Origin of the sequence: Brevundimonas sp. (assembly GCF_041911375.1) — a bacterium.
Classification (GTDB): Bacteria; Pseudomonadota; Alphaproteobacteria; order Caulobacterales; family Caulobacteraceae; genus Brevundimonas.
The window spans coordinates 1-46,336 of sequence record NZ_JAYRPA010000079.1 but is presented as its reverse complement, the minus strand read 5'-3'; the positions used below and the strand labels follow the sequence as shown (position 1 = coordinate 46,336).

At 66.9% G+C, this 46,336-nt stretch carries 45 protein-coding genes, 1 tRNA gene, 1 pseudogene and 1 riboswitch; of the genes and pseudogenes, 20 read left to right on the top strand and 27 right to left on the bottom strand.

Annotated elements, in window-relative coordinates; all coding sequences use genetic code 11:
• The coding region (locus ACE3PU_RS13645; protein ID WP_374390647.1) for a S8 family serine peptidase at positions 1-1,152 on the bottom strand (1,152 nt) is incomplete at its 3' end.
• A gap of 109 nt (positions 1,153-1,261) precedes the next feature.
• On the opposite strand from ACE3PU_RS13645, the gene ACE3PU_RS13640 reads away from it, so the two are divergent.
• Positions 1,262-1,765 carry an RNA polymerase sigma factor gene (locus ACE3PU_RS13640; RefSeq protein WP_374390646.1) on the top strand — a complete coding sequence of 168 codons (504 nt, stop codon included), beginning with the start codon at positions 1,262-1,264 and terminating at the stop codon, positions 1,763-1,765.
• Positions 1,762-2,493 (top strand): anti-sigma factor, encoded by a 732-nt coding sequence (locus ACE3PU_RS13635; protein WP_374390645.1) that lies wholly within the window; start codon positions 1,762-1,764, stop codon positions 2,491-2,493. The genes ACE3PU_RS13640 and ACE3PU_RS13635 overlap by 4 nt, the downstream gene beginning before the upstream one ends.
• 148 nt (positions 2,494-2,641) lie before the next feature.
• Here ACE3PU_RS13635 and ACE3PU_RS13630 read toward each other — a convergent pair whose 3' ends face one another.
• Entirely contained in the window at positions 2,642-3,934 is a 1,293-nt protein-coding gene (locus ACE3PU_RS13630; RefSeq protein ID WP_374390644.1) for an MFS transporter, read from the bottom strand.
• Positions 3,931-4,854 (bottom strand): SDR family oxidoreductase, encoded by a 924-nt coding sequence (locus ACE3PU_RS13625; protein ID WP_374390643.1) that lies wholly within the window; start codon positions 4,852-4,854, stop codon positions 3,931-3,933. The genes ACE3PU_RS13630 and ACE3PU_RS13625 overlap by 4 nt, the downstream gene beginning before the upstream one ends.
• A gap of 158 nt (positions 4,855-5,012) precedes the next feature.
• Here ACE3PU_RS13625 and ACE3PU_RS13620 point away from each other — a divergent pair, with 158 nt between their 5' ends.
• The gene (locus ACE3PU_RS13620; protein WP_374390642.1) at positions 5,013-5,945 is read left to right on the top strand and encodes an AraC family transcriptional regulator N-terminal domain-containing protein; all 933 of its coding nucleotides are present in this window, start codon (positions 5,013-5,015) and stop codon (positions 5,943-5,945) included.
• Between the two features lie 16 nt (positions 5,946-5,961).
• A complete protein-coding gene (locus ACE3PU_RS13615) occupies positions 5,962-6,348 on the top strand; it encodes a hypothetical protein (RefSeq protein WP_374390641.1) in 387 nt (128 codons plus the stop codon).
• A gap of 28 nt (positions 6,349-6,376) precedes the next feature.
• Here ACE3PU_RS13615 and ACE3PU_RS13610 read toward each other — a convergent pair whose 3' ends face one another.
• Positions 6,377-7,777 carry an alpha/beta fold hydrolase gene (locus ACE3PU_RS13610; protein WP_374390640.1) on the bottom strand — a complete coding sequence of 467 codons (1,401 nt, stop codon included), beginning with the start codon at positions 7,775-7,777 and terminating at the stop codon, positions 6,377-6,379.
• A gap of 267 nt (positions 7,778-8,044) precedes the next feature.
• Between ACE3PU_RS13610 and ACE3PU_RS13605 the strand changes: the two genes are divergently transcribed.
• A complete protein-coding gene (locus tag ACE3PU_RS13605; RefSeq protein ID WP_374390639.1) occupies positions 8,045-8,410 on the top strand; it encodes a hypothetical protein in 366 nt (121 codons plus the stop codon).
• 60 nt (positions 8,411-8,470) lie between these two features.
• Here ACE3PU_RS13605 and ACE3PU_RS13600 read toward each other — a convergent pair whose 3' ends face one another.
• Positions 8,471-8,812 carry a hypothetical protein gene (locus tag ACE3PU_RS13600; RefSeq protein ID WP_374390638.1) on the bottom strand — a complete coding sequence of 114 codons (342 nt, stop codon included), beginning with the start codon at positions 8,810-8,812 and terminating at the stop codon, positions 8,471-8,473.
• Positions 8,813-8,842: 30 nt separating this feature from the next.
• On the opposite strand from ACE3PU_RS13600, the gene ACE3PU_RS13595 reads away from it, so the two are divergent.
• The 3 genes and pseudogenes from ACE3PU_RS13595 to ACE3PU_RS13585 all read left to right on the top strand — a co-directional run bounded on the left by ACE3PU_RS13595 (position 8,843) and on the right by ACE3PU_RS13585 (position 10,952).
• The gene (locus tag ACE3PU_RS13595; RefSeq protein WP_374390637.1) at positions 8,843-9,091 is read left to right on the top strand and encodes a hypothetical protein; all 249 of its coding nucleotides are present in this window, start codon (positions 8,843-8,845) and stop codon (positions 9,089-9,091) included.
• Positions 9,092-9,424: 333 nt separating this feature from the next.
• Complete coding sequence (locus ACE3PU_RS13590; protein ID WP_374390636.1) at positions 9,425-9,619, top strand: hypothetical protein; 195 nt, start codon at positions 9,425-9,427, stop codon at positions 9,617-9,619.
• 574 nt (positions 9,620-10,193) lie between these two features.
• A pseudogene (locus ACE3PU_RS13585) lies at positions 10,194-10,952 on the top strand (IS5 family transposase).
• A gap of 146 nt (positions 10,953-11,098) precedes the next feature.
• On the opposite strand, the gene ACE3PU_RS13580 reads toward ACE3PU_RS13585, so the two are convergent.
• Both ACE3PU_RS13580 and ACE3PU_RS13575 read right to left on the bottom strand, forming a co-directional pair.
• Positions 11,099-12,049 (bottom strand): HPP family protein, encoded by a 951-nt coding sequence (locus ACE3PU_RS13580; RefSeq protein ID WP_374390635.1) that lies wholly within the window; start codon positions 12,047-12,049, stop codon positions 11,099-11,101.
• A gap of 320 nt (positions 12,050-12,369) precedes the next feature.
• The gene (locus tag ACE3PU_RS13575; RefSeq protein ID WP_374390634.1) at positions 12,370-13,059 is read right to left on the bottom strand and encodes an alternative oxidase; all 690 of its coding nucleotides are present in this window, start codon (positions 13,057-13,059) and stop codon (positions 12,370-12,372) included.
• Between the two features lie 151 nt (positions 13,060-13,210).
• On the opposite strand from ACE3PU_RS13575, the gene ACE3PU_RS13570 reads away from it, so the two are divergent.
• Together ACE3PU_RS13570 and fixJ are read left to right on the top strand one after the other, a co-directional pair.
• Positions 13,211-14,689 (top strand): sensor histidine kinase, encoded by a 1,479-nt coding sequence (locus tag ACE3PU_RS13570; protein WP_374390633.1) that lies wholly within the window; start codon positions 13,211-13,213, stop codon positions 14,687-14,689.
• Entirely contained in the window at positions 14,679-15,293 is a 615-nt protein-coding gene (gene fixJ / locus ACE3PU_RS13565; protein ID WP_374390632.1) for a response regulator FixJ, read from the top strand. The genes ACE3PU_RS13570 and fixJ overlap by 11 nt, the downstream gene beginning before the upstream one ends.
• 600 nt (positions 15,294-15,893) lie before the next feature.
• Here fixJ and ACE3PU_RS13560 read toward each other — a convergent pair.
• From ACE3PU_RS13560 to cpdR, 12 genes are all read right to left on the bottom strand, one after another.
• Positions 15,894-16,124, bottom strand: a complete 231-nt coding sequence (locus ACE3PU_RS13560; RefSeq protein ID WP_374390631.1) for a hypothetical protein — start codon at positions 16,122-16,124, stop codon at positions 15,894-15,896.
• Positions 16,125-16,365: 241 nt separating this feature from the next.
• The gene (locus ACE3PU_RS13555; RefSeq protein WP_374390630.1) at positions 16,366-17,268 is read right to left on the bottom strand and encodes a TraB/GumN family protein; all 903 of its coding nucleotides are present in this window, start codon (positions 17,266-17,268) and stop codon (positions 16,366-16,368) included.
• 154 nt (positions 17,269-17,422) lie between these two features.
• Positions 17,423-17,794, bottom strand: a complete 372-nt coding sequence (locus tag ACE3PU_RS13550) for an ammonium transporter (RefSeq protein ID WP_343829404.1) — start codon at positions 17,792-17,794, stop codon at positions 17,423-17,425.
• Complete coding sequence (locus tag ACE3PU_RS13545) at positions 17,791-18,084, bottom strand: autorepressor SdpR family transcription factor (protein WP_343829403.1); 294 nt, start codon at positions 18,082-18,084, stop codon at positions 17,791-17,793. The genes ACE3PU_RS13550 and ACE3PU_RS13545 overlap by 4 nt, the downstream gene beginning before the upstream one ends.
• A gap of 169 nt (positions 18,085-18,253) precedes the next feature.
• A complete protein-coding gene (locus tag ACE3PU_RS13540) occupies positions 18,254-18,880 on the bottom strand; it encodes a site-specific integrase (protein WP_374390629.1) in 627 nt (208 codons plus the stop codon).
• 146 nt (positions 18,881-19,026) lie between these two features.
• The gene (locus tag ACE3PU_RS13535) at positions 19,027-19,185 is read right to left on the bottom strand and encodes an excalibur calcium-binding domain-containing protein (RefSeq protein WP_374390628.1); all 159 of its coding nucleotides are present in this window, start codon (positions 19,183-19,185) and stop codon (positions 19,027-19,029) included.
• Between the two features lie 479 nt (positions 19,186-19,664).
• On the bottom strand, positions 19,665-20,012 hold the full coding sequence (locus ACE3PU_RS13530) for a putative quinol monooxygenase (protein WP_288760351.1): 348 nt from the start codon (positions 20,010-20,012) through the stop codon (positions 19,665-19,667).
• 619 nt (positions 20,013-20,631) lie between these two features.
• On the bottom strand, positions 20,632-22,920 hold the full coding sequence (locus ACE3PU_RS13525; protein ID WP_374390627.1) for an ABC transporter permease: 2,289 nt from the start codon (positions 22,918-22,920) through the stop codon (positions 20,632-20,634).
• Positions 22,917-23,978: an HlyD family secretion protein gene (locus ACE3PU_RS13520; RefSeq protein WP_374390626.1), complete on the bottom strand. Its 1,062-nt coding sequence runs from the start codon at positions 23,976-23,978 to the stop codon at positions 22,917-22,919. The genes ACE3PU_RS13525 and ACE3PU_RS13520 overlap by 4 nt, the downstream gene beginning before the upstream one ends.
• Positions 23,975-25,498, bottom strand: coding sequence for a TolC family protein (locus tag ACE3PU_RS13515; RefSeq protein WP_374390625.1), 1,524 nt, complete (start codon positions 25,496-25,498; stop codon positions 23,975-23,977). Before ACE3PU_RS13515 ends, ACE3PU_RS13520 begins: the two co-directional genes overlap by 4 nt.
• 303 nt (positions 25,499-25,801) lie before the next feature.
• A tRNA-Val gene (locus tag ACE3PU_RS13510) sits at positions 25,802-25,876 on the bottom strand.
• Between the two features lie 131 nt (positions 25,877-26,007).
• A complete protein-coding gene (gene cpdR, locus ACE3PU_RS13505) occupies positions 26,008-26,364 on the bottom strand; it encodes a cell cycle two-component system response regulator CpdR (protein WP_374390624.1) in 357 nt (118 codons plus the stop codon).
• A gap of 114 nt (positions 26,365-26,478) precedes the next feature.
• On the opposite strand from cpdR, the gene ACE3PU_RS13500 reads away from it, so the two are divergent.
• Positions 26,479-27,303 (top strand): N-formylglutamate amidohydrolase, encoded by an 825-nt coding sequence (locus tag ACE3PU_RS13500; RefSeq protein ID WP_374390623.1) that lies wholly within the window; start codon positions 26,479-26,481, stop codon positions 27,301-27,303.
• A gap of 257 nt (positions 27,304-27,560) precedes the next feature.
• Here the strand turns inward: ACE3PU_RS13500 and ACE3PU_RS13495 are convergent, their stop codons facing one another.
• Positions 27,561-28,244 carry a DUF599 domain-containing protein gene (locus ACE3PU_RS13495; protein ID WP_374390622.1) on the bottom strand — a complete coding sequence of 228 codons (684 nt, stop codon included), beginning with the start codon at positions 28,242-28,244 and terminating at the stop codon, positions 27,561-27,563.
• A 151-nt stretch (positions 28,245-28,395) separates the two neighbouring features.
• Here ACE3PU_RS13495 and ppa point away from each other — a divergent pair, with 151 nt between their 5' ends.
• Positions 28,396-28,956, top strand: a complete 561-nt coding sequence (gene ppa / locus ACE3PU_RS13490; RefSeq protein WP_374390621.1) for an inorganic diphosphatase — start codon at positions 28,396-28,398, stop codon at positions 28,954-28,956.
• 15 nt (positions 28,957-28,971) lie between these two features.
• On the opposite strand, the gene ACE3PU_RS13485 is transcribed toward ppa, so the two are convergent.
• Positions 28,972-29,445, bottom strand: a complete 474-nt coding sequence (locus ACE3PU_RS13485) for a hypothetical protein (RefSeq protein ID WP_374390620.1) — start codon at positions 29,443-29,445, stop codon at positions 28,972-28,974.
• 402 nt (positions 29,446-29,847) lie between these two features.
• On the opposite strand from ACE3PU_RS13485, the gene ACE3PU_RS13480 reads away from it, so the two are divergent.
• The 4 genes from ACE3PU_RS13480 (at position 29,848) to ACE3PU_RS13465 (ending at position 32,811) form a co-directional block, all read left to right on the top strand.
• Positions 29,848-30,141, top strand: coding sequence for a hypothetical protein (locus tag ACE3PU_RS13480; RefSeq protein ID WP_374390619.1), 294 nt, complete (start codon positions 29,848-29,850; stop codon positions 30,139-30,141).
• A 118-nt stretch (positions 30,142-30,259) separates the two neighbouring features.
• Complete coding sequence (gene hslU, locus ACE3PU_RS13475; RefSeq protein WP_374390618.1) at positions 30,260-31,561, top strand: ATP-dependent protease ATPase subunit HslU; 1,302 nt, start codon at positions 30,260-30,262, stop codon at positions 31,559-31,561.
• Between the two features lie 34 nt (positions 31,562-31,595).
• Positions 31,596-32,426: a TIGR02587 family membrane protein gene (locus tag ACE3PU_RS13470; RefSeq protein ID WP_374390617.1), complete on the top strand. Its 831-nt coding sequence runs from the start codon at positions 31,596-31,598 to the stop codon at positions 32,424-32,426.
• Positions 32,427-32,430: 4 nt separating this feature from the next.
• A complete protein-coding gene (locus tag ACE3PU_RS13465; RefSeq protein ID WP_374390616.1) occupies positions 32,431-32,811 on the top strand; it encodes a hypothetical protein in 381 nt (126 codons plus the stop codon).
• A gap of 10 nt (positions 32,812-32,821) precedes the next feature.
• Here ACE3PU_RS13465 and ACE3PU_RS13460 read toward each other — a convergent pair whose 3' ends face one another.
• The gene (locus ACE3PU_RS13460) at positions 32,822-33,229 is read right to left on the bottom strand and encodes a BLUF domain-containing protein (protein WP_374390615.1); all 408 of its coding nucleotides are present in this window, start codon (positions 33,227-33,229) and stop codon (positions 32,822-32,824) included.
• 134 nt (positions 33,230-33,363) lie between these two features.
• Positions 33,364-33,472: riboswitch (TPP riboswitch) on the top strand.
• A 165-nt stretch (positions 33,473-33,637) separates the two neighbouring features.
• On the opposite strand from ACE3PU_RS13460, the gene thiC reads away from it, so the two are divergent.
• Positions 33,638-35,467 carry a phosphomethylpyrimidine synthase ThiC gene (gene thiC / locus ACE3PU_RS13455; protein WP_374390648.1) on the top strand — a complete coding sequence of 610 codons (1,830 nt, stop codon included), beginning with the start codon at positions 33,638-33,640 and terminating at the stop codon, positions 35,465-35,467.
• Here thiC and ACE3PU_RS13450 read toward each other — a convergent pair.
• The gene (locus ACE3PU_RS13450; protein ID WP_374390614.1) at positions 35,464-37,944 is read right to left on the bottom strand and encodes a DEAD/DEAH box helicase family protein; all 2,481 of its coding nucleotides are present in this window, start codon (positions 37,942-37,944) and stop codon (positions 35,464-35,466) included. The genes thiC and ACE3PU_RS13450 overlap by 4 nt on opposite strands.
• 416 nt (positions 37,945-38,360) lie before the next feature.
• Between ACE3PU_RS13450 and ACE3PU_RS13445 the strand changes: the two genes are divergently transcribed.
• On the top strand, positions 38,361-39,218 hold the full coding sequence (locus ACE3PU_RS13445) for a hypothetical protein (protein ID WP_374390613.1): 858 nt from the start codon (positions 38,361-38,363) through the stop codon (positions 39,216-39,218).
• A 224-nt stretch (positions 39,219-39,442) separates the two neighbouring features.
• Here ACE3PU_RS13445 and ACE3PU_RS13440 read toward each other — a convergent pair whose 3' ends face one another.
• The 3 genes from ACE3PU_RS13440 to ACE3PU_RS13430 form a co-directional block, all read right to left on the bottom strand.
• A complete protein-coding gene (locus tag ACE3PU_RS13440; RefSeq protein WP_374390612.1) occupies positions 39,443-40,135 on the bottom strand; it encodes a DsbA family oxidoreductase in 693 nt (230 codons plus the stop codon).
• 88 nt (positions 40,136-40,223) lie between these two features.
• Entirely contained in the window at positions 40,224-41,087 is an 864-nt protein-coding gene (locus ACE3PU_RS13435) for a DUF1206 domain-containing protein (protein ID WP_374390611.1), read from the bottom strand.
• Between the two features lie 73 nt (positions 41,088-41,160).
• Positions 41,161-41,376, bottom strand: coding sequence for a hypothetical protein (locus ACE3PU_RS13430; RefSeq protein ID WP_374390610.1), 216 nt, complete (start codon positions 41,374-41,376; stop codon positions 41,161-41,163).
• Positions 41,377-41,507: 131 nt separating this feature from the next.
• On the opposite strand from ACE3PU_RS13430, the gene ACE3PU_RS13425 reads away from it, so the two are divergent.
• Together ACE3PU_RS13425 and typA are read left to right on the top strand one after the other, a co-directional pair.
• Entirely contained in the window at positions 41,508-42,206 is a 699-nt protein-coding gene (locus ACE3PU_RS13425) for a Crp/Fnr family transcriptional regulator (protein ID WP_374390609.1), read from the top strand.
• 119 nt (positions 42,207-42,325) lie between these two features.
• Complete coding sequence (gene typA / locus ACE3PU_RS13420) at positions 42,326-44,158, top strand: translational GTPase TypA (protein WP_374390608.1); 1,833 nt, start codon at positions 42,326-42,328, stop codon at positions 44,156-44,158.
• 56 nt (positions 44,159-44,214) lie between these two features.
• On the opposite strand, the gene ACE3PU_RS13415 is transcribed toward typA, so the two are convergent.
• On the bottom strand, positions 44,215-46,336 hold a 2,122-nt coding region (locus ACE3PU_RS13415; protein WP_374390607.1), incomplete at its 5' end, for a prolyl oligopeptidase family protein.

Sequence of the window (46,336 nt, the reverse complement as noted above, 5' to 3'; positions counted from 1 at the left end):
CTCGCGCGCCAGCAGGCCGGCGACGATCGGCGCGGCGAAGGAGGAGCCGCGCACCGCGGTCCAGCTTCCCGCCTGGCCGGCGGCGGCCATGTCGGCGCCGGGCGCCGCGAAGTCCACCTGATCGCCCCGACCGGCCTCGGGCAGGACCCGGTTCCGGCCGTTGACGGCGGTGACCCCCACCACGCCTTCATAGGCGGCCGGAAACAGGGGCGGAGCCGCGGGGCCGTCGTTGCCGACCGAGGCGACCACGGTCGTCCCCCGCGCCCGCGCCCGCGCGACCGCCCGCTCGACCAGGGCGTTGCGGGGGCCGACCAGGCTGACGTTCACCACCGCGACCCGCTCCTGAACCATCCAGGCGAGGGCCTGCGCCAAGGCGGTCGAGGATCCGCCCGCCGCGTCGCCGCCATAGATGTCCGCCACCAGCAGGGCCGCTCCGGCATATCCGCCCGCGAACGCTCCGCTGCGCCCGACCATCAGGGAGGCGACGGCCAGCCCATGCGCGCCCATGCGCGCAGGCCCGGCGAACCCGCGCTGGGTGATCGCCGAGCCTGTGAGGGCTGGATGGGTCGCCTCCACCCCCGTGTCGATAAGGCCCAGCCGGGCTCCGGACCCCCCCGCCCCCGGGGGCGGGGCCCCGCCGAACGCCGTCTCTCCGGCCTCTCCCGCAGGGGCGTGGACATGGTTGAAGGCGATTTCGGCATGGGGATCCATCCGCCTCAGCCGTTCGACGGCGCGGGCCAGCGACATTCGCCGGGGCGGGGCCAGGATCAGGGTCGTCAGGTCCAGCGCCTCCAGCCTTTCCTCGCGCACGACGGAAAACCCCGCCGCCAGCGCTTCGGCCCGCGCGCGGCCGGACAGCTCGATCGCGACGATCTCGCCCGAGACGACGGGCCATCCCTGCGGGTCGGGCTCCAGCCGACCGCCCGAGCGGCGGATCAGTCCGGTCAGACGCGACGGCGCCTGAAGCGCGCGGTCCAGCGTCTGTCCCGCCAGCCGCCCGACCTCGCCCGTCCCGGGCAGTCGGTCGGTCACGCCGGAGGGAAGGCCGGGGAGGGTCGGCGTCTGGATCGGCCCGATCTGCGCCCAGGCCGGCGCGGCGGCCGCCAGCACGGCCGCTCCGATCAGACCTGTCAGGCGTTTCAGCGCGGTCACGTCCGTCTCCTCCGATCCGCCCTTGCCTCGGGCGGCGTTCCGTTCTCGATATGGCATGGATGAAACGTCTGGGCCCGGTCGTTTCATCCCAAATGGACGAGGAACGCGCTTGGACGATTTTCAGACGGGGCTGGTGGAGCTTCTTCCGCGCCTTCGCCGCTTTGCACGGGTTCTGCGGTCCCGCGATGCGGACGCGCAAGACCTGGTCCAGCAGACGGTCGAGCGGGCGCTGGCCTCTCGCGCGAAATTCCAGGCCGGGACGCGGCTCGACAGCTGGGCCTTCACGATCATGAGACGGATCGCCATAGACGAGGGCCGCTCGGCCCAGCGCTGGGGCAAGCTTGTCTCGCCCGAGGACGACGGCGCCGCCCGCGTGCCCGACGCCGCCCAGGCGGACGAGGCCCTGCGCGCCGACGCCCTGGCCGTGCGCGACGCGATCCACGCCCTGCCCGACGACCAGAAGCACGCCTTGGCCCTGGTCCTGGTGGAGGGCCTGTCCTACGCCGAGGCGGCCAAGGTGCTGGGCGTGCCCGCCGGCACCCTGACCAGCCGCCTTGTGCGCGGCCGCCAGTCCCTGATGCAGACGCTCGCCGCCCAAGGAGTGACGGCATGACCGCCTTTGACGACGAAACCCTGATGCGCTGGTGCGACGGCGAACTCTCGCCCGAGGAAACCGCCCGGCTCGAGGCGACCGCCCTGGCCGATCCCGATCTGGCCGTGCGGATGCAGGCGCTGCGGCGGCTGCAGACGGCGACGCGCGCGGCCTTCCCGGCGACCGTGGACGCCCGCGACGCCGGCCTGGCCCGGTTGATCTCGGCCGAGCCGGTCGCCGGACCCTCGCCGCTCGCCAGGCTCGGCCGGACGCTTGCGGATGTCCTTGCGCCACGACGGGCCGTCGTCTGGGCCGGTCTGGCGACGGCGGCCTTCATCGGCGGCGTGCTGATCGGGCCGATGCTGGGCGATGGGCGCGACGGCCTGCGCGTGTCGCCCGATGGCGTTCTGGCGGACGCCGGTCTGGTCCGGGTTCTGGACAGCCGGCTGGCCGCCGAGGGACCGGACGGCGACGGCCGGGCCGTGGGCTTGACCTTCCAGGACGGCGAGCGCCGCTGGTGCCGAACGTTCCAGGCCCGTGAGGACGGCATGGCCGGCCTCGCCTGCCGCCAGGGCGACGGCTGGGCCGTGCGGGTGCTGGCGCCGCTGGGCGCGGCCGGCGGCGAGGTGCGGACCGCGAGTTCGGACACGCCCGAGCCCGTCCTGGCCGCCGTGGACGCCGCGATCGTCGGGCAGACGGCGGACGCCGCAGCCGAAGCGCGCGCCCGCGACGCCGACTGGCGCTTCTGAGACCTCGCCGCGCGACCCTCTCCCCTGGCGCGAAGCGACCTAGCCTGGGGGCCAGCTGTCGTCTTGCCTTGCAGGCCGAGGCGCCGGCGCCATCTGCCGGCGGTCCGATGCGAGGGGCCGGATCGATGACCGCCGCTGGCGCGCCGCCTCAACGGCTGACGGTCAGCGGTTCTGAAGCGGCCCGCGTCGCGGCGATCCGGTCGTTGGCGATCAGGGTGGCGACGCCGGTCAGGGCGCTGGCGACGGGAACGATCAGCAGGCCCAGGCCCACGGTGTTGCCCAGGCCGTTGGCCGCCGCCGCGTCGCTGACGGCGCCGACGATGACGGGCCCCAGCGCCGGTCCGACGAGGCCGGAGCCGATCAACATCAGACTGGTCGCCAGGGCCTGTTTGCCGGGCCCCGCCACCAGATGCGCCGCCCCGAAGGCCCAGGGCAGCAGCAGGGCGAAGGAGAACATCGTCGGCACGAACAGGACGATCGACATCCAGCCGGTCGGCGCGAACAGGGCCGCGGCGGTCGTGCCGGCCGAGATCAGGAACAGCCAGCCCGGCAAGCCGATGATGCGTCCCCGCCCCGAGCGCACGGCCCGGTCGAACCCTCGACCGCCCAGCAAGGCGCCGACCACGCCCAGCCCGCCCTGCAGCAGGCCGAACGTCAGTCCAACCTCGCTGGCCGTGAAGCCGTGGGTGCGGATCAAAAACGGGGAGGAGAAGACGTAGAAGGGCGCCGAGGCGAAGCCGATCGTCACGGCCGCCACGAACAGCCAGCGGAAGCCCGGCGCGGCCATCAGGCGCAGGGCCTCGCGGACGAAGGGCGTGCGGTCGGCCTCGGTCCGTGGACGGGGCGGCGTCGGACGGATCGCCAGCAGGGCCATCAGAAAGGCCAATCCGCCCAGCGCGCCCGCCCCGACCAGCGCCGTGCGCCAGCCGACGCTGTCCGCCATCGCCCCGCCGGCGGCGAAGCCGACCATGGTGCCCAGCGGAATGCCCATGGAAAAGAGGCCCAGGGCCAGGCCGCGCCGCTCGGGCCGGACCTGGCGGGCGATCAAGGCGTGCCCCGCCGGCATCCCGCCCGCCTCGCCGAACGCCACGCCGAAACGGGTCAGGGCCAGGACGACGAAGCTGGCCGCCAGCCCGCCGAGCGCCGTCATCACGCTCCACACCAGCAGACACCCCAGCAGCACCAGCCGGGGCGACCCCCGGTCCGCCATGCGCGCCAAGGGCAGCGACAGCAGCGTGTAGCAGACCGCGAAGGCCGCCCCGGTCAGCAGGCCGATCTGGGTGTCGCTCAGCCCCAGGTCGGTCTTGATCGCCTCGGCCAGGATGAAGGGCAGGATGCGGTCGATCTGGCTGATGGCGCTGATCAGCAGAAGCGCCGCCAGCAGCCCCCAGAGCCGCCATCCGCCGGCATAGGCGGCGGACCCGGAATCGACGGCGGTCATCGGCCGGCCTCGAACTGCACGCCGGTCAGGGCCTCGGATGTTTCCCAAAGGCGGCGGCAGGCGGCCTCGTCGAGCGCCGGCGCCGGAATGCGGGCCTCGGCGGGAAAGCCGCTCAGCTCGGCCCGACCGTCCGGGCCGTAGTAGACGCCTCCCTGGGCTTCCGGCGCCGTCGCCGCGAACAGGCTCGGCAGGGCGCCCTGGGGAACGGGCTGGAACAGGAACCACAGCATGGCGCGCATGGCCCGTCGCAGGCCGCTGGCGCCGCCCGGCGTGTTGTAGAGCAGACCCGTTCGGGAAATGCCGGGATGGACCGGGATGCTGGTCAGGCCCCAGCCCTCGGCCTGGCTGCGTCGCTGAAGCTCCAGCCCGAACATCAGGCACGCCAGCTTGGATTGGGCATAGGCGGCCATGGGGCGATAGGCGCCCTGCTGCAGGTCCGCGAAATCGATCTTGCCGCCGCGCGCCGCGATGCTGGACAGGGTCACCACGCGCGCCTGTTCCGCATTCACCAGCAGCGGCAACAAGAGGCCGGTCAGGGCGAAGTGGGCCAGGTGGTTGGTGCCGAACTGAAGCTCGAAACCGTCTGCCGTCTCCATGCGGCGCGGCGGCGTCATGACGCCCGCATTGTTGACCAGCAGATCCAGCACGTCGGTCTGCGCCCGCAATCGGGCGGCCAGGGCCGAGACCGAGGCCAGGCTGCCCAGGTCGACCGGCTCGAAGCGCAGCACGGCGTTCGGGATTTCCGCCCGGATCCGGGCGACGGCCTCGGCCCCGGTCTCCGGATTGCGGCTGGCGACAATGACCTGCGCTCCGGCGCGAGCCAGTTCGCGGGCGGTTTCGAAGCCCAGCCCGGCCGAGCCGGTCACAAGCGCGGTCTTGCCGGTCTGCGGGGGGATGTCTGCGGCGGTCCATCGGGTCATGGCGGGGCTCCGGGTCGGGGGCGTTGAGGGCCTCAGGGTGAGCGATGCATCGCAAAAGCGAATGTCGGATGCGCCGCGTTTCTTGCCCAAAACTCCAGGCCGCCTTGTGGGGCCGCGCTCAAGGGCGTAGCCCTTGCGGTCATGGAACGGAGGTTTCGATGACCAGCCGACTGACCGACGCCATCGCCGGAATCCTCGACCGGCAGGGGATAGAGAACGGCGGCGTCGAGACACCGGTGCCCGGGTTGCGGCTGATCCGGACCTATGGCGTCGTGCCGCCCCGGCACATGACCTATCGCCCGTCGCTGTGCCTGATCGCCCAGGCGGCCAAACGGGTGATGGTCGGCGACAGCACGCTCACCTACGGCCACATGCAGTCGCTGGTGATCACGGTCGAAGTCCCGGTGCTCAGCGAGATCATCGAGGCCACGCCGGAAAAGCCGTTCATCGGCGCGACCCTGGCGCTGAATCCCGACATCATCCTTGATGTGGTCACCCGCATGGACAAGGCCGCGCGGCCCGGCGGCCCGGCGGGCCTGGGGCTGGTGGTCGAAGAGGTGGACGAGCGGATCGCCGCCGCCATGATCCGCCTGATCGAACTGGTCGAACAGCCCGAGGCGATCGAGATCCTGTACCCCGGCGTGATGCGCGAGATCGCCTATTGGCTGATGACCGGACGGGCCGCCGCCAATGTCGCGCGCATGGTCCTTCCGGAAGGTCCGCCGCAGCGTATCGCCGTGGCCATCCACCACCTGCGCGACCATTTCGACGCGCCGCTCAGCGTCGGCGACCTGGCCAGCCTGGCGGGCATGAGCCCCTCGGCCTTCCACCAGCACTTCAAGGCCCTGACCTCGATGTCGCCGCTGCAGTACCAGAAACACCTGCGCCTGCTGGACGCCCGTCGGCGCATGCTGACCGAGGGCGAACGCGCCGGCTCGGCGGCCTTTTCGGTCGGCTACGAGAGCGTGTCCCAGTTCAGCCGCGAGTACGCCCGCATGTTCGGCGATCCCCCGCACCGCGAGACGAAGCGCGCCAGAGCGAATCTGTCCGGCGGCCTTTCTGGTTCTGTCGCCCTCGCCGAGCCCACCTGATCCGCGAGACCGTGTCATGGAACGCGTCCAGCACAGAAGTTTGGTTTTCGCGCGCGTGATCGCCGCCTGCGGGGTCTCGATGGCGGCCTATGTCGTGGCGGCCCTGTGCGTGGGCTGGCTTGTCTCGCTGCTTCTCGGTCCCATGGGCTACGCCTGGCCGCGTTTCGCCATCGAGGCGGCCCTGTCCACCTGCCTTGGAATGGTCGCCAGTTGGCGACTGACGAATGCTCTGTTTCCCCGGCGATCAGGCAGGGCGATCTTCGCCACATTCGCCGGAGTGGTCCTGCTCGTGGTGCTCATGGGGCGGAACAGTTCGGTGAACTGGCTGCATACGGCGCAGGCCCTGCTTCTGGTCGGCCTGGCCTACGGCCTGTTCTGGCCGCACCGGCGACGAACGGCCTGAACGCTCGCGCCGGTCCGCGACCCGGCGTTCAGGGAACGGTCCGAGCGCGAACGTCGCACCAGCCCGGAACTTCGGCGGCGGCGTCGAAGGCCGACACGATCCGGACGAAACACTCGGGCGCCGCAAAGGGCAGCATGTGCGCCCCGGACACCACCGTGGCGAACGTCACCTCCCCGGCCTCGGCGAGTTTCGCGGCGTGGGCGACCGCCCCTTCGTAGGGCGTATTGGGATCAAGCGTACCGTGGATCACCAGGGTGCGCGGCGCCGCGTCCGGGCTTCGGCCGTAATAGCCATCCCGATCGTAGAGCGGCGCCGATACGTCCACCAGCAGGCCCGGCAGCGGGCTGGTGAAGAGGGCGCCGCGGGCTTCGCGCTCGACATCCTCCGCGGTCAGGTCGCGCCGCCCGTTGTTCTCGGACGCATTCATCAGAACGACCAGCGGAAGAGCCGGGGAGGACTGCGGGTATCGGCCAAACGGTTCACGTTCCGCGTCCAATCCCGCCCGGACCGCCAGAAGCGGTGCGTTGTCGCCGTGGCTCAGGGCGGAGATGACCGCCGGGATCTGGTCGCGCAAAGCGGGGAAGTTCAGCAGCGCGGCCAAAAACCGTCGGAGGTCGCCGCCCGGCGCTGCGTCCGCCCACAGCGCACGCCGATCCGGGTCGGCGAGCAGGGCCTCATAGGCCTGGATTTCGTCCACGCTCAAAAGGCTCCGGCCGACCTTGTCCACGATCGCCGTCCGATGGCTCAGATCCAGCTCGGCAGAAGCCTCCAGGGGGACAAGCCCGTCGAGAACGACGGCGTCGAGCGCCACCGGCGCGGTCTGGAGCATCCGCAGGACGAGCTGCGTCCCGTAAGAAACTCCATAGACCGAGACGGACCCCTCGGTGCGATAGCGAGTGATCAGCGCCGCCAGATCATGCGAGGCGTTGGTGACCGTGAACGCTTGGGTTCGATCGCGGTCGGCGTACATGCCGCCGATGCACGACCCCCACTCGGCGCCCGCCAGGGCGCGGCCGCCTGGACTGCCTTCATCCTCTTCGGCGGGGCAGAGCCGGGTGGAATAGCCGGTGCCGCGATGGTCCGGAATCATCAGATCGCGGCCCGGAAACGCGGCGCGGAACACATCCAGAAAGGGGTAGAACGACGCACCGCTTTCTCCCGGACCGCCGGCGACCAGCCAGACCTGACCGGTCGTCACCCCGCGGGTCGACGGGAACTTTCGGATGAAGAGCTCCACGGCGCGCGTGTCCGGATCGTTCGGCCGGAGCGGCGCACGATGGGTGGCGCAGAGACTTCCCGCCAAGCCAGGCAGGGCGGCGTCCGCGCAAGGCGAGAACTCGTCCCCCGCGATCGCGACGCCGCAAGCCATCACAGCGATCAGACAACCAAGGGCCAGCCGGGCGCCGGCGCTACAGATGGTCTTCGACATGTTCGATCCCCGCGGCACGACCCTCATGCCGTGACGGCAGAGCCTTCGGGCGAGGACGGCGGATGCGGCGCGCCGCATTAAATTCTCGCAATGAGATCAGCCTGTTCGCCAGCGCGCCGACCGCCTGGAGGCGCTGCTTGACGGCGTCGCGGCCGAGGCCCCGGCGCATCGACTTCCTGCGCGGCCTGCGCGGCGCAGACGGCCGACCTCGGCTGGGGCCCGCGGCTGGTCGTCGAGCTGACGGACACGCCCCCCGGCGCGCCCGCGATGCGCGTGGCCGAGCTGGTGGCCCAGCTCCGGCCGGTCGCGCGCGGGGTCCACCTGCGCGTCCCCGCCGGCGAGTCCGACGTCCGCCGCTGGGAGACGACCGGCGTCGCCGGCCTGATCGTCAAGCCCGACGGGCCGGTCGCGGAGCCGGCCGTCCTGGCCCGGCTGAACGCGGTGGTGGCCGCCGCCGAGCGGATGCGCGCCCCCAGCAGCCTCTACGGCGTCACCCGCACCAGCCTGGCCCTCGCCGCCTGGGCCGCCGGCGTGACCCAGCTGTCGGGCGACTGCATCGGCGACCGCTTCGGCGACGACATCCTCGCCCGCCGCTTCCGGCTGGACGACCTCTACGCGGCGCGCCGACCCTGACGACGGTCGGGAGAACAGGCTCTCTTGGATCGGCAGGCCGTCAATCAGAAGCGTGGTTGCTCACCGCCAAGGAGAGGTCTTGGCATAGGCCTTTCTCCAACGATCTCGCGCCCGCTTCACGGGCGGCAGGACATGGCCCGCCAAGGTAAAGCCAGCGCAAACCGCCAGCAGGATTGTGTAGTGGGCGGCATCCTCAATGCCCGTGAGGAAGCTGGCGAGCAGTAGGGCGAGAAAGGGGATCGCCGGAAGGTTCATGACGATGATGTCCCTGAACCGGTCAACCTTCGTGCCCGGATAGAGACGGTGGCTGTCGTCGGTCGCCATCGCGAACCCGATGAAGGCAGTGATCGCCACGAAGGCGGCCACGACCACAATGATCAACAAAAGGTCTGATGCGGCCATTGACGCACCTCCTGCGACACACACGCCACCGTGCAGATTGTGCTCGAGGCTGTCCAGCCTGAACAGCTATTGCACAGGATACCGGAGCCGGAGCAGCCGAAGTCGCGCAGCCTTCACTGGCGGCGCCAGAGCCAGAAGAGCCGTCACCAGACCGGCGACGACAATCAGGCCAATGGCGGCGATGAAGCCGCCTTTCACCAGCCACGCGATCAGAACGGCTACGGCCATCGGCATAGCCGCCGTCAGAGCGAGGATTGTTCGGTCACGCCAGGCGGGTGAGATCACACGGCGAGCATCAGGCCGAACCCCTTAAGCGACCGTAAGCACTGCACGGCGTCGAAGCGGCGTCTCGCGTATCGCCATGGGACCTCTATCGGCTCTGACAGAGCCGCCGTATCGGTTTCCCGCAAGGGTCGCTCACGTCGGCGATGACCAGCTTCGACTCTCGAAACGCCTCGGATCAACTTTCGATGGCGGCCTGCTGTAGCAAACGCGCGTCTTCGACCGCTGTGGCGCGGCTTACGCTTGCAGTGTCTTGGGAAGGAATGGTGGCCGCGGCATCCTGTGAAGATTGTCGGACGCTCTGCAACCCACCTGGCTGTCGACCACCCCGTGCTGTTCGAAGTACCGCCGCGAGACGTGGCCAGCCTGGCTTTGTTCGACCAGCCTGATCCGGGGTCGGGACAACTGCTGTTCTACGGAGCCTTGCGATCGACCCGTGTTCATTTCGAACCGGAACGCCGCTTCGAGTTTCCGGCCTTCGGCATCCTGCTGAAGCGTCCGCCGGGCGCGAACCGGGCTCTCTGATTACCGTGCGCAACGCGCATGGGATCAAGATGACCGTCCTCATCCGACCCATTGCGGACCTTGCGTCCCGAATATAGGTCTGGTTCTCAATGGCGATTTACAATCAATCGAAGATTCCGGTCGTGATGACTGGCTTCTCAGTTCTGGCGATGTGCTGGGCACTAAATCTTTCGATCATGAGTTCAACATCGCCGATTTTGGGCTGGCTCGTTCCTGCCTTGTGGGTAGTTTCATTGGCCCTTGGAGGTATCTTCGGACCAAAGTCTGCTTACAAAGGTAAGATCCCGTCTCGTATAAATGTTGGTCTATCTTCCGGTATCGCCGTCATTACCGCAGGGGTATTGATCATCATCTGGCCTCTGTCATTCCGGGTTCTGGAAATAACTGTGCCCATTCCAGTAGCGTTTATCTCGGCAGGTGTTGGAAGCGGAATAATCGGGGCGGGCGTAGCGTGGCGTTTCCATTTGGATTCTAGGTTACATCGGACGTCCGGTGGGTCGTGATCATCCCCTAGGCTCAGGACCCATTGATGTGATGGGCGCGATCTGATTCAGGCTCCTGAGGAGTCTGGATTATGAGTGACCTGTATTGGCTGACGGACGAGCAGATGGCTCGGCTGGAACCCTATTTTCCCAAGAGCCACGGCAAAGCCGAGGGTGGATGATCGCCGGGTGCTGAGCGGGATCATCTTCGTCAACCGCAACGGGCTGCGCTGGCGCGATGCGCCGGCGGCTTACGGTCCTCACAAGACCCTCTACAATCGCTGGAAGCGATGGAGTGAGGCGGGCGTCTTCATCCGGATGATGGAGGGCCTGTCCGGGGCTCAGACCGAACGCCGCACGGTCATGATCGACGCGACCTATCTGAAGGCGCACCGCACGGCTTCGAGCCTGCGGGTAAAAAAGGGGGCCTCGGGCGACCGATTGGGCGCACGAAAGGCGGGATGAACACCAAGCTTCACGCCGTGACAGATGCCAACGGACGCCCCATCAGCCTGTTCATGACGGCGGGTCAGGTCAGCGACTACACCGGCGCCGCCGCTCTTCTGGACAGCCTTCCCCGGGCGCAGTGGCTGCTCGGCGATCGAGGCTATGACGCCGATTGGTTCAGGGACGCCTTGCAGGCCAGAGGCATCACGCCCTGCATCCCAGGCCGCAAAACCCGCACCGAACCCATCCGCTACGACAAGCGACGGTACAAGCGGCGAAACCGGATCGAAATCATGTTTGGACGCCTGAAAGACTGGCGCCGCGTCGCCACCCGCTACGATCGCTGTCCGACCGTCTTCCTGTCCGCCATAGCCCTCGCCGCTACCGTCCTGTTCTGGCTATGAGTCCTGAGCCTAGCGCGCGCGGCCGTATTCCGAGACCGGACCGAGGCGTCTGAACCGGGAGAAAAGCCAGTTCCCAAGGATGCGGATAAACCGACCTAGTCGAAAGCGCTGACCCGACCGCGCACATCAGCCCGCCGATCGGCGTGTCAGGCCGCTCGCGCGGACACGACGGCCTCCACCACGTGGGCCCGGTAGAGCATCGACAACAGGTCGGTCTGGGTGATCACGCCGACGAGCCGATCGTCCTGATCCACGACGAGAACTTCATGGGCGGCCCCGCTCGACAGCAGGGGGAGGAGCGTTTCGACCGGATCCTCGGGCCGGACCGTGTGGGCGACGGGATCGAGGACGTCGCCGACAGGGCCGTGCGCACCGGCCAGCAACTCCGCGCGGCGCGCCATTCCGCGGACACGGCCGCTTGCGTCGATGACCGGGGCGGTTCTGAGGTCGTGGCGCTGCAGCCGCGCCAGCGCGGTTTCCGCGCCCTCATCGATCCGGAGAGCGATCACGTCGCGCGACATGATCTGGCCGCAGGCGATCACGGCGTGGAGCCGGCGATGGGCCTGAAGCTCCACCTCGCGAAACAGGGCGTCGAGGTCGTCGCGTCCGACGTCGAGCAGTTCGCCGTAGCGCGCCAGGGCGCCGTCAAGGTCGGCGGGCGTATAGCCGAATCTCTCGGCCGGCGGGCGGTCGCGCGTGCCGTGGGGTCTGGCCGCGCCCGCGACCCGGTGCGGATAGGCGTGGCCGCTGACGCGTCCGTAGAGGACGCCTGCCAGAACCAGCAGGACGGAGCAGAGGCCCACAGGAATGAGCGCGTAGTCGTAGCCCGGCGGATTGGGCGACGAGGCGGCGATCGCCGCGCCGAGGGCCATGGCGCCGCCCGGCGGATGCAGGCAGTTGCACACGGCCATGACGGCGATGGCGAGCCCGACGGCCGCGCTCGCGGCGAGCAGGGGCTCCGAAAACGCGCTGCCGCAGGCCACTCCGGCCAGGGCGGCCAGGACGTTGCCGCCGATCACCGCCCGCGGCTGGGCGAGCGGGCTGGCGGGCACGGCGAAGACCAGCACGGCCGAGGCGCCGATCGGCGTGGCCAGCAAGGGATCGAAGGATAGGCGCCCGTCGATCAGGCTGCGGGCGAGCACGCCGCATAGTGCGATCCCGAGAGCCCCGCCCGCGGCGCCGCGCAGCGTTCCCTTGGGAGGGAAGGGGGCCCCTCCGGCCAAATGCGTCCGGAGGACATCAAGCATTCGCCGCTCATGCCCGAGAGGGGCGCCTGACACAAAGCCTTTAGACTAGGAGGTGCTGGTAGAAATTCTCAGAACAAGATGGCCTGGACGTTCGCCGTTCGGGCGCGCCGGCTCGCGGACGCCGCCTCCGCCGGAATGCCGGCGGAGGCTTCATCCAAGCTGGGTCGCGGTCAGGCCGCGGTCTTCCAGGTGGGTTCCAGGGCGATGTGGGGCGGGCAGGGCGCCACCGCCTGGACCGGCAGGCCGCCGAGCTCGTTGGCGTAGCTGTGGTTGACGTCGCGGTGGTGGGCTTCGTCGGCCCGGACGACCAGCACCACGTCGCGCAGGGTGGCGTCCTCCGGCAGGCCCCAGTAGGCCTTGGCGATCGCGGGGGCGGGCACGTTCGGGCTGCGGCCCTCGTCGATCTCGGCCAGGTAGTGGGTGTAGCTGATCACCGCCTCTTCCTCGAAATAGCCGACCACGCGGTGTGCTGTCTTGGAGGAGACGAGGTAAAGCCCGAAGAAGAACAGGTAGAAGACCCACTGGACGGCGACGATGACAAACCGCTCGAACAGGGTCGGCTTGGCCACCTCGATGAAGGTCATCAGGTGCATGCGCTCGTTTTCGGCCTCGTCCATCAGCGTCTTGATCCACCCCTTGTCGTCGCACATGCGGCGCAGGCAGCTGAGGTGGTTGATGGTGGCGCCGACCATCCCGGGCACGGCCGCGACCGTCTCCAGAACGACGGCGCGGTGGCCGTAGCGCTTGGCGAAGAAGGTGTCGGCGCACCAGCGCAGCAGCTTGGTGAAGCCGAAGGCGACGCGGTCCGACAGCCCCTTGGGCTGGTGGTGGATGGAGAGATCGACGAGGGGGGCGCTCATGGCCTGTATCCTTGGGATGTCCGCCGGTCCATCCGGCGTCTAGCGATGACGGCGGTGTAGAACCACTCCCTGCATCCCGGTATTTGGGTCTTGACCCTAGGGGGAATTGCGGAGGCGCGGAGCGGTGGCCGGAAAGGGTAGGGAAGGATCGATGCGCGTCTTCCGATCGCCGATCACCTCGCCGTCGGCCCTGATCCGACCGCACTCGCCGTGGATCGCTGCGGGGGCGGCGCTGCTCGTCGCCGGCCTGGCGGCCCTGGTGCGGCTGCAACTGCCGGACCCGTTGGACGCGCAGGCGTCCTTCCTGATCTTCGTGCCGGCCGTCGTGGTCGGCGCGGCGCTCGGGGGCGCCGGGCCAGGCGTCTTCGCGACGCTGCTGGGGCTGTTCGGCGGTCTGGCACTGGCGCGGACCACCGAGCCGTCCTGGCTGGAGACCCTGCTGTTCCTCATCGTCGCCGCCGCCGTAACGCTGGGCGGAGAGTGGTTTCAGCGCGCGCACCGCGAGCTTTCGGGCCGCGAGACCCATCTGCGCCTGATCCTCAACACTGTGCCGGAGGCCATGATCCTGATCGACGACAAGGGGGTCATGCGGGCCTTCAGCCCCGCGGCGGAACGTCTGTTCGGCTGGACGGCGGACGAGGCGGTCGGCCGGAACGTCAGCGTCCTGATGCCGTCGCCCCACCGCGAGGCGCACGACGGCTATCTGGAGCGGTACTATCGCACCGGTGAGCGGCGGATCATCGGCCTGGGCCGGGTGGTCGTGGGCGAGCGCCGGGACGGCTCGACCTTTCCGATGGAGCTGGCTGTCGGCGAGATGCGCACCGCCGAAGGACGCTTCTTCACCGGATTCGTTCGCGACCTGACCGAGCGGCAGCAGGCGGAGGCGCGCCTGCAGGAGCTCCAGGCCGACCTGGTGCGCGTCTCGCGCCTGACCGCGCTTGGCGAAATGGCGTCGGCCCTGGCGCACGAACTGAACCAGCCGCTGACGGCCATCGCCAACTATCTGAAGGGCTCGCGGCGTCTGCTGGCGGCCGAGACGGTCCCGCTGGAGCGGGTGGCGGACGCCGTCGATCGCGCCGCTGAGCAGGCCCTGCGCGCCGGCGTCATCATCCGCCGTCTGCGTGATTTCGTTGCGCGGGGAGAGACCGAGCGGCGCATCGAGGACCTGCCCAAGCTGGTGGAGGAGGCCAGCGCCCTGGCGCTGGTCGGCGCGCGCGAGCACGGCGTCCGCGTTCGCTTCGATGTCGATCCCGCCGCCGACCGGGTGGTCGCCGACAAGGTTCAGGTGCAGCAGGTGCTACTGAACCTGATCCGCAACGCCGTCGATGTGATGGAGGATGCGCCGGTCAGGGACCTCGGGATCACGGTCGCCACGATCGACGACGAGCATGTGCGCATCACGGTCTCCGACACCGGGGCGGGGATTTTACCTGAGGTGGCGGACCAGCTGTTCCAGCCGTTCGTGACGACCAAGCGCACCGGCATGGGCGTCGGCCTGTCGATCTCGCGCACGATCATCGAGGCCCACGGCGGCCGAATCTGGTTTGAAGCCAACGACGCGGGCGGGACCGATTTCCACTTCACCCTGCAGCGCGCCCACCTTGAAGAGGAGCCGGTCGATGGCGAATGAAACCGTCGTCCATGTGATCGATGACGACGCCGCCGTGCGAGACTCGATCGCCTTCCTGCTGGAGACCGCCGATCTGACGGTCCGCACCCATGAGTCCGCTGTCGCCTTTCTCGCCGCGTCCGATCGATCGCCCGGCTGCATCGTCACCGACGTTCGCATGCCCGAGATGACCGGCATCGAACTGGCGCGGCGCTTGCGTGACGGCGGATCACGCGAGCCGGTGATCATCATCACCGGTCATGCCGACGTGCCTCTGGCGATCGAGGCGATGCACGCCGGGGTAGCCGATTTCATCGAGAAGCCGTTCGACGACGACCTGCTGCTGGCGGCGATCCGGCGCGTCGTCGATAAGGCCGGCGAAGCGGCGTCGGCAGAGGCCGAGCGCCGGGAGATCGCCGCCCGCTTCGACAGCCTGTCCGGCCGGGAGCGGGATGTGCTGAAGGGGCTCGTCGAGGGGCACGCCAACAAGGTCATCGCCTACGACCTCGACATCAGCCCGCGCACCGTCGAGGTCTATCGCGCCAACCTGATGTCGAAAATGCAGGCGGGGAGCCTGTCGGAATTGGTGCGGATGGTCCTAACCCTGCAGCCCATTCATGAATGATGGCCAAGCAATTCTAGATGTCGCGTTTTCGGACTTGGGGCAGTTTCCGCTTCTGGCGCACCCGCGACTCTATTCCTCTATCTGAATTCCGCGGCGCGACCCTGATGTGCCGCGGCGATGATCGGGCCGGAGTTCCTTTCGGACCTGCGGCACCGGCCGTTCGGATGATGGCTTCAGAACAGACCTTCTAGATCCTTCGGGGTGGCACCGTGGGCCGTCTCGGCGGGGCGAACGATGCTGGCGTTTGCGGAAGGGCCTGAATCACCATCGGTCGGAGAAGAGGTCGCCTTGTCGATCGCTGACGGTCTGTCCTCGTGCCTAGCGCTCTGCATACGAAGCTGCGATCTCCGCTCCGGCCCCGCTTCCGGATCCGATGGAACATGAGACGTGTCCGCCGCTGACGCATCGGAGCTCGCGGTGGTCGATGGGTCGGCGTCGGCCGACTCGGTTGACGGAACGGCGGTGTTTGCACCGGCACCCAAGACGGAACCCACGGCTCCGACGCCGATGATAACGGCCAGGCCGATGAAGACGAGCGAGATGACGCCGCTCACCGTCGAGGATCTGATCGGCACGACGACGTCATCTGCGACGGAAGGCTCAGGGGTTGCTCGCGTCTGTGACGCCGATCGGAAGGGTTGTCTTTAGCTTGTGAGACAGGGTGTCGTCGATGACCTCGCGCGCCGCCAGGACCGTGTAAGTTTCCTGGATTACGTCATCCACGTCGATTCCCGTGCTCCGCTTTCGGCTCAGCCATGATCGGAGCGCTGGTTCATGCGGCAGGACGCTCCTCATGAACCAGCGCGTTTTCGCCTCGTCGAAGGTGAACATCTCGAGCCCGGGCGATTGAAGCCGTGAGCGTCGTCTAGCGGCCGTTTCCAACCGGGCCATCATGGTTCTGTGACGGAAATATCTCCGCAGCCGGCCCGCCTAGGCGCTTCGGCTTTGCATTCCGCCTCATCCTTTTTCTAACGGAACATCCCATCCGACCCTTTGCGGACCCTGCGGTGAAAGCTAACCACATCGGAATGCAATGACTGGTGAAGGCCGCGCTAACGGCCCTCGTCCGACCTCACTGAACGCGAACCGCTGCAAACCCGCCCTGGCGTAGGAAGTCCTGAACGCTATGGTCTCCTGCTAGATGCAGCGCGCCCACGGCGACAAATGTCGTGCCTGAGCCATCCAGCATCTGGGCGATCTGACCCGCCCAGCGACGGTTTCTCTCAACGATCACGGTCTGATAAACTGCAGAACTGCGCGTCCTCATCGGGTCGAGCGTAACGTCGGCGATCCTGTCGACATCGCCGCGGCCCCAGGCGTCCGCCAGTTGCGCCAGTTCGGTGGGCGCCTGGTCAAACGTGTCGAGGGTGTTGCGAAGGAAGGCAAGCTGGCCGTCTTCAGGGAAGCCCGAGAGCATTCGGATTTGGTCCTCGGGAGTCTCCAGCCCCTTGAGCGGCAACCCTGCACGCTTGGCGTCCGCGCGGAGAAGGACGTCCACGCCGGAAGCCGCATCGAACCCGCCCCGCGCCGGAATGGCGGCCGACAGCATCACGCCGGCGAGCCAAGGCCTGAGGGTGTCCATCTGAGCCCCCGACGCGCCGAGCGCGCTGGCGGCGGAGTCAAAGCGCTTAAACTCATCAGGGCTCAGCAGGGTGGAGAGAGGTCGCTCGGGCGATCTGCCGTACTGCTGGATCAGCGGAACGACCGCGGCCTGGTCTTCGGGGTCGGCGACCTCGAGCACCAGCGACTGAGACGCCGCCAGCGCCGCCGCTACTTCGTCAGTCCGCCAGTTGGTGTCCGGTCGCATGAAATGGATTGTGCCGAACAGGTAAACGGTCGAATCCGCGTCACTCAGCACCCACAGTGCCGGGCGGGGCGATGACGGCGTCTGGGCCGTCGCCGCGCTCGACAGGAGTGCGCTCAGAGCGAGCGCCGCGCCGACAAGGGCGCGACGGAGGAAGGTTGGCTGGATCATGGGATGATCTCCGGGCATGAGGGATCGATCACGCGGATCAGTCCGCGCGTGAGATCGAGGAGGGGAAAAGTTAGGTCAGTCGATCGTGGGCGCGATCAGGCGGACAGGCCTGTGGTCACTGGCTGGCGACGCGTTGTAGGACCCGCTCGGCGCTTCAGGCGACCGCCTTGCGTCTCAGCGACAGGCAGTAGCCGATGGTCATGACCAGGCCAGCGACCACCACCGCGCAACCGGCCGTGAAGGCTAGGTCAAGCGGCGCGAACGCCCAGAGCCCGGCGTAGATCAAGCCGCTCAGAACCATGGACCAGCCTCCGACGCGTTGGACCTGGCGCGCCTTTGCCGCCGGCACGAAGGTCTTGGGCATTCTGTTGCCATACCAGACAAGCATCAGCCCGGTGGCCCCCATGACCAGGCGGGTCACGGCATCGCCGTCGATGAGGCCCATCGATCGAGCTGAGGTGGCGGCGAGCGCCACGGCGATCAGCCCTCCGGCCACCATCAGGCTCTTGATCAGATCCTTGTTCATTTCGCTGTGTCCTTGGCGGCCGGAGTCCCGACACTCGGCTCGAAAGAGTTGACGAAGCCCAGCAGCGCGTCTTCCAGCACCGAGAGCTTCAGATGATAGATGACGGCCTTGCCGGCCTTCTCCGTGTGAACCAGGTCAGCCTCTTTCAGCACCGCGAAGTGCGCCGACATGGTCGGCTTCGACACGTCGAACTGATCGCTGATCGCACCGGCGCTCAGCGGGCCTGCACGCAGCATCTGCAGGACGCGGCGACGCGTGGGATCCGAAAGGGCTTTGAAGACCGAACTCATGATGTGAGTATTAGCTAATCGTCTAATCGTAGTCAACACGAGAATGGTCAGTTGGTCCGAAGCCGAGGATCATCAGCTTACCGCCAACCATGATCTAGGAGCCGTCTGAACGTTCGCTAGCCACCCATTGGCGACAATGACCGGGTCCGCTTCCGGGCCCGGTCGTGTGTCACAGATCAATCTGTTCTGACATCTCCAGAGCATCGTCCACCTCGATACCGAGGTACCTGACGGTGCTCTCCAGCTTTCTGTGCCCGAGCAGCAGCTGACAGGCGCGGAGGTTGCCTGTCTTTTTGTAGACGAGCGACACCTTCGTGCGCCTGAGGCTGTGGGTCCCGTAGCCCTGCGGTTCGAGGTCGATCATCCGAACCCAACGATCAACGAGCCGGGCGTATTGTCGAGTGCCGACGTGGTGACCGGGCCGGCTCCGGCTCGGGAATAGCCAGTCATCGTCGCGCTGGCCGCGAATATTCAGCCACGCGGGGATAGCGTCGCGCGCAGGCTCCGTTATCTCGAAAGGTACGGGCCGTCCGGTCTTCTGCTGAATGACGATTGATCGCTGGCGAAGCGCACCACCGGGCGCGACGTCGCTGACACGGAGTCGAACGAGATCACAGGCTCGAAGCTTGGAATCCAAAGCGCAATTAAACATCGCAAGATCGCGCACTCTTTTCGCAACCTTCAACTGCTGTCGAATGGCCCAGATGTGCTTCGGCTTCAGTGGGGGCTTTGGGCCGATCAGACGGCCGGCGTTCCATGGGCGCTTGGGTTGGATGAAAAGGTCAGACTGGCGCATGGCCAAACTCCACTAAGGTCGCCTCCCTGTCCTCTCCATGCTACGCTTTCAGGATTTCTTTAGCGCCCCAGCCGGACTTTGACCGCAACGCCGATATTGGACCGCCGGGATCGTCCGCCACGTGCGCCACAAACCTCAGAGGATGTTCAACGGTAGGGCTCGCAGGCTAGACCATCGCCATCCCCGTCCATTTGAGATCGGTAGCTTGGCTCCCATGAAGCGATGTTCTCGTGTTTATTGGCCCGTGCCTGGGCGCACCCTGAGTATTGCTGATCCGTGGTGCGCTTGCTCCATTCTCGACGCATCTGCGCCTTTCCGGGAGCGTCCGGCGAGAGAACGTATGTCGCTCCAACATAGGCTATGGCGAACGTCCCCACCCCGGCCAACCACAACGGCGTCGGCTTCGGATTGGAACGCTTCGACCTTCTGTGTGGGTACCGCGCCATTCAGCCACCATGGTGCATCCAGGTTTCTAGAACGTCGCTCAGAACGGTGAACGGCGCCTCCGCGCCAGGAGCGGACGTTGGCACGCCTACGGATTCGAGCCATTCAGCCAAGCCGGCCGAGGTCAGATGGAGAACGCCTCGCAGGCATGGAGCCGAGGCCGCAGAGCAGCCAGCACAACTTGATGGGGGTTGGCCGCTCAGCGGTGTTGGGAAACCGCTCGCCACTGGAACGCGACATGCTACAGGGGCTCTAAGCAGCCTTACCTCTCGCGCATCCCAAATCTGGCTAATCGGCTCCCGCATTTAGAAGACGACAGCCGGGCGGCCACGATCCCCGCTTAGTTCCGGATCTCACCGCTTTGGTCGGTTAGTTTGTACGCGAGAACCTGTGCGTCCTCGATTTTCGGCAGCCCGTCGAGCAATTCCGGGGTTCTGGCGACGAGCGCACGCCCAACCTTCCCCGCGAGATGGGCGAGCCGTCCCGCATCACTCGGGAAGGTGTCGAAAATGGCGAAGTCGTCGTGGCCGAAGCGAACAGCATACCACGTGGTCGTGTCCCGCTCCTCCATAACGGCCGCCAGGCCGTCTCGCAGGAAGGCCTCGACATCGGCCTCCTTGCCGGGCTTCGCGCGCAATCGCACGAACAGCGCCTTGTTCACAGGTGAGCGGGTTTCAGCATCGGCCATCACGGTCTCCTTTCGAGCTCTTGGGCGTCATGGCAACGCTCCGCGGCGGTATTGGCTGCGTCCATACCGAACCGAGGTCCGCGTCGCACCGGCGGTAGATGACTATCCGCCCGACTTTTTTTCCGCGTTCCGCTGGTCCCCGGGGTGGAGCAAGGCCTCGGCCCCTCCGCTGCGGTTCGGTTGCATGGCGCCAACTCTCCGGGTTCGAGCTCGGTTTGAAGGATCGGGAATTGTGGCTTGAGGCGGCGCGACGGCGGCCGGTACATCACCAAAGACAGGCCAGCGTCGTTAGGACCTGCCGGCTCGGCAGCAGACGTCGCCGATGGCCGGCTTGAGTCACGAGCGGCGGTCGACCTCAAGGTCTCAGAAGCGCCAGAAGCGGACATTGGCGGCTTTGCAAGAACGCGACATAGAAGCTCGGCGTGGGCCTAGTTACTGATTGTTCGTTGAGTTCTGATCTAGGCCCGTCGCCGATGTTTGAACAGTTCACCTTCGATGGATAGTGCGAATGTCAGCCAAAGCGCCATACGATCCGACATCCGCAGTGTCGCCATCCATTCCGATGTCGAGATAGAGTTTTTTGTTCCTCCCGAGCTAACGGATTTGTTGGCGCCTGACGTCATCGAAGCAGGTCAGAACGCAATGTTCCACACACGACCCAGACCCCGCCATAGATGACAGCGAGGCCTGTCAGAATGGCTGCCAAACCTGAGACTTCCCAAAGGCTGGCACCCATGGCGTTCAGGCGAACAAAAGCCTGAACGGCAGCGGTAGACGGTGAAAAATGCGCGAGCCAGACAAGACCTTCAGGCATCATGAAATGCGGCCACGCAGCGCCGGACAAGAAGAACAAGGGCGCGGAAGTGCCGACCAGAACCTGCAAGACCCGTTCGTGGCGATCGAAAAGCGCGCCTAGAAGCAGACCCACAGCGGCGACCGCCGCTGAAAAAATTGGCGCTAGCAGTAGGACGCCGATCAGGTTGCCTGCGCGGGGATAGTCCTGAAACCAGAACACGAAACCGAAATAGAAGAGGCTGGAGGCTGTCCCAATCGCCGTAAGCGCCAGCCACAGACCCAAGCGCGCGCTGCGTTTCAGCCTAGCCGCGCCGGTCTCTCGACGCACGGCTGTGATCACGCCGGCTCCCAGCAATAGCGTCTGCTGCAAGATGATAAGACTGACCGCCGGCACGGCGTAACCGCCGTAGCCCTCCGTCGGGTTGAAGAGGGAAACCTGCTTCAGGGTCGGCGCTAATCTGACGGCGCGGGCGATATCAGGCAGCCCTTTCAACTGCGCCTCGGCGACCTGCGCTGTTGCGGCGGCGACGGCTCTGCCGACCGCTGTGACACGAACCAGATAACCGCCGTTCAGCCAGATGGCCACGCCCGTCGGCGCCCCCCTGACCAGATCGGGCTCAAAACGCTGAGGCAGGACGACGACCCCATCGACCACGCCCCGCCGCATCAGTTCAAAGCCCTCAGCAGGGGATGAAATCACGGCGGCGACCTCGATCTCGCGCGAAGCATTCAGGTCTTCGACAAGAGTGCGCGTCAGCGCGGTCTGCGTCGGTGTCGCTATGGCGATGGGCAGTCCCGTCGCGGCCTGTCCGGCATAGGCGGCCGGATAGTAAAAGGCGTAAAGGACGACGGCCAAGATCAGCAGACTGCTGACCGGCCGCGCACTCGGCAGGTTCCGGAACGTCGCGGCGAAGGCGGCGATAACGCCCTGTTGCGGAAGCGGAAAGTTCAAATCCTCAGGCTTGGGGACAAGACGCGCTCGTACCCGGATGAAAAGCGCCGATAGAAGAAGACCAATGACGGTGACGCCGCTCAGAATCATCAAGTCTCGCCATGCCGATGCGGAACTCGCACCCGTGACCAGCTGGCCCGTCTGCAGCCGTAGATAGTGCGTATAGGGAAGGATATCGCTCCAGATCCGGGCGAAGCGCGGCCCATGGTCCAACGGGAGAGTGCCGTTGGAAAAGGCGATAGCCGCGCCCGAATAGATGGCGGTGGCCGAGAACGCCATATCCACCTCGCCAAGCGCAGAGACCAGAAAAGCCGACAAGACAACGCTCACCGCCATCAAGGCGAGTATGCCAACGATCAGCAAAGGGAGAGAGCCTGCTACACCCCAGCCCCGGACGCCGCCGAGCCAGGCGATCCAGGCCAACCCCCACAGGCTGAAGATCACGAAGTGCGGAATGAGTCGCCCGATCAGAGCTGTCGTCGTGAAGCCGCCCATCTCGGCCTTGAAGCGTTTGAATGAGCCGCCCTGCATTTGCCGACCAACCGCCAACACCGCGGAACAAGCCGCCAGCAGATGAAGGACACCCGGCGCCAGAAGTCCGCCGAGAAAAAGCTCGAAGCTGAGCTGCGGATTGCCGACGATCGACACCTGAACAGCGGGGTGTTGCAATGCGGTTTCGGGCAATCCTCTCTGGCGCGCGCGTTCTTGCAACTGCTGGCCGGCCGCTGATGCGATGGCCGCGCTCTGCCCCAAGGCCGACAAGGCGCCGACCGTCTGGAAGGCGCCATTGAACGACACGGTCACCTGTTCCGGCCGACGAAACGCCCCGTCAGAAAAACCTGCTGGGAAATGAGCGACGCTGTAAATCTTGCCCCGTCGCATCAAGGCCATGGCCTCCGTCATCGTCGCCGGAGCATGGGTCACGCGAACACCGGCGCTCGCCTCCATGTTGCGAATTGCGGCGCGGCTGAAGACCGAATTGTCCTGATCGACCACGGCGACCGGGGCCTGACGGATCACTCCAGGGGCCAGCATCGTCGCGATGACCATCAGCAGGATCAGTGGCAGGCCAAAGGCGACGAACGCGTCCCACCGTCGGCTCACCAGGACGCGCGCCTCGTCCCAAACGGCCGATACGAAGACGGCCGCGAGGCGTTTCACCGTGCGGACCAATCGAACAGCACGCTCATGCCAGGCCTCAGGCCGCTGACAGGTCGAACAGGCTTGGCCTTGACCTGAAAGCTTCGCACGTCATAGCCGCTCGACTGCCGGGTTGAGCGCCAGGTGGCGAACTCGCCTTGAGGATTGATGGCGGTGATCCGGAAGGCGACGTCAGCGAGGCCGAGTGCAGGCACATCGCCACGCACGATCGCGCCGATTTTCAGATCGCGAAACTGATCCTCGCGCACACTGAACGTAACCCAAGGGTCGCCGATGTCCACGATTGTGAAGACTGGCACGCCCGTGAGCACGAGCTCGCCGACATTGGCGAAACGCTCCGCAACCTCGCCGTCGTTTGGAGCAAGCAGTCGTGTCTCACCCTGGAGGCTTTGGACCTCGGCGACTGCGGCCTGCGCGCCTTGCACATTGGCATCGGCAACGGATTTTTCCTGCGGCCGTGTCCCTGCCAACGCCTTCAGATACTGCTGACGGGCGGCTTCGGACTGCGAGGCTGTAGCAGCGCGAGCGGCTACGGCTTCGTCACGGCGTTGGGCGGAAATCACGCCTTCGGCGAACAGATTTTCCGCCCGCCGCGCAGTCTGGTCCGCCAAACGAGCCGTCGCCTGAGCGGCGCGCCAGACGGACTCGACCGACTTCACATCTTCGCGCCGAGCGCCTTCGCGGCTCATCGACTGAATGGCCTCACTCGACTGAAGCAAGGCCCGGGCCTGAGCCTCCTTTGCTGTAACCTCCGGGCTGCTCATCAGAGCCAACTCTTGACCTGCCTTCACCTGATCGCCCTCTGACGCCAGAAAGCGCTCCACGCGGCTCGGCACCTTGGTCGCTACGGTGAAGGTTTCGGCCTCTACCATGCCCTGAACCTGATCCTTGGCAGGACGGGCCGCAAGGAAGAGGCCAGCGATGATGAAGGCGAGCAGCAGTACGAGACCGACGACCACGATCACAGGCAGAACGCGTCGTCGTGCAGACGTACGACCGGCCGCAAAGGTCGGCGCACCGTTTGTCGGGGCATCGGCAAAGGGAGGCGTCTCGCTCATGGCGCGCTGATCCGATCTTCGCGTTGCAGATAGTCATTCAATGTCAGATCGCTTCCCGACGCCGCTAGCAGGGCGGCCAGGCTGAGATCATATTCGTAAGCTGCTGCTGCGCGTTGCAAACGCGCACCCCCCAGAAGATTGCGGGCGTCTACGACCGAGGTGGCAGTGGCCTCGCCTTCACGGAACCCAACCTCCTGAACTCTAAGATTCTCGCTGGCGGCCTGCAGGCTGCTGTCCATGCTCAAAAACTGACGACGCGCCAATTCCGCCTGATTATAGGCTCGCGTGACCAGCAATCGGGCGTCGTCTCGGGCCTGTCGTTCCACCTCCGCAGCAGCCGAGGCGTGAGCGCGCGCTGCGCCCAGCATGCGTCGTCGATCCACCGTCGAAATCAGAGTGTAGCGCGCGCCGATCCCGACCGCCCAATCCGGCTCGGTCGGCAGAGCGTCGTCTGGATTCAGATTGTAGGTTCCAAATGCATAGACGGACGGCTTCATTCGTGACGCCGCAAGATCGGCGCCCGCCTCAGCCAGATCGCGCCCGGCTTGGGCCTGCGCAAGGCGAGCGTTAGCCTGGCTTGCCTGGTCAAGAAACACGCCGGCTGGACCGACTGGGTCGCGGTTTACGAACAGGGGCGTGGTTGGAACGACGGCGCCATTGGTGTCAACAACCCTAGCGAGGGACGCCACGGCGTTGTCGTGCTCCAGTTCGGCCCTGTTGACCTGCCGCTGCGCCGCATCGCGGGCGACTTCGACCTGAAGCGTCTGGGCGTGGCTGAGCACGCCTTGCGATTCCAGCAGTCGAGCGTTGCGCAAATGCAGATCGAAGCCGTCACGGGTCTCGCGTGCGATCTTCAGCGCTTCGGCTGCCAGCACCTGGCCAAAGTAAGCCCGCGCCAGATTTACGTCCTCCAGACTGACCGCTTCCTGCTGTTTCGCCTGCGCCAGATCCACATTGGCCGACGCCGCTCGTCGTAAGGCTGGGATTGCGCCGCCGGTGTAGATCGGCTGAAGCGCCGTCACTGTGGGGCGAAAGGTCGTGTCGTCGATCTGCAGTCGGACGTCTTGCGGCAAGGCGGCGAAAAATTCGGGAAGCGCCGCTTCCAGCCGCTGACCGACACTCTGCAACATGTCACCCGGCACACCGGGCAAGTCCGCGATGAGCCCAGGAATGGCGGCGCCGAGCTCGGCCTGCGCGCGGTCCAGCGTGTCACCCAGCGAGAGATCGAATGTTTTGCGATAACGGATCAACTGAGCATCGAGCGCTACGGTCGGCCGATTCAGCCCGGCAGCCACATCCGCCTGGGCCCTCGCGGCCTGCATCCCATAGCCCGCAGCGCGACCGAGACTGGAATTGGAGCGCAAACGTTGTTGAGCAGCCGCAAAGGTCAGAGCGACTGTGGCCACGCCTTGGGCCGCCTCTTGGGGCGCGGCCTGAACTTGGGAGACCGCCGCAAGGGCGTTCGGCGCTGATCCGGCCAAAACGCCGACAGCAACTGAACCGATCCAAGCTGCACGCATCGTTTCACCCCGCCGTCAGGAACGACCAAATAACTCAAGCGCAGCCGTTACGTCCAGCAACTGGCGTTGCGAAATCGGCCAAAGGTCCAGCCCTATCCTCGTTATCGAGCGCACGCCGTTGAAAGTTAATTGGCTAGAAGCTGACATCCCTTAGTTCGCCTTGGAGTCAAAGGCGGCGGTAGAGACCAAATATGCGGCAAACACCAGCGGCCGAAACCGGCCGATCGTCGTCTTGCAGAAGCGTTTCCGGCCAGTTTCTGGCCAGCGCCCGCAGGCTGCGGTAGGCTAAATCATTGAGAAGAATGGTGGACGCGACAGGGATTGAACCTGTGACCCCTACGATGTCAACGTAGTGCTCTCCCGCTGAGCTACGCGTCCGCCGGTGCGGTCCGGACGCGGTGTCCGGACGGGAAGGGCGGTCCTATAGCGGCGGATATGGACCGCTTCAAGCCCCATCTGCCTTCGTCCGTGCGAAACCCGACGCGCCCTGCACGACCGACCGTCTCCGGTTAGGCGGCGACCATCCGTTCGACCTCGTTGACCAGGTCGCGCAGGTGCACCGGCTTGGACAGGACCTTGGCCTGGGGCGAGGCCTGGGCGGCCGTCAGGGCCACGGCGGCGAAGCCGGTGATGAACATGATGCGCAGGTCGGGCTGGCGGGCGGCCGCGACGCGCGCCACCTCGATGCCGTCGGCGCCGGGCATGACGATGTCGGTCAGCAGCAGATCGTAGGGGCCGTGCTCCAGGGCGTCGATGGCGTCGTCGCCGTTCTCGCAGTCGACGACCTGATGGCCCGCCCGCTCCAGCGCCCGTGTGAGAAAGCCGCGCAACGAACTGTCGTCTTCGGCCAGGAGGATGCGCGCCATGCGGAGGTAAGCCCTGTGAAACAGACGCAAAACCTAGGCCCGCAACGGTAAACCGCCGGTGAAATTCGGCGTCCGGCCGGCTTTCGTCCACAGCGAAACCGGCTATGGCAGGACATGACCGTCGGCGACGCGCCCTTTTCGATCACCCGGCCGCCGGCCGGGGCGCCGGCGACGCCGCTGGTCTTCGCCTCGCCGCATTCGGGCGACCGCTATCCGGCGGACATGGACGCCGCCCCCGGCCTGCCGCGCCACAGTCTGAGAAGCGCCGAGGACGCCTTGGTCGGGCGTCTGGTCGAGGACGGGCCGGCGCACGGCGCCCCGTTGATCGAGGGGCGGGTCGGGCGCGCCTATGTGGATCTGAACCGCGACCCGGCCGATCTCGACCCCGCCCTGATCGATGGCGCGGCGCCGGCGTGCGGGCCCAAGACGGCGGCCGGCTATGGCGTCCTGCCGCGGCTCGCCGGCGACGGCGCGCCGCTCTACGCGCGGAGGCTGTCGCTGGAGGAGGCGGCGGCGCGCGTGCGGACGGTTCACGCGCCGTACCACGCCGCCCTTCAGGATCTGATGCAGGCGGCCCACGCGCGGCATGGCCGGGCGCTGCTGATCGACTGGCATTCGATGCCGGCCCGCGCCGCCGGCGCCGACGTGGTGCTGGGCGACCGGCACGGCGCCGCCTGCCAGGCGCGTCTGAGCCGGCGGCTGCGGGCGCTGTTCGAGGGCCTGGGCTGGCGGGTGGGGCTGAACCACCCCTATGCGGGCGGCTGGTCGACCCAGCGCTGGGGCCGGCCGCAGCAGGGGTTCGAGGCCGTGCAGATCGAGATCAGTCGGCGGCTGTATCTGGATGAGGCGACGCAGCAGCCCAACATCGCCTGGCCGACGACCCGCCGCGCCCTGGGCCGCGTCATCGCCGCCCTGTGCGCCGAGGACTGGTCCGCCTGAGGCCGCCCGCGCGCGCAAAAAAAAAGCCGCGCCCGGAGGCGCGGCATGAAAAGTCTATAGGGAGGAAACGCCCAGGAAGGGCAAGACGCCCGAAGGCGTCGAGGACCAATCTAGGTTGCGATGCACAATGGGTCAAGGGCGTTGTGGGGCCGCCGGGTCACGCCGTGTAACAGATTTGCGCCATGATAGCGGTAACAAGGCGAGATTACGGCCATCTTCAGCCTCAAGACGTCTCGCCACTGCAAAATGATCGCTGATCACCCATCCAGCAGACGCCGGGCGTTGCGAATGGCGCGCGCCGCCGGCGACGCCTCCTGGCGATAGATCAGCAGGCTGAAGGCGGACACCACGCCCATCGCCAGCCAGACCGGCCCGAACAGCCAGGCCGCGGCCGCCAGCGCGAAATAATAGCCCCGCACCCCCTGGCTGAAGGCGGCCAGGGCCGGGTTCAGCAGCTGCCCCGCCGCGTCGGCGAAGGCCTTGCGGTCGGTCTTGTGGTGCACCTCCGGCGCGGCGCCGATCAGCGCCAGGGTGTAGTTCATCTGCCGCAGCGCCCAGATGAAGTCGAGAAACCCGCGGGTCAGGCAGACCAGCACCAGGGCCAGCTTGGCCTCCAGCATCTTCAGCGGCACGTTCTCGGCCCCGACAGCGGCGAAGCCGCGCAGCGCCGTCTCGCCCCCGAACAATATGCCCGCCACCGCCGCGATCAGCAGCAGGTTGGTCGAGGCGAAGAAGGAGGCGGAGTTAATCGAATGGCCCATCAGCTGGCTGTCGACCAGCTTCAGCTCGCGGTGGGTCATGGCGGTCATCCACACCGACCGCACATGGACCATGTCAGCGTTCAGCGACCCCCCGCGCCGGCTGATCGCCTTGAGGATGGGCGCATAGCCCAGCCAGCAGATGAAGAAGAGGGCCAGCGCCCCCCAGTCGAGCCACGTCATGACCCCACCCTGACGCCCGTCGGCGCCGGCGGCAAGGCCCCTCCCCCGGGTCTTGGCGCGCGGCATGGATCCAGGTCACGCTTGCCGTCGCGGCCTGACGGGCCTATCACCCTTCGCCTTTCGATTTTTGCGCCGCAACAAGAACAGAACCATGAACCTGGACGCCATCCCCGTCGGCCCGAACGCTCCCTGGGACGTCAACGTCGTCATCGAGATCCCGCAGGGCGGCCTGCCGGTGAAGTACGAGATGGACAAGGCGTCCGGCGCCCTGTTCGTCGACCGCTTCCTGCACACGGCGATGTACTATCCGGGCAACTACGGCTTCATCCCGCACACCCTGTCGGACGACGGCGACCCGTGCGACGTGATCGTGCTGAACCCGACGCCGGTGGTGCCGGGCTGCGTCATCCGCTCGCGCCCGATCGGCGTCCTGAAGATGGTCGACGAGGCCGGCGGCGACGAGAAGATCCTGGCCGTGCCGGTCGACAAGCTGAACCCCTACTACACCGAGGTCGCCAGCTACCGTCAGCTGCCCGCCATCCTGGTCGAGCAGATCGAGCACTTCTTCACCCGCTACAAGGACCTGGAGAAGGGCAAGTCGGTCACGGTCAAGGGCTGGGGCGACGCCGGCGAGGCCGCCGAAATGATCGCCAAGGGCATGCAGGCCCACCAGGACAAGCTTGCCGCCAAGAAGGCCGCCAACGCGGCCTGATCCCCGGCCGGCGGATCACGGCGTGGGCGGCTCCTCGGGCGCCGGCATCAGGATCTGACCGCCCGGCGCCGGCCCCGCGAGGGCCTCGGCGGGCGGGACGGTCGGGTTCGCGGGATAGCGCCCCCCGTCGAAGCGCAGCCGCGCCTCATAAGGGCGCGTCACGCCGCCGCCCGACACGGTGACCGCCAGGTCCTTCCACCCGTTCGTTGTGGTGTTCAGGACGCGGATGGGCGGATTGACCACCGTGGCCTCCATCACGACGCTGAATCCGTCGCCCTTGGGCGAAAGCACGAACAGGGCGCACCCGCCGCTGCCGCACCGATCCCTGTTCGTGGCGCGGACCAGGACCTCCTCGGCGCCGTCGCCATCCAGATCATGGCGGGCCGCGGCGTATTCCGTGACCGCATAGGTCTCGCGCATGAAGGCTGCGGCCGCGTCCTGCGACGACGGCGGTGCGGCGACGAACAGAAGGGCGGCTAGGGCGAGCATCGGCGTCTCCGGCGGTCGGTCTTCTGGACAACGCGGCGCCCCGGCCTTGGCTCCGGGCCTTTGCGCACCTTATCGGATGGGGCAATGTCGGCCTGCTGACCTAATGCCGGTTCAGGTGTCCGGCCAGAAAGCCACGTTCGGCCCCTGAAGACATTCGCGATGAGCCGAGCCGCCCCTCTGCCCCCAGGCCTCCAGCAGACCGTCGAACCTCCGGTGAGCCGATTTGAAAGCTGCCTTGCGCAATCCGGGTGTCAGCCTGACAACCTCCGGCATAGGAAGCCACAACTGACATTTATCCGCGTTAGGCTTCTGGTCAGCAGCGCCGTGCTCCTTCAGTTGAAGGCGGGTGGGAAGGTCAAGATGAAGTCGCGAACGTCCGCGCGTCGACCCAATGTGACGACGATGATTCTCTGGTCCGTCGGCAACGTCGGCATGCTGCCGATCGGCATTTTCTTGATGGTGATCGGGACCATGACCACCGATTCCGGGCTGACGACCTTCACCTCGGTGTTCGCAAGCCTTTCGTCAGCCCTGCCGATCGCTCAGGTCATCGCGACCGCGGCGTCGTGGATCGCGTGGCTGTTGAGGCGGCCCCTGATGACATGGGTCTTCATCTGCCTGCCGTTGGCTATTCTTCTGACGCTCGTCTTGCTGTTTGTCCTGGCGGTGACGACTGACATCGAGGGCGCGCGCTGAGCCTCGGGTGAGACACATCCGTCGTCGGCGTCGGGCCTGGCGCCCGAAATCCTCGGCGAAGGCGCGGCGCGGCGCCGCGCCTCTCCCGCAACGGTTCTGGACATCCTATCTCAGCGGCATGACCGATCTGTCTCCCCGCGAAATCGTCTCCGAACTCGACCGTTTCATCGTCGGCCAGCAGGACGCCAAGCGCGCCGTGGCCGTGGCCCTGAGGAACCGCTGGCGCCGGAAGCGGGTGCCTGAGGACCTGCGCGACGAGGTGACGCCCAAGAACATCCTGATGATCGGCCCCACCGGCGTCGGCAAGACCGAGATCGCCCGGCGCCTGGCCAAGCTGGCCGGTTCGCCCTTCCTCAAGGTCGAGGCGACCAAGTTCACCGAGGTCGGCTATGTCGGCCGCGACGTCGACCAGATCATGCGCGACCTGGTCGAGAGCGCCCTGGTCATGGTGCGCGACCGCCGTCGCGGCGAGGTGCGCGCGCGGGCGGAGGGCGCCGCCGAGGATCGCATCCTGGACGCCCTGGTCGGCCCCGGCGCCGGACCGGCGACCCGCGACAGCTTCAGGAAGAAGCTCCGCGCCGGCGAGCTGGACGACAAGGAGATCGAGATCGCCCTGGCCGACACATCCTCCCCCATCCAGGGGCTGGACCTGCCGGGCGGGGGCAATGTCGGCCTGCTGAACCTGTCGGAGATGCTGGGCAAGATGGGCGGCGGCCGCACCAGGACGGTCAAGCTGACCGTGCGCGACGCCACGGCCCCCCTGATCGCCGAGGAGGGCGACAAGCTGCTGGATCAGGAGAGCCTGACCAAGGAGGCCCTGCTGCTGGCCGAGAACGAGGGCATCGTCTTCCTGGACGAGATCGACAAGGTCGCCGCCCGGTCCGAGGCGCGCGGCGCCGACGTGTCGCGCGAGGGGGTCCAGCGCGACCTGCTGCCGCTGATCGAGGGCACCACCGTCTCGACCAAATACGGGCCGGTGAAGACCGACCACGTGCTGTTCATCGCCTCGGGCGCCTTCCATGTCGCCAAGCCCTCGGACCTTCTGCCCGAACTTCAGGGCCGCCTGCCGATCCGGGTGGAGCTGAAGGCCCTGACGCGCGACGACTTCAAGCGCATCCTGACCGAGCCCGAGGCCAATCTGATCCGTCAGAACCAGGCCTTGCTGGCCACCGAGAACGTGACCCTGACCTTCACCGACGATGCGGTGGAGGCCCTGGCCGACGCCGCCGTCGCCGCCAACGCCGCCGTCGAGAACATCGGCGCGCGGCGCCTGCAGACCGTGCTGGAGCGCGTCCTGGAAGAGACCAGCTTCAAGGCCTCGGACCTGTCCGGCCAGACGATCGCCTTCGACGGCGACGCCGTGCGCGACAAGATCGGCGACCTGGCCGGGAACGCGGATCTCAGCCGGTTCATCCTGTAGGGAGCCAAAGCCCCTCGCCAAGCGTTGCCGGGCCATGACCACGGCCGCGCCCTTCATCGATCTGCGCCGCGAGCGGGGCTACGCCCGCGACCTGGGCCGCGCCTTCGCCGGCGCCCTGATCTTCAACATCCCCCTGCTGATGACGATGGAGATGTGGGAGCAGGGCGTGGTCATGGACCGCTGGCGGCTGCTGGTCTTCATCCTGGCCGGCCTGCCCCTGCTCTACGGCCTGGCCTATTACGCGGGCTTCTCAAAGCGGCGCGGGTTCAGGAACGACGTGCTGGACACCGCCGTCGCCCTGGCGGTCGGCTTCGTCACGGCCTCGGTGCTGCTGATCCTGTTCGGCGTGGTGCAATGGGACGCCCCGCCGCGCGAGGCGCTCGGCATGGTGGCGCTGCAGGCCGTCCCCGGCGCCATGGGCGCGCTCCTGGCACGCCGGCAGATGAACGGCGACGGCGGCGGCGACACGGACGAGGACCAGGCCTCCTATTTCGGCGAACTGTTCCTGATGGCGGCCGGCGCCCTGTTCTTCGCCATGAACGTGGCCCCGACGGAGGAGATGATCCTGATCGCCTACAAGGCCACGCCCGTCCACACCCTGGCCCTGATCGCGGTCTCTCTGGCCCTGCTGCACGCCATTGTCTTCAGCGCGGGCTTCGCCGGCCAGGAGGAGGCGGACCATCCGGTGACGGCCTTCTTCCACTTCACCCTGCCCGGCTACGCCATTGCGCTCGGGGTCAGCCTGTTCGCCCTGTGGATCTTCGGCCGCGTCGACGGCCATTCGCTGGAGGGGGTGGTCCAGACGATGATCGTCCTGGGCTTCCCCGCCGCCATCGGCGCCGCCGCCGCCCGCCTGCTGGTCTGAACCCATGCCCGTGAAGAAGAAGCCCGCGCCCCGCTCGACCCGCCCCGTTCTGCAATGGGTCATGGCCGCCGTCGGCGCCGTCGTCACCCTGTCGGCCGTCGGCATCGTGGTGTGGGAGGCCCTGCAGCCCTCGGCCCCGCCGGCGCTCAGCGCCCGTATCGTCGCGGTGGAGACCACGCCCGCCGGCCACGTCGCCGAGATCAAGGTCGTCAACGACGGGGACGACACCGCCGCCGCCGTCGACATCGAGGGGGTTCTCGGCGACCAGACCGCGACCGCCAGCCTGGACTACGTCCCCGGCCACGGCCACGCCAAGGCCTATCTGCGCTTCGACGCCGACCCGCGCGCGGCGGCCGTCTCGGTCAAGGGCTGGTCGGCGCCCTAGGGGCCCGGCCTCAGGCGGCCTGGGCGAGAGCGGCCTGCTGCATGCGCGCGACCGTCTCGCGGGGCGAGGCGGCGCCGCCGACCGTGTCGCGCAGCGTGTCCGCCAGCGCCGGCGTCACGCGCACGCTGGCCATGGCCCAGCCGGTGAAGTCGCGTTGCGCGATCGGCGCGCGCTCGACCACCACCACCTCGTCGTGGCGCGGATCGTCCGCCAGCCGCCGCATCAGCCGGTCCAGATCCTGCGCCGCGCCCTCCAGCACCTGCAGGAAGCGGCCGTCGTGGATCATCAGGGCGCCGGTCAGACCGTCGCGCGCATTGTTCCGCTGCGACACGGCCAGGATCTCGACCTGCATCATCAGATTGTCGGCGTTTCCGCGCGCGCGGCTCGTGTAGAGAACACGCTCCAGGTTCAGGCCCATGTTCTCGCCGATCGTCTTCGCTGGCGCGCAACTCGCGCCTGCCCCACCAGTAATGGAGAAAAACTAACAGAACTCCAACGACTTGTGTACGGCGCCGGACAGCTCGACATCCGGCCGCGCGCGGGTTAGCCTGCAGGCGTTCTCCGGGGGGTCGCATCCGAGCGGCTGAGATTGGCGTAGTCGCCTGACCCGTCGAACCTGATCCGGGTCATGCCGGCGAAGGGATGAGCAACGCTTTCGGTCCTCACGCCACAGGACCCCTCGCGCCCGACGTCGGCGGACCTCAAACCGTTTGAGGCCGCCATGAACATCCAAGTCACGCCCCCCGCGAACGCTCAAGAGGCTCAGGCAGAGGGCGGCCGCGTCGCGCTCGACAGCCTGCCTCTGAAGGACGCCCGCGAGCAGGTGATGCGAGAGACCGGCGCCATCCCGACCGGCGAGCGGGCGGGCAGCCGCAAGGTGTACGTCCAGGGCGAACTCTACCCCGACATCCGCGTCCCCTTCCGCGAGGTCGCCGTCCACCCCTCCGCCAACGAGCCGCCGGTGACCATCTATGACTCGTCGGGCCCCTACACCGACCCGACCGTGACCATCGACATCCGGCGCGGCCTGCCGCACGTGAAGTCGTCCTGGCAGCTGGATCGCGGCGACATCGCCCCCGTCGCCAACCCGCGCGAGGTCAAGCCCGAGGACAACGGCCACGCGTCGGGCAAGAACCTGGCCCCCCGCTTCGACACCTCCAACCACCGCGTCTTCAAGGGCGTCGAGGGCCGCCCGGTGACGCAGTACGAATACGCCCGGGCCGGGATCATCACGCCCGAGATGGAATATGTCGCCATCCGCGAGAACCTGCGCCGCGAGCAGACCGCGCCCTGCATCCGCGACGGCGAGGACTTCGGCGCCGCGATCCCCGACTTCGTGACGCCCGAGTTCGTGCGCCAGGAGATCGCCCGCGGCCGCGCCATCATCCCGCACAACATCAACCACCCCGAGGTCGAGCCGATGATCATCGGCCGCAACTTCCTGGTGAAGATCAACGCCAACATCGGCAACTCGGCCGTCCTGTCCAGCGTCGACGACGAGGTCGACAAGCTGGTCTGGGCCACCCGCTGGGGCGCCGACAACGTCATGGACCTGTCGACGGGCCGCAACATCCACAACATCCGCGACTGGATCATCCGCAACAGTTCCGTCCCCATCGGCACCGTGCCCATCTATCAGGCGCTGGAGAAGGTCGGCGGCGTAGCCGAGGACCTGACGTGGGAGGTGTTCCGCGACACCCTGATCGAACAGGCCGAACAGGGCGTGGACTATTTCACCATCCACGCGGGCGTGCGCCTGCCCTTCGTGCCGATGACGGCCAAACGCGTCACCGGCATCGTGTCGCGCGGCGGCTCGATCATGGCCAAGTGGTGCCTGGCCCACCACAAGGAGAGCTTCCTCTACGAGCATTTCGAGGACATCTGCGACATCATGCGGGCCTATGACGTCAGCTTCAGCCTGGGCGACGGCCTGCGCCCCGGCTCCATCGCCGACGCCAATGACGAGGCCCAGTTCGCCGAGCTCCGCACCCTGGGCGAACTGACCAAGATCGCCTGGGCCAAGGGCTGCCAGGTCATGATCGAGGGCCCCGGCCACGTGCCGATGCACAAGATCAAGCAGAACATGGACGAGCAGCTGAAGCACTGCCACGAGGCGCCCTTCTATACGCTGGGCCCGCTCACCACCGACATCGCGCCGGGCTACGACCACATCACCAGCGCCATCGGCGCGGCCATGATCGGCTGGTTCGGCACGGCCATGCTCTGCTACGTCACGCCCAAGGAGCATCTGGGCCTGCCGGACCGTCAGGACGTCAAGGACGGCGTCATCACCTACAAGATCGCCGCCCACGCCGCCGACCTGGCCAAGGGCCACCCGGCCGCCCGCCTGCACGACGACGCCCTGTCGCGCGCCCGGTTCGAGTTCCGCTGGGAGGACCAGTTCAACCTGGGCCTGGACCCCGAGACGGCCCGCAAATACCACGACGCCACCCTGCCCAAGGAGGCCCACAAGACCGCCCACTTCTGCTCCATGTGCGGCCCCAAGTTCTGCAGCATGAAGATCAGCCAGGACATCCGCGACGCCGCGGCGGCCCAGAACGACGCGGGCGCCAGCCTGGCCGAGGCGGAGGCCGGCATGGCGGAGATGTCGGCCAAGTTCCGCGCCGGGGGCGGGGTGGTGGAGGTGAAGGTCTAGATTTGAACCTTGGGCAAAGCCGAGTGCCCGCCGACGATCTGAGAGCCCAGCAGTTTCTCGTAGCTTAGGGCCGCTCTCACGGAGCCCACATCATCGAGCTTATCCTTTACTGCTACGACAAAGTTCTCCGCGGCAGTTTTCAGAACGGCCAACCGCTCAGCGTTCAAGACCCGCATTCCCGGGGGAGCGGTTCCGGCCTTGTCCACGATGTTGGACGGATGGACGATCACCGCCGTTGCCTTGCACGTGTGGTCGTATGTTTCACCAAACCACGTGAGCGATCCACTCACTTGATCGGTGTAGGCTTTGGAAATGGTCGGGCTTGTCGCTTCGCTCTTACAAGGCAGTAACAGATAGTGATTTTCTCCGATCCCCCAGAGAACATCCAGATACGCAATGCCAAGCTTTTCAGGTCTTTGGGATCGAAAACCTAGATGTAATCCAAGCTCCTTCAGCGCCTCCTCAACATCTTCTGCCGTATCATCTCCAAACCGCAAACGGTCCAGCACACCCCTCATTCCAATCACCAAGGCATTTGAATTCTTGTATTTATCTGTCAGATAGTGCGCAGCCTGACGCGCTTGATCCATTCCTGCTGTATCGACACGCGGATAGGTCACACCGCGAAGCGGTTTGAGGGTCATGGCGTTGCGCTCGTGCGCTCCGGCCAGAATAGACTGACTTTGAACCTTGTCGGTCGGATGCACGACCTCAGCGACCTGCTCCAGCAGCCAACCTTTCAGCGTGTCTGATTCGGATTCCTGATAGGCCGACCGTAACGCGGCCTCAGCTTTATCGGGTCGTCCCCGGCGGCTGGCCTCAAATGCCTCTCTCTGAGCTACTGAGATCGCGTCCACTTCAATGCTGCTCGGGTTGTTCACTTCGATGACAGCATTCTTCGCTGCCGCCACCCATTGCGGATCACGCTGCAGTACGGCCTCCACTACGCTGGCCATCTCATCAAGACCTTTCTCCTCGATCTTCTTCGCAAGCTTTCGAGATAGGTTAAGCTGCGCGCGGGTTGATGCTGAGAAGAATTCTACGGCGCCGGCGGCATAAAGTGAGGCCAAGAGTTGGGACCCCATGAGCATGACGACACAGTAGTCGTTACCCGCGCGAATGCCGCGCCCCATGCCTTGCTCAATTCTCTGGATCTGGTTGGTGCGAAATCGTTTTGACGATTCCAGGATGGATTGTTCGTATCGATCGACCAAGCGTCTAGCGTCTGGAAGGCCGTCAACAATCAACAGACGACATGAATCATTAGGGAGGTCCACACCATCGTACCGGTTGACCATCACGACGAAATTGCCGGAACTTTGCCGTAAAGTCTCCACGCCTTCCACTATTGTATCTGCATCAATGATTTTGCTAGCTACAGGTCGCCAGAACTCAGCTCGTTTGAAGGAAGGCACGATCACTACGACGTTGCGAGTTTTTGCCTGCGCTGCAGCAAAGTCGCGAATATCGCTATCCGTGACAGACGTGTTGATCTCCTGCGGGATCAAGATAAGCCGCTCACCGATGTCGGATCCGCTTGCTGGGGCTATCGGGTTCGCAACTGCCGAACTCTCGGCATTGAAGCTCGATACGAGAACGCTGTCGTCAGCCAACGTGGCGGTCATATAGATCCGCCGCCTCGCCTTGCCAAAACTCGGAATAGACGAGACTGGTAGACATCTGGGCGCGATCTCAATGGCGGTCGCATGCATGTGGCAAAGGCATTGGGACAGGCAATCCCGCAGGAGGGGCCATTCCCACTCCACTTCTTTCAAGTTGCTATTGGAGACTAATAGTCTAGCGACAATCTCCATCTTGTCTTGCCAAGCCCAATACGGAACGCGGGCGAGCGCGCGCCTCTCGCCCTGATCGATCTCAGCTGCGGTGGCAATTGATTGCTGCTTTAGATCGGCTCGGAAGAGATCTAGAAGTTCAGTATAGAGCGGCGACGTGCGTGGGATCGTAACAGTGAACTTCTGTTCGGCTCGCGCGATACATGCATGCGCGTCATCGATGATTACGCTGCCTATCTCAAGCTTTGACCCTTCACCTCCGACCCCGAACTTTGATTTCCCATTGAACAGAGTATCAATCGGGATAACCAGTATCGCTCTGCCGTTCAGAAAATGAGGCGAGCGCGGATCTTCGGCAGTTTCGATGCCTAGATCGCGGGCTTCCGCGATAACTTGGTCGCAAAGGTAGTGATCCGGACAGACGTAGACAGCGGGCCCTTGTTGATCGTTGAGGCAGGACTTCAACACCAACAGACCAACAACGGTTTTCCCGCCGCCGGTATTCATCTTGATGACGGTATCCTTCTCGTCTTTTCTGGAGTGCCACTTTTCAAGAACCTGCCCCTGCACATTCCGGAGGTACTCGTACCTAGGCGCACGTTTGGGAAGAGCATGAAAAATTTTCTGAGGCTCGGAAACGGTATCAACCGTTGGGCCTAGGTCCAAGTCATCAAACAGGCCCATGAAACCTCTTGGGGGAAAACTGAATCCTCGTGGCAGCCATCAAGCTTAGACCTGTGGCGTTTGGATGGGAATAGCTCTCAACCAAGGGGTGTAGAAGCGCGCGGAAAACGGGACGCACTCATTTCCTGCCTATTCTCGCACTATGCCCACCCTCGCCTCGCGGCGCGGCAGCGCGCGCCCTGCCGCGAAGCGCACCATTTTCTGCATCCTGCCCACATCGCCTTCGACGCGCCGAGTCCCCGGTCGCTTCGCGCCGGAGGAGGGAAGGCGGAGCCTCCGCCATCCTAATTCCGTCGCTCCGGCTGCTGAATTCCCTCGCCTTTTCGCCGTCGAACGCCAATCGACCTAACACCCCTCCCGGCCGACCCATAATGCCCCGGCCCCGCCGCGGGGGCGGATCGGCGTCGGAGGGGCGCATGGAACGGGACGAGGATGGCTGGCCAGGCTATGGCCCAGGCGCGGACGGATCGGGCGCCGACGGATCGGGCGTCGACGACGATCGGGCGCCCTATGACTATTGGGACGGTCGCCTGACCAATGAGGACTTCGTCGACCGGCCCCCAGCGGCGGCGTCGCCAGAGGCCGCGTCGCCCGAGGCCGCGCCCCGCGACCCGGGGCGCCCCCTCTACGACGGGCGGCCCATTCGCGATCCCTATGACCGGGGCGGCGGCTATCGCCGCGTGTCCGATGCGGTGTGGGACCAGGCGCGCGAGGACTATCTGGCCGGAGAGGCGGCCGACATGGTGTGCGCCCGTCACGGCCTGGCCCTGTCGACCTTTCGCCAGCGCGCCCGGGCCCAGGGCTGGCGCCGCATCGACCAGCCCGATCCCGAGCCGGTCGATCTGGAGGCCGAGGAAGAGGCCGGCCTGCCCGACTACGCCCAGATGGCGCGCCACGCCCTGGTGCGGCTGAACCGCGCCGTCCTGCGCGGCCGGGCCGCCGAGGCCGCCGGCTGGATGCGGCTGCACATGCGCCTGTCGGACCTGGCCCGCGCCGCCGAGGCGACGCCCGAAACGCCCAAACCGGCTCCGAAACCCGCCCCGAAACCCGCAAAGACCCCCGACCCCCAGGCGACCGCGATCGCCAAGGCCCGCACCGTCCAGACCCTGGTCCGCGCCGTCGCCGACCTGGACCCGGCGGACGCGACCGGCCGGCGCCTGATCGACAAGAGCCTGGAGGTGCTGGACGCCCTGGACCGGGCGCCGATTTCAGACGATTCACACCATTCAGACGGTGCTTTTCCGACGGCGGGGTGTGAAACCGGCCCGCCGTGATCTTCCTTCTTTCGTCATTCCGGGCGAAGCGCAGCGAAGACCCGGAACCCAGCGGCGCCGAAGGCGAAATCTATCCGTCGCGTGATGTTTGAAGGCCTGATCTGCGACAGGTTCGCGCTCTCGCGCGCCTCCCCCGGTCCGAGCTTCGCTCGGCCGGAGGATGACGATGGGGTCCCCCGGTCTGCGCCGCTGCGCGGCTAGCCGGAGGATGACGAAAGGAAGGCCTACGCCTCCTTTGCGATCTGTCGCAGCGCCTGTTCGAAGGCCGAGGCCGGCTGGCCGCCCGAGATCAGATACTTGCCCTCCACCACCACGGCGGGGACCGAACTGATCCCCCGCGAGCGCCACAGCTCCTCGGCCGCGCGCACGGCCTGGGCGTAGCGGCCCGAGGCCAGCACCTCGCCCGCCTCGGCCCGGTCCAGCCCGGCGGCCTCGGCGGCGCGGGTCAGGACGCCGGCGTCGGTCAGGTTGCGGTTGTCGGTGAAGTGGGCGGTGAACAGCGCCTGTTTCAGCGCCTTCTGCTTTTCGGGCGCCGTCTCGTGGGCCCAGTGCAGCAGGCGGTGGGCGTCGAAGGTGTTCCAGATGCGGCTGTCGGGGCCCATCCGCATGTCGAAGCCGACCTCCGCCGCGCGGGCCTTGATCATCTCGCGGTTGGCGGCGGACTGTTCGGGGGTGGCGCCGTATTTGCGGCCGATGTGTTCGACGATGTTCTCGCCTTCGGGCGCGATCTGGGGGTTCAGTTCGAACGGCTGAAAGGCGATGTCGGCGGCGACGCCCTCGGCCTTCAGCGTCTCCAGCGCGGTCTCCAGCCCGCCCAGGCCGACCACGCACCAGGGGCAGACGACGTCGGAGACGAAGTCGATCTTCAGGGTCTTCAGCGGGGCTGGGGTCGGGGTCTGGGGGGCGGTGTCGGTCATCGGCGCGGCCTTCTGGAACAGCAGGTGTTGCGATGGGATATGGCGACGGGGCGGGCCGGCGCCAGCCCCCCTCGCCGCCCCTATCGCCTCAGTCCAGTTCGCGCGGCGCGCGGATCCTTCGCCAGCGCGCCTCCACGAAGGCGAAGGCGCCGAAGGCCATCAGCCCCGCCGCCGTCAGCCCCAGGATCCACGATCCGCCGGGCTGGGCCTCCAGCGCGTCCAGCGCCCCGGCCGTGCTCGTCACCTCGCCCGCGCGGGCGTGCAGCCCGGCCAGGATGACGAAGACGCCCAGCGGCAGATAGGCGAAGCCGCGCGCCGCATAGCCCGTCCGCGCCAGGATCGTCGCGGGCCGGCAGAAGGATTCGGGGCAGGCCAGGGCCCCGTCGAAGTCGTCCCGGAAGGCCCGGACGATGTTGCCGATCCCGACCGCCAGGATCGCCAGCCCGGCCGTCGCCAGCAGGGCCCCGCCGAAGGGCAGGCCCAGCAGCATCGCCGCCTTCTCCTGGTTCTCGGCCACGCTCTCGGCCTGGTCCGCGGCGGCGCTGGCCGCCTCGCCCACCTCGTCCAGATACTCGAACACCCCGGCCGCCAGCACGCCGTAGAAGACCCCGCTCAGCGCCTGGCCCGCCCGCGTCGCCCAGCCCTTCAGGTCCGCGCCCTCATGGTCCGCGTCGAACACCGCCTGCAGCGCCCGCCAGCCGACGAAGGCCCACAGGCCCACGCCCAGCAGCACCAGCCACAGCCGGCCGAACGGCTGCTCGGCCAGCCAGCCCGCCGCCCCGCCCGTGCCGACCGCGTCGCCGATCCGGTCCGTGGCCGCCAGCAGCGTCAGCAGCCCCGCCGACAGGTAGACGAAGCCCCGCGCCCCGTAGCCGACCCTGGCGGCCCACTCGACCAGGGTCGAGGGTTTCGGAAGACGGCGATGGCGACGGAGGGCGGCGAAGGCGGGCATCGCCGCCTAACGCCCCGCGCGCCGCAATGGCTCCGTCTGTCGACATCCGACAGACAAGCGGCGCCGTCTCGCCCTAGGTTTCGCCGACCAGGGGGTTCCGTTGCGTATTTACGAGCTTCATTTCTTCGACGACGAGGGGCGCCGCCCGCTGCTGGACTTCCACGACGGTCGGGACGACGACGACGCCCTGCGCGCCGCCGCCGCCCTGCTCCGCCAGCACGCCTCCTGCAGCGGCGTGGAGGTCCATGACGGCCAGCGCATCGTCGGCCGATTGGAAAAAGATGAACATCGTTCTTTGTGACCGCATCCGTACGTCCGAAGCGATTTCAACGACTTGTCCCCAACCGTTGCGATAAAATACTGCTACGCTGTGTCAGGTTCTGACAGACGGGTTCCCTCAATCGTCTTAAGCGCGAATTCATGCGCCATCATCCGCCGGGAAATCTCCTGATCCGGGAACTCGACTCCGACAACCGCGAAGCCCTGCTGGCGATCGCGACGCCGACCGAGTTCGCCCCCGGCCACGTCTTTTCCGAGCCCGACGACCTGATCGAGCACCTTCACTTCATCGACAGCGGCTTCTGCTCGTCGGTGGCGGTGCTGGAGGACGGCCGAACCGTGGAGACCCTGATGGTCGGCCGCGAGGGGGTGCTGGGCGTGATCGCCTCGGCCACGCCGCAGCGCGCCCACACTCGCGCGGTGGCCCAGGTCGCCGTGTCGGCCCAGCGGGTCGAGGCGCTGCGCTTTCGCGCCCTGGCGGCCCAGCGGCCCGCCATCCGCGACGTGGTGGCCGACTACATGGCCCGCCTGCAGGGCGAGCTGGAGCAGTCCAGCGCCTGCAACGCCCTGCACCACGCCGGCCAGCGCTTCGCCAAATGGCTGCTGCGCTGTCACGACCGGGTCGACGGCGACACCCTGAGCCTGACGCAGGAGTATCTGGCCTCGATGCTGGGATCGCAGCGGACCACGGTCAACGAAGCGGCCCAGGGGCTGCAGAAGGCGGGGGCCATCGCCTATTCGCGCGGCCGCATCACCGTGCTGGACCGCGCCGCCCTGGAACGCGCCGCGTGCGAATGCTACCGCGCCGGCGACGTCTTCCGCGCCAGGGCCGCCGACTAGGCGCGAACGCCCGCTCTGGTCTTTCGGCCCGCATCGCTGTAAGAGGCGCGCGCTCCCTGCACGCCTTTCCATGACCAGCGGCCGCCCGTACGCCGGCCGCGCCTTTCCGCGATACTCAAATGAACCTGCGCAACGTCGCCATCATCGCCCACGTCGACCACGGCAAGACCACCCTGGTGGACCAGCTCCTGGCCCAGTCCGGCGTCTTCCGAGCCAATGAGGCGACGACCGAACGCGCCATGGACTCCAACGACCAGGAGAAGGAGCGCGGCATCACCATCCTGGCCAAGTGCACCTCGGTGCTCTGGAACGGCAAGGCCGGCGAGACGCGCATCAACATCATCGACACGCCCGGCCACGCCGACTTCGGCGGCGAGGTCGAGCGCATCCTGGGCATGGTGGACGGCTGCGTCATCCTGGTCGACGCCGAAGAGGGCGTCATGCCCCAGACCAAGTTCGTGCTGACCAAGGCGCTGAAGATGGGCCTGCGCCCGATCCTGTGCATCAACAAGGTCGACCGCGCCCACGCCGATCCGGACCGCGTCCACAACGAGACCTTCGACCTGTTCGCCGCCATCGGCGCGACGGACGAGCAGCTGGACTTCCCCCACATCTACGCCTCGGGCCGCAACGGCTGGGCGACGCTGGACCTGAACCAACCCAACGACAACCTGGCCCCCCTGTTCGACCTGATCGTCGACCACGTCCCGCCGCCCAAGGTGCAGGAGAACAAGGACAAGCCGTTCCAGATGCTGAACGTGCTGATCGAAAGCGATCCGTTCCTGGGCCGAATCCTGACCGGCCGCATCGAGAGCGGCAAGGCCGTCCCCGGCATGGCGATCCACGCCCTGGACCGTGAAGGCAAGGAAATCGAGCGCGGCCGCATCACCAAGGTGCTGGCCTTCCGCGGCCTGAAGCGTCAGCCGCTGGACGAGGGTTCGGAAGCGGGCGACATCGTCGCCATCGCCGGCATGTCCAAGGCGACCGTGGCCGACACCCTGTGCGCCATGGAAGTCACCGAAGCGCTTCCGGCCCAGCCGATCGACCCGCCGACCATCTCGATGACCGTCTCGGTCAACGACAGCCCGCTGGCCGGTCGCGAAGGCGACAAGGTCCAGTCGCGCGTCATCCGCGACCGCCTGTTGAAGGAAGCCGAGGCCAACGTCGCCATCCGCGTAACCACCACCGAGGGCGGCGACGCCTATGAGGTCTCGGGCCGTGGCGAACTGCAACTGGGCGTGCTGATCGAGAACATGCGCCGCGAAGGCTTCGAGGTGTCGATCTCGCGTCCGCGCGTGGTGTTCCAGGAAGGCGAGAACGGCGAGAAGCTGGAGCCGATCGAGGACGTCATGATCGACGTCGACGACGAATTCTCGGGCATCGTCATCGAAAAGCTGTCGGCCCGTAAGGCCGAAATGACCGACATGGGCCCGTCGGGCGCCGGCAAGACCCGCATCCAGCTGAAGTGCCCGTCGCGCTCGCTGATCGGCTATCAGGGCGAGTTCCTGACCGACACGCGCGGCTCGGGCGTGCTGAACCGCGTGTTCAGCCACTACGAGCCCTACAAGGGCGCCATCGCCGGCCGCCCGAAGGGGGTGCTGATCTCCAACTCCGACGGCGACACGGCGGCCTTCGCCCTGTGGAACCTGGAGGACCGGGGCGTGATGTTCGTCGGCGCCGGCGAGAAGACCTACCAGGGCATGATCATCGGCGAGAACGCGCGCTGGGACGACCTGGACGTCAATCCGATCAAGGGCAAGCAACTGACCAACGTCCGCGCTTCGGGCAAGGACGAGGCCGTGCGCCTGACCCCGCCGCGCCAGATGTCGCTGGAGCAGGCCATCGCCTATATCGACGACGACGAGCTGGTCGAGGTGACGCCGAAGTCCATCCGCCTGCGCAAGCAGACGCTGAACCCGTCGTTCCGCAAGAAGCGCGTCCGCCCCGAATAAGGACGCCCAGCGCCCAATCGATCAGGGGAGCCGCGCCGCGGCTCCCCTTTTTCGTGTCAGTCCATCAGCTGCTGGGCCAGATAGACGTAGTGCCGGGCCCAACGGCGCGCGTTGGCGACCGGATCGGCGTCGTTGGAGTGACCGCCGGCGGTGTCCTCGTAATAGAGGTGGTCGTGGCCCTGGGCGCCCAGGCGGGCGGCGAACTTGCGCGCATGGCCGGGGTGGACGCGGTCGTCGCGGGTGTTGGTGGTGACATAGACGCGCGGATATTCGACGTCCGGGCGCAGCTGCTGATAGGCGGAATATTTCGCGATCCACGCGGCTTCTTCGGGAATGCGCGGGTCGCCGTATTCGCCGATCCAGGACGCGCCGGCGGGCAGCTCGTGATAGCGCAGCATGTCGATCAGAGGGCTTTCGATCACCGCCGCGTTGAACAGTTCGGGATGCTGGGTGATGGAGACGCTGGTCAGCACCCCGCCGTTCGACCGGCCGTAGATGCCCAGGCGACGCGGGCTGGTCACGCCCCTCTGCTCCAGGTCGCGGGCCACGGCGGCGAAATCGTCGAAGGCGCGCTGGCGGTTTCCATCCAGCGCCGCCTGGTGCCAGTCGGGCCCGAACTCGCCGCCGCCGCGGATGTTGGCGTTGACGAAGACCCCGCCGCCTTCCAGCCACAGCTTGCCCATCTCGGGCTTGTAGGCCGGGTTCATCGACAGCTGGAAGCCGCCGTAGCCGAACAGGATCGTCGGGTTGGATCCGTCCAGCTTCATCTCGCGCGGGCGGGTGATGAAGTAGGGGATCTTCGTGCCGTCGGTCGAGACGGCCTCATACTGCTCCACGACATGGGTCGAGGCGTCGAACTTGGCGGGGGCGGACTTGAGCTCAGTGAGACCGTCCGAGCCGATCGAGGCCAGGCTGAGGGTCGGGGGCGTCAGGAAGCCCTGGGTCGAGACGAAGACCTCGCCCTTCGACTTGGAGGAGTCTCCAAGGCCCACCGCGATATTTTCCGGAATGGCCACGTCCTGCCGGCTCCACCCCGACTCCCCGCGGTTATGGAAGACGGCCAGGCGGCCGGCGACATTGTCCGACAGCGCGGCGACCACGTGCTGGTCCAGCACGCGCACCGCCCCGAGGGACTGCCGCGCCGCCGGCTTGTAGATCATGGCGGCCTGATTGCTGATGGCGACGTCGTCGCCGGCTTGGAGGCTGGCCAGGGGCATCGAGAGCAGCGAGCCGGGCTTGTAGTCGATTCCCCGAAAGCGCCAGGCCTCGTCGTTGGAGAAGATCAGCAGGTCGCCCTGGGCGCCGAAGACGCTGACGCGGTCCGGCAGGGCCAGACGTGTCGTCGCGCCGTCATGGGCGACGCTCCACGTTTCCGAGCGGAAGGTGTCCAGCGGGCGGGTGATGATCACCGCCGTCACCTGGCCGTCCTTGTTCCGGTAGACGGCCGGGCTGACGCCATAGCCGCCGTCGCCCTGTTCGCCGCGATACACCTCGGTCGCCTGAGCCAGGGTCTGACCGCGCTTCAGCGTCTTGACGATGAAGGGATAGCCGGACTCGGTCATGGTCCCGGCGCCGAAGTCGGTGGCCACCAGCAGGGTGTCGCGATCCAGCCATTCGATGCGGTGCTTGCCCTCGGGCAGGCTGAAGCCGTCGTCGAGGAAGGTCTTCGTCGTGGTGTCGAACTCGCGCACCACCACTGCGTCCTTGCCGCCGTCCGACAGATTGATCAGACAGCGGGTCTCGTCCGGCGCCAGGCAGTCGGCGCCCTTGAACACCCAGTCGCGGCCTTCGGCCCTGGCCAGCGCGTCGATGTCGAGCAGCGTCTCCCACTGGGTCGAGGCGGTGCGGTAGCTGTCCAGGGTGGTGCGCCGCCACACCCCCTTGGGATTGGCGGCGTCCTGCCAGAAGTTGCCGATCCCGTCGCCCAGGAAGGACGGCATGGGGATCCGGTCTTCAGCGGTCAGGATGGCCAGCGCCTCTTCCCGGAAGGTTTCGTAGCGGGGGTCGCCGGTCAGGGCGGCCAGCGACTTCCTGTTCTCCTCGGCGACGAAGGCCATGGCCTCGGCCCCGTCCACCTGTTCCAGCGCCAGATGGTCGTCAGCCGCGGCGACGCCCGCCGGCGTCAGGTCGCGGGGGAAGTGGGGCGGCGGCGCGCGCTCGGCCCGGTGCGCGGGCGCG

Bases quoted from the DNA above. Each gene is read 5' to 3' on its own strand.
- ACE3PU_RS13430 (WP_374390610.1), bottom strand. From the start codon at position 41,376: ATGTTCATCTTTTTCCAATCGGCCGACGATGCGCTGGCCGTCATGGAC.
- ACE3PU_RS13575 (WP_374390634.1), bottom strand. From the start codon at position 13,059: ATGAGCGCCCCCCTCGTCGATCTCTCCATCCACCACCAGCCCAAGGGG.
- ACE3PU_RS13550 (WP_343829404.1), bottom strand. From the start codon at position 17,794: ATGAACAAGGATCTGATCAAGAGCCTGATGGTGGCCGGAGGGCTGATC.
- ACE3PU_RS13600 (WP_374390638.1), bottom strand. From the start codon at position 8,812: ATGGCCGCATCAGACCTTTTGTTGATCATTGTGGTCGTGGCCGCCTTC.
- ACE3PU_RS13630 (WP_374390644.1), bottom strand. From the start codon at position 3,934: ATGACCGCCGTCGATTCCGGGTCCGCCGCCTATGCCGGCGGATGGCGG.
- ACE3PU_RS13435 (WP_374390611.1), bottom strand. From the start codon at position 41,087: ATGCCCGCCTTCGCCGCCCTCCGTCGCCATCGCCGTCTTCCGAAACCC.
- ACE3PU_RS13540 (WP_374390629.1), bottom strand. From the start codon at position 18,880: ATGCGCCAGTCTGACCTTTTCATCCAACCCAAGCGCCCATGGAACGCC.
- ACE3PU_RS13520 (WP_374390626.1), bottom strand. From the start codon at position 23,978: ATGAGCGAGACGCCTCCCTTTGCCGATGCCCCGACAAACGGTGCGCCG.
- typA (WP_374390608.1), top strand. From the start codon at position 42,326: ATGAACCTGCGCAACGTCGCCATCATCGCCCACGTCGACCACGGCAAG.
- ACE3PU_RS13460 (WP_374390615.1), bottom strand. From the start codon at position 33,229: ATGGGCCTGAACCTGGAGCGTGTTCTCTACACGAGCCGCGCGCGCGGA.
- ACE3PU_RS13470 (WP_374390617.1), top strand. From the start codon at position 31,596: ATGACCACGGCCGCGCCCTTCATCGATCTGCGCCGCGAGCGGGGCTAC.
- hslU (WP_374390618.1), top strand. From the start codon at position 30,260: ATGACCGATCTGTCTCCCCGCGAAATCGTCTCCGAACTCGACCGTTTC.
- ACE3PU_RS13500 (WP_374390623.1), top strand. From the start codon at position 26,479: ATGACCGTCGGCGACGCGCCCTTTTCGATCACCCGGCCGCCGGCCGGG.
- ACE3PU_RS13635 (WP_374390645.1), top strand. From the start codon at position 1,762: ATGACCGCCTTTGACGACGAAACCCTGATGCGCTGGTGCGACGGCGAA.
- ACE3PU_RS13465 (WP_374390616.1), top strand. From the start codon at position 32,431: ATGCCCGTGAAGAAGAAGCCCGCGCCCCGCTCGACCCGCCCCGTTCTG.
- ACE3PU_RS13450 (WP_374390614.1), bottom strand. From the start codon at position 37,944: ATGGGCCTGTTTGATGACTTGGACCTAGGCCCAACGGTTGATACCGTT.
- ACE3PU_RS13515 (WP_374390625.1), bottom strand. From the start codon at position 25,498: ATGCGTGCAGCTTGGATCGGTTCAGTTGCTGTCGGCGTTTTGGCCGGA.
- ACE3PU_RS13480 (WP_374390619.1), top strand. From the start codon at position 29,848: ATGATTCTCTGGTCCGTCGGCAACGTCGGCATGCTGCCGATCGGCATT.
- ACE3PU_RS13495 (WP_374390622.1), bottom strand. From the start codon at position 28,244: ATGACGTGGCTCGACTGGGGGGCGCTGGCCCTCTTCTTCATCTGCTGG.
- ACE3PU_RS13605 (WP_374390639.1), top strand. From the start codon at position 8,045: ATGCGCGTGGCCGAGCTGGTGGCCCAGCTCCGGCCGGTCGCGCGCGGG.
- fixJ (WP_374390632.1), top strand. From the start codon at position 14,679: ATGGCGAATGAAACCGTCGTCCATGTGATCGATGACGACGCCGCCGTG.
- ACE3PU_RS13425 (WP_374390609.1), top strand. From the start codon at position 41,508: ATGCGCCATCATCCGCCGGGAAATCTCCTGATCCGGGAACTCGACTCC.
- ACE3PU_RS13445 (WP_374390613.1), top strand. From the start codon at position 38,361: ATGGAACGGGACGAGGATGGCTGGCCAGGCTATGGCCCAGGCGCGGAC.
- ACE3PU_RS13545 (WP_343829403.1), bottom strand. From the start codon at position 18,084: ATGAGTTCGGTCTTCAAAGCCCTTTCGGATCCCACGCGTCGCCGCGTC.
- ACE3PU_RS13625 (WP_374390643.1), bottom strand. From the start codon at position 4,854: ATGACCCGATGGACCGCCGCAGACATCCCCCCGCAGACCGGCAAGACC.
- ACE3PU_RS13530 (WP_288760351.1), bottom strand. From the start codon at position 20,012: ATGGCCGATGCTGAAACCCGCTCACCTGTGAACAAGGCGCTGTTCGTG.
- thiC (WP_374390648.1), top strand. From the start codon at position 33,638: ATGCGAGAGACCGGCGCCATCCCGACCGGCGAGCGGGCGGGCAGCCGC.
- cpdR (WP_374390624.1), bottom strand. From the start codon at position 26,364: ATGGCGCGCATCCTCCTGGCCGAAGACGACAGTTCGTTGCGCGGCTTT.
- ACE3PU_RS13485 (WP_374390620.1), bottom strand. From the start codon at position 29,445: ATGCTCGCCCTAGCCGCCCTTCTGTTCGTCGCCGCACCGCCGTCGTCG.
- ACE3PU_RS13570 (WP_374390633.1), top strand. From the start codon at position 13,211: ATGCGCGTCTTCCGATCGCCGATCACCTCGCCGTCGGCCCTGATCCGA.
- ACE3PU_RS13440 (WP_374390612.1), bottom strand. From the start codon at position 40,135: ATGACCGACACCGCCCCCCAGACCCCGACCCCAGCCCCGCTGAAGACC.
- ACE3PU_RS13615 (WP_374390641.1), top strand. From the start codon at position 5,962: ATGGAACGCGTCCAGCACAGAAGTTTGGTTTTCGCGCGCGTGATCGCC.
- ACE3PU_RS13555 (WP_374390630.1), bottom strand. From the start codon at position 17,268: ATGATCCAGCCAACCTTCCTCCGTCGCGCCCTTGTCGGCGCGGCGCTC.
- ACE3PU_RS13535 (WP_374390628.1), bottom strand. From the start codon at position 19,185: ATGCGTCGAGAATGGAGCAAGCGCACCACGGATCAGCAATACTCAGGG.
- ACE3PU_RS13560 (WP_374390631.1), bottom strand. From the start codon at position 16,124: ATGTTCACCTTCGACGAGGCGAAAACGCGCTGGTTCATGAGGAGCGTC.
- ACE3PU_RS13620 (WP_374390642.1), top strand. From the start codon at position 5,013: ATGACCAGCCGACTGACCGACGCCATCGCCGGAATCCTCGACCGGCAG.
- ppa (WP_374390621.1), top strand. From the start codon at position 28,396: ATGAACCTGGACGCCATCCCCGTCGGCCCGAACGCTCCCTGGGACGTC.
- ACE3PU_RS13610 (WP_374390640.1), bottom strand. From the start codon at position 7,777: ATGTCGAAGACCATCTGTAGCGCCGGCGCCCGGCTGGCCCTTGGTTGT.